The 57,671-nt window shown below is 63.6% G+C and carries 50 protein-coding genes (2 of these 50 cut by a window edge); 21 read left to right on the forward strand and 29 right to left on the reverse strand.

What is annotated here, in order from left to right; translation table 11 throughout:
• Window positions 1–338, reverse strand: partial view of a hypothetical protein gene (locus tag CDV46_RS14040; protein WP_087723089.1) — the 5' portion only. It extends 544 nt beyond the left edge of the window; only the first 338 of its 882 coding nucleotides appear in the window; its start codon is at window positions 336–338; its stop codon lies off the left edge, out of view.
• A gap of 433 nt (window positions 339–771) precedes the next feature.
• Between CDV46_RS14040 and CDV46_RS14045 the strand changes: the two genes are divergently transcribed.
• From CDV46_RS14045 to CDV46_RS14055, 3 genes are all read left to right on the forward strand, one after another.
• Complete coding sequence (locus CDV46_RS14045) at window positions 772–2,160, forward strand: caspase family protein (protein WP_087688336.1); 1,389 nt, start codon at window positions 772–774, stop codon at window positions 2,158–2,160.
• A 190-nt stretch (window positions 2,161–2,350) separates the two neighbouring features.
• A complete protein-coding gene (locus CDV46_RS14050) occupies window positions 2,351–3,004 on the forward strand; it encodes a DsbA family oxidoreductase (RefSeq protein WP_176399082.1) in 654 nt (217 codons plus the stop codon).
• 6 nt (window positions 3,005–3,010) lie between these two features.
• On the forward strand, window positions 3,011–4,435 hold the full coding sequence (locus tag CDV46_RS14055; RefSeq protein WP_087723093.1) for an MFS transporter: 1,425 nt from the start codon (window positions 3,011–3,013) through the stop codon (window positions 4,433–4,435).
• A gap of 40 nt (window positions 4,436–4,475) precedes the next feature.
• On the opposite strand, the gene CDV46_RS14060 is transcribed toward CDV46_RS14055, so the two are convergent.
• On the reverse strand, window positions 4,476–5,114 hold the full coding sequence (locus CDV46_RS14060) for a DJ-1/PfpI family protein (protein WP_087723095.1): 639 nt from the start codon (window positions 5,112–5,114) through the stop codon (window positions 4,476–4,478).
• Between the two features lie 115 nt (window positions 5,115–5,229).
• Between CDV46_RS14060 and CDV46_RS14065 the strand changes: the two genes are divergently transcribed.
• On the forward strand, window positions 5,230–6,561 hold the full coding sequence (locus tag CDV46_RS14065; RefSeq protein ID WP_087723097.1) for an aminotransferase-like domain-containing protein: 1,332 nt from the start codon (window positions 5,230–5,232) through the stop codon (window positions 6,559–6,561).
• Between the two features lie 49 nt (window positions 6,562–6,610).
• Here CDV46_RS14065 and CDV46_RS14070 read toward each other — a convergent pair whose 3' ends face one another.
• On the reverse strand, window positions 6,611–7,372 hold the full coding sequence (locus CDV46_RS14070) for a YdcF family protein (protein WP_087723099.1): 762 nt from the start codon (window positions 7,370–7,372) through the stop codon (window positions 6,611–6,613).
• 188 nt (window positions 7,373–7,560) lie between these two features.
• Here CDV46_RS14070 and CDV46_RS14075 point away from each other — a divergent pair, with 188 nt between their 5' ends.
• Window positions 7,561–7,917 carry a VOC family protein gene (locus CDV46_RS14075; RefSeq protein WP_087723101.1) on the forward strand — a complete coding sequence of 119 codons (357 nt, stop codon included), beginning with the start codon at window positions 7,561–7,563 and terminating at the stop codon, window positions 7,915–7,917.
• Here the strand turns inward: CDV46_RS14075 and CDV46_RS14080 are convergent.
• Window positions 7,868–8,437, reverse strand: coding sequence for a lipocalin-like domain-containing protein (locus tag CDV46_RS14080; RefSeq protein ID WP_087723103.1), 570 nt, complete (start codon window positions 8,435–8,437; stop codon window positions 7,868–7,870). The two genes, CDV46_RS14075 and CDV46_RS14080, sit on opposite strands and share 50 nt — an antisense overlap.
• Window positions 8,438–8,567: 130 nt before the next feature.
• Here CDV46_RS14080 and CDV46_RS14085 point away from each other — a divergent pair, with 130 nt between their 5' ends.
• A complete protein-coding gene (locus CDV46_RS14085; protein WP_087723105.1) occupies window positions 8,568–9,443 on the forward strand; it encodes a LysR substrate-binding domain-containing protein in 876 nt (291 codons plus the stop codon).
• A 21-nt stretch (window positions 9,444–9,464) separates the two neighbouring features.
• On the opposite strand, the gene glmS is transcribed toward CDV46_RS14085, so the two are convergent.
• Entirely contained in the window at window positions 9,465–11,294 is a 1,830-nt protein-coding gene (gene glmS / locus CDV46_RS14090; RefSeq protein WP_087723107.1) for a glutamine--fructose-6-phosphate transaminase (isomerizing), read from the reverse strand.
• A gap of 155 nt (window positions 11,295–11,449) precedes the next feature.
• Here glmS and CDV46_RS14095 point away from each other — a divergent pair, with 155 nt between their 5' ends.
• The 4 genes from CDV46_RS14095 to CDV46_RS14110 all read left to right on the forward strand — a co-directional run bounded on the left by CDV46_RS14095 (window position 11,450) and on the right by CDV46_RS14110 (window position 15,351).
• Window positions 11,450–11,938 carry an Lrp/AsnC family transcriptional regulator gene (locus CDV46_RS14095; RefSeq protein ID WP_087723109.1) on the forward strand — a complete coding sequence of 163 codons (489 nt, stop codon included), beginning with the start codon at window positions 11,450–11,452 and terminating at the stop codon, window positions 11,936–11,938.
• Window positions 11,939–12,055: 117 nt separating this feature from the next.
• Window positions 12,056–12,811: a DeoR/GlpR family DNA-binding transcription regulator gene (locus CDV46_RS14100; RefSeq protein ID WP_087723111.1), complete on the forward strand. Its 756-nt coding sequence runs from the start codon at window positions 12,056–12,058 to the stop codon at window positions 12,809–12,811.
• A gap of 82 nt (window positions 12,812–12,893) precedes the next feature.
• Window positions 12,894–13,865, forward strand: coding sequence for a glycerophosphodiester phosphodiesterase family protein (locus CDV46_RS14105; RefSeq protein WP_254916052.1), 972 nt, complete (start codon window positions 12,894–12,896; stop codon window positions 13,863–13,865).
• A gap of 238 nt (window positions 13,866–14,103) precedes the next feature.
• On the forward strand, window positions 14,104–15,351 hold the full coding sequence (locus tag CDV46_RS14110) for a porin (RefSeq protein WP_087723113.1): 1,248 nt from the start codon (window positions 14,104–14,106) through the stop codon (window positions 15,349–15,351).
• 85 nt (window positions 15,352–15,436) lie between these two features.
• Here CDV46_RS14110 and CDV46_RS14115 read toward each other — a convergent pair whose 3' ends face one another.
• The 6 genes from CDV46_RS14115 to leuC all read right to left on the reverse strand — a co-directional run bounded on the left by CDV46_RS14115 (window position 15,437) and on the right by leuC (window position 21,275).
• A complete protein-coding gene (locus CDV46_RS14115) occupies window positions 15,437–16,327 on the reverse strand; it encodes an AraC family transcriptional regulator (protein ID WP_064675104.1) in 891 nt (296 codons plus the stop codon).
• Between the two features lie 251 nt (window positions 16,328–16,578).
• Complete coding sequence (locus tag CDV46_RS14120) at window positions 16,579–16,887, reverse strand: DUF4148 domain-containing protein (RefSeq protein ID WP_170935971.1); 309 nt, start codon at window positions 16,885–16,887, stop codon at window positions 16,579–16,581.
• A 255-nt stretch (window positions 16,888–17,142) separates the two neighbouring features.
• The gene (locus CDV46_RS14125; RefSeq protein ID WP_087688351.1) at window positions 17,143–17,640 is read right to left on the reverse strand and encodes an Rrf2 family transcriptional regulator; all 498 of its coding nucleotides are present in this window, start codon (window positions 17,638–17,640) and stop codon (window positions 17,143–17,145) included.
• Between the two features lie 131 nt (window positions 17,641–17,771).
• Complete coding sequence (locus tag CDV46_RS14130) at window positions 17,772–19,112, reverse strand: 2-hydroxycarboxylate transporter family protein (protein WP_087688352.1); 1,341 nt, start codon at window positions 19,110–19,112, stop codon at window positions 17,772–17,774.
• 110 nt (window positions 19,113–19,222) lie between these two features.
• Complete coding sequence (gene leuD, locus CDV46_RS14135; protein ID WP_087723115.1) at window positions 19,223–19,870, reverse strand: 3-isopropylmalate dehydratase small subunit; 648 nt, start codon at window positions 19,868–19,870, stop codon at window positions 19,223–19,225.
• Complete coding sequence (gene leuC / locus CDV46_RS14140; RefSeq protein WP_087723117.1) at window positions 19,857–21,275, reverse strand: 3-isopropylmalate dehydratase large subunit; 1,419 nt, start codon at window positions 21,273–21,275, stop codon at window positions 19,857–19,859. Before leuC ends, leuD begins: the two co-directional genes overlap by 14 nt.
• A 126-nt stretch (window positions 21,276–21,401) precedes the next feature.
• Between leuC and CDV46_RS14145 the strand changes: the two genes are divergently transcribed.
• On the forward strand, window positions 21,402–22,322 hold the full coding sequence (locus CDV46_RS14145; protein WP_087688355.1) for a LysR family transcriptional regulator: 921 nt from the start codon (window positions 21,402–21,404) through the stop codon (window positions 22,320–22,322).
• Window positions 22,323–22,349: 27 nt separating this feature from the next.
• Here CDV46_RS14145 and CDV46_RS14150 read toward each other — a convergent pair whose 3' ends face one another.
• The 8 genes from CDV46_RS14150 to CDV46_RS14185 all read right to left on the reverse strand — a co-directional run bounded on the left by CDV46_RS14150 (window position 22,350) and on the right by CDV46_RS14185 (window position 31,951).
• Window positions 22,350–24,002: a sulfite reductase subunit alpha gene (locus tag CDV46_RS14150; protein WP_087723119.1), complete on the reverse strand. Its 1,653-nt coding sequence runs from the start codon at window positions 24,000–24,002 to the stop codon at window positions 22,350–22,352.
• On the reverse strand, window positions 23,999–25,093 hold the full coding sequence (locus CDV46_RS14155; RefSeq protein ID WP_087723121.1) for an FAD:protein FMN transferase: 1,095 nt from the start codon (window positions 25,091–25,093) through the stop codon (window positions 23,999–24,001). Before CDV46_RS14155 ends, CDV46_RS14150 begins: the two co-directional genes overlap by 4 nt.
• A 39-nt stretch (window positions 25,094–25,132) precedes the next feature.
• Window positions 25,133–25,954: a DUF4198 domain-containing protein gene (locus tag CDV46_RS14160; RefSeq protein ID WP_087688358.1), complete on the reverse strand. Its 822-nt coding sequence runs from the start codon at window positions 25,952–25,954 to the stop codon at window positions 25,133–25,135.
• Between the two features lie 61 nt (window positions 25,955–26,015).
• Window positions 26,016–26,540: a DUF2271 domain-containing protein gene (locus CDV46_RS14165; RefSeq protein WP_058379558.1), complete on the reverse strand. Its 525-nt coding sequence runs from the start codon at window positions 26,538–26,540 to the stop codon at window positions 26,016–26,018.
• 112 nt (window positions 26,541–26,652) lie between these two features.
• Window positions 26,653–27,288, reverse strand: coding sequence for a PepSY-associated TM helix domain-containing protein (locus CDV46_RS14170; RefSeq protein ID WP_087688359.1), 636 nt, complete (start codon window positions 27,286–27,288; stop codon window positions 26,653–26,655).
• A gap of 286 nt (window positions 27,289–27,574) precedes the next feature.
• Complete coding sequence (locus CDV46_RS14175) at window positions 27,575–28,309, reverse strand: transporter (RefSeq protein WP_058379560.1); 735 nt, start codon at window positions 28,307–28,309, stop codon at window positions 27,575–27,577.
• Window positions 28,310–28,456: 147 nt separating this feature from the next.
• Window positions 28,457–31,222: a magnesium-translocating P-type ATPase gene (gene mgtA, locus CDV46_RS14180; protein ID WP_087723123.1), complete on the reverse strand. Its 2,766-nt coding sequence runs from the start codon at window positions 31,220–31,222 to the stop codon at window positions 28,457–28,459.
• 315 nt (window positions 31,223–31,537) lie between these two features.
• Window positions 31,538–31,951: a hypothetical protein gene (locus CDV46_RS14185; RefSeq protein ID WP_087723125.1), complete on the reverse strand. Its 414-nt coding sequence runs from the start codon at window positions 31,949–31,951 to the stop codon at window positions 31,538–31,540.
• A 613-nt stretch (window positions 31,952–32,564) separates the two neighbouring features.
• Here CDV46_RS14185 and CDV46_RS14190 point away from each other — a divergent pair.
• The 7 genes from CDV46_RS14190 (at window position 32,565) to CDV46_RS14220 (ending at window position 39,811) form a co-directional block, all read left to right on the forward strand.
• The gene (locus CDV46_RS14190; protein ID WP_087688361.1) at window positions 32,565–33,086 is read left to right on the forward strand and encodes a sigma-70 family RNA polymerase sigma factor; all 522 of its coding nucleotides are present in this window, start codon (window positions 32,565–32,567) and stop codon (window positions 33,084–33,086) included.
• A 7-nt stretch (window positions 33,087–33,093) separates the two neighbouring features.
• Window positions 33,094–34,113 carry a FecR domain-containing protein gene (locus tag CDV46_RS14195; protein ID WP_254916053.1) on the forward strand — a complete coding sequence of 340 codons (1,020 nt, stop codon included), beginning with the start codon at window positions 33,094–33,096 and terminating at the stop codon, window positions 34,111–34,113.
• A gap of 157 nt (window positions 34,114–34,270) precedes the next feature.
• Window positions 34,271–36,724 carry a TonB-dependent receptor gene (locus CDV46_RS14200; RefSeq protein WP_087723129.1) on the forward strand — a complete coding sequence of 818 codons (2,454 nt, stop codon included), beginning with the start codon at window positions 34,271–34,273 and terminating at the stop codon, window positions 36,722–36,724.
• Window positions 36,725–36,768: 44 nt separating this feature from the next.
• A complete protein-coding gene (locus tag CDV46_RS14205; RefSeq protein ID WP_087723130.1) occupies window positions 36,769–37,515 on the forward strand; it encodes a DUF4198 domain-containing protein in 747 nt (248 codons plus the stop codon).
• Window positions 37,516–37,527: 12 nt separating this feature from the next.
• Window positions 37,528–37,839 (forward strand): DUF3649 domain-containing protein, encoded by a 312-nt coding sequence (locus CDV46_RS14210; protein ID WP_087723132.1) that lies wholly within the window; start codon window positions 37,528–37,530, stop codon window positions 37,837–37,839.
• Window positions 37,836–39,539: a PepSY-associated TM helix domain-containing protein gene (locus CDV46_RS14215; protein ID WP_087723134.1), complete on the forward strand. Its 1,704-nt coding sequence runs from the start codon at window positions 37,836–37,838 to the stop codon at window positions 39,537–39,539. The genes CDV46_RS14210 and CDV46_RS14215 overlap by 4 nt, the downstream gene beginning before the upstream one ends.
• On the forward strand, window positions 39,539–39,811 hold the full coding sequence (locus CDV46_RS14220) for a DUF3325 family protein (RefSeq protein WP_249277529.1): 273 nt from the start codon (window positions 39,539–39,541) through the stop codon (window positions 39,809–39,811). Before CDV46_RS14215 ends, CDV46_RS14220 begins: the two co-directional genes overlap by 1 nt.
• Before the next feature lies 1 nt (window position 39,812).
• Here the strand turns inward: CDV46_RS14220 and ribA are convergent, their stop codons facing one another.
• Together ribA and CDV46_RS14230 are read right to left on the reverse strand one after the other, a co-directional pair.
• Entirely contained in the window at window positions 39,813–40,475 is a 663-nt protein-coding gene (ribA, locus tag CDV46_RS14225; RefSeq protein WP_087688368.1) for a GTP cyclohydrolase II, read from the reverse strand.
• A 179-nt stretch (window positions 40,476–40,654) separates the two neighbouring features.
• Complete coding sequence (locus tag CDV46_RS14230) at window positions 40,655–42,739, reverse strand: TonB-dependent siderophore receptor (RefSeq protein ID WP_254916054.1); 2,085 nt, start codon at window positions 42,737–42,739, stop codon at window positions 40,655–40,657.
• A 404-nt stretch (window positions 42,740–43,143) separates the two neighbouring features.
• Between CDV46_RS14230 and CDV46_RS14235 the strand changes: the two genes are divergently transcribed.
• Window positions 43,144–43,929: an AraC family transcriptional regulator gene (locus CDV46_RS14235; protein WP_087688370.1), complete on the forward strand. Its 786-nt coding sequence runs from the start codon at window positions 43,144–43,146 to the stop codon at window positions 43,927–43,929.
• 49 nt (window positions 43,930–43,978) lie between these two features.
• Here the strand turns inward: CDV46_RS14235 and CDV46_RS14240 are convergent, their stop codons facing one another.
• Genes CDV46_RS14240 through CDV46_RS14260 form a run of 5 tightly spaced genes read right to left on the reverse strand, consistent with a single transcriptional unit; the run spans window position 43,979 to window position 51,647 of the window.
• A complete protein-coding gene (locus CDV46_RS14240) occupies window positions 43,979–44,761 on the reverse strand; it encodes an ATP-binding cassette domain-containing protein (protein ID WP_087688371.1) in 783 nt (260 codons plus the stop codon).
• The gene (locus CDV46_RS14245; protein WP_087723138.1) at window positions 44,758–46,425 is read right to left on the reverse strand and encodes a cyclic peptide export ABC transporter; all 1,668 of its coding nucleotides are present in this window, start codon (window positions 46,423–46,425) and stop codon (window positions 44,758–44,760) included. Before CDV46_RS14245 ends, CDV46_RS14240 begins: the two co-directional genes overlap by 4 nt.
• 43 nt (window positions 46,426–46,468) lie before the next feature.
• Window positions 46,469–48,559, reverse strand: coding sequence for a Fe(3+)-hydroxamate ABC transporter permease FhuB (gene fhuB / locus CDV46_RS14250; protein ID WP_087723139.1), 2,091 nt, complete (start codon window positions 48,557–48,559; stop codon window positions 46,469–46,471).
• A complete protein-coding gene (locus tag CDV46_RS14255; RefSeq protein WP_176399083.1) occupies window positions 48,556–49,479 on the reverse strand; it encodes an ABC transporter substrate-binding protein in 924 nt (307 codons plus the stop codon). Before CDV46_RS14255 ends, fhuB begins: the two co-directional genes overlap by 4 nt.
• Complete coding sequence (locus CDV46_RS14260; protein WP_254916056.1) at window positions 49,479–51,647, reverse strand: TonB-dependent siderophore receptor; 2,169 nt, start codon at window positions 51,645–51,647, stop codon at window positions 49,479–49,481. Before CDV46_RS14260 ends, CDV46_RS14255 begins: the two co-directional genes overlap by 1 nt.
• A 260-nt stretch (window positions 51,648–51,907) precedes the next feature.
• Between CDV46_RS14260 and CDV46_RS14265 the strand changes: the two genes are divergently transcribed.
• On the forward strand, window positions 51,908–52,699 hold the full coding sequence (locus tag CDV46_RS14265) for an AraC family transcriptional regulator (RefSeq protein WP_087688376.1): 792 nt from the start codon (window positions 51,908–51,910) through the stop codon (window positions 52,697–52,699).
• A gap of 42 nt (window positions 52,700–52,741) precedes the next feature.
• Here the strand turns inward: CDV46_RS14265 and CDV46_RS14270 are convergent, their stop codons facing one another.
• The 3 genes from CDV46_RS14270 to CDV46_RS14280 are packed head-to-tail and all read right to left on the reverse strand — an operon-like array spanning window position 52,742 to window position 55,882.
• Entirely contained in the window at window positions 52,742–53,836 is a 1,095-nt protein-coding gene (locus tag CDV46_RS14270; protein WP_087723145.1) for a GntG family PLP-dependent aldolase, read from the reverse strand.
• Entirely contained in the window at window positions 53,833–55,143 is a 1,311-nt protein-coding gene (locus CDV46_RS14275) for a dicarboxylate/amino acid:cation symporter (RefSeq protein WP_212677108.1), read from the reverse strand. The genes CDV46_RS14270 and CDV46_RS14275 overlap by 4 nt, the downstream gene beginning before the upstream one ends.
• A 52-nt stretch (window positions 55,144–55,195) precedes the next feature.
• Entirely contained in the window at window positions 55,196–55,882 is a 687-nt protein-coding gene (locus CDV46_RS14280) for a GntR family transcriptional regulator (RefSeq protein ID WP_058379577.1), read from the reverse strand.
• A 962-nt stretch (window positions 55,883–56,844) separates the two neighbouring features.
• Here CDV46_RS14280 and CDV46_RS14285 point away from each other — a divergent pair.
• Window positions 56,845–57,671, forward strand: the 5' portion of a protein-coding gene (locus tag CDV46_RS14285; RefSeq protein WP_087688378.1) for an efflux RND transporter periplasmic adaptor subunit. The gene runs 337 nt beyond the window's last position; only the first 827 of its 1,164 coding nucleotides appear in the window; its start codon is at window positions 56,845–56,847; its stop codon lies off the right edge, out of view.

The raw sequence follows: 57,671 nt of genomic DNA on the forward strand, positions 1-57,671 counted from the left end.
AACACCACAACAGAGCGATCGCCGATCGTCTCCGATCGCACGAGCCGCGCGGTCATGGCGTTGCCCAATGGCAGCACGCGCATGTAGCGTTCGAGCTTAACGGTGTACTTGCCGTTGCTACGTCGCAACACACCTTCGGAGCCGTCGGCGAGCTTGAACGTGTCGACGGTCGTGCCGAAGACACTGGCCTCGTCGAACCCGTAAGTCATGTTGCCGTTTTGATTGCGGGTCACGGCGCAGCCGCCCAACCCGAGGGAAACCGCCATGGCGCCAATGGCCATGACGCGCGCACGCCGCATCGCGACGAGGGCGTGCCATCCGCCTGCAAGTCGTTTCATTCTTATTGTCTGGTCGTCTTTTTCTGTGTGCCAGATTCCCACGCAGTACGATGCAATTCGTTCAGAACCGTCGCAATCCGTCGTGTGAATCCTCCCCGGCAGGACGTCTGGCGCAGTGCCGTTACACGGCACGCTTCGGCATCCTGAGCGGCGCATTCTCGCACAAATGATCCTGCCGCAGCATGACGAAACAGGCAGGTCCGCGCCGTTGTCGTCCCGGGTTCGCCGCCGGTGATTAAGAGGTTCATTCTCTGCTATGCTCTGGCGCGCTCAAAAGTGACGCACGCGGGGCATCGTACCGGTGTCTCCGGCCAGCCACATCTGTCAGAAAGTACAGGTACCCGCGCACGCGGATGTGTGGTCGCATACCGGGCTTGTCTTACCTGATGGGCACCGCTGCCTCGTTCGTCATCCGCCATTTGCCACACACACCATGACGCCTGCCTCGCTACTCCGTTGGCTGTTCGCCCTCGTCTGCGCGATGACCGTCGCGACGGCGTCCAGCGCTGCGCCGCCAGCGGCCTCCGCCGCCACATCCGCACCCACACCCGCGCCCGCACGCAAGGTGGCGCTCGTCGTCGGCAACAGCGGCTATGACGGTGGCGACCGGCTGATCTCGCCCGCAGGCGACGCCAAGCTCATGGGCGAAGCGTTCCGGCAACTCGGGTTCGAAACGAAGATCGCGCAAGACCTGTCGCTGGAGGAGTTCAACGCGGCGACCGATTGGCTCACGCAGCGCGCGCGGGGCGCCCAGGTCGCGGTTCTCTATTACGCCGGGCACGGCTTCGAGGCGGGGGGCGACAATTTTCTCGTGCCCGTGCACACGGGCGTGCCGGTGTCGGCCATGACCCGCAAGCTGTTGCTTGAGCGTGCCTCGCGTCTGGCGGCCGTGCGCATGAAAGTGATGGCCTCGTCGCCCGCGTCGTTCATCGCACTGATCGATGCCTGCCGCGTGCCCTCGCGCGGCCCGACCGGCCCCGGGCTGAAGCCCGAGAAAGTCGGTCAGGGCGAATTGATCGCCTTCTCGACGGCCGATCAGGCGGCGGCCTACGACTCGATGCGCACGTTCGGCAAGGCCATCGACAACAGCCCGTTCGCCTACTATCTCGCCATGAACGTGAAGGCGCCGGGCGCCACCATCAAGCACGCGCTCGAACTCACGCAGCAGCAAGTGACCGAGATCACCGGCGGCCATCAGCGGCCGTGGATCGCCAGCGGCCTCATCGGCGACGTGCCACTCGCGGCGCAGTATCTGGTGGCATCCAACCCGGTGACGCCGCGCAACGCGCCACAGGCAGCCACCGTACGCGGTGCGCCCAACAGCGTTGGCGGTCCGTCGAACGACGGCACGCAAGCCCAACGCGCTAACGCGTGGGACGACGCCGAGTACCGCCTGAGCGTCGCGGCACAACGGGCCGACCGCAACGACATCGCCGCCTTGCGGGCGCGCAAATCTGATCCGGCGGCACTCACCACGCTGGGCATGATTTACGAGGAAGGCTACGGCGTGCCCGCCGATCGCAAGTCGGCCATGACGTACTACCGCCGCGCGGCGGGCATGGGCTATCCCATCGCGCAGACGCTGCTCGGCGAAGCCTATTTCGAGGGCAAGGTTGTGCAGCGCGACTACGCCGAAGCCGAGAAGTGGTTTGCGCGGGCGTCGTCGCAGGACTACACACGCGCCCGGCTCGACCTCGCCCATGTGCGCATGGTGCGCGGACAAGGCGCTGGCGGCGGCATGCAGAACTGGGCCGATGCGGCGTCGATCATGATCGACTCGCTCAAGCGCCAGCAGCAGCAACTGGTGCCGCCCAAGCCCTAGGGCATCCGTCTGGCTAGGCAGGACTGACGGGATGTTGTCCTGCATCACGCCGCGTTTCGCACCATGAACCGGCGTTATGAAACGCGGCACGTCCGGGCGCGATCAGGCGATTTGTGCGACGATTGCGATGTTGCGTCGCGCCAAGGCGACGCGTTTTTCATTGCACGCGCCGCCACGGCGCCGTCAGCCCATGCCAGCCACCCTCAACATCGACTTTGTCTCCGACGTCGCGTGCCCTTGGTGCGCCATCGGCCTTGCCTCCCTGAAGACCGCCCTCGGCCGTCTGGGCGACGAGGTCAACGTCGACCTGCACTTCAGCCCCTTTGAGCTGAACCCCGATATGCCCGTCGAAGGCGTGCCGCTTGCCGATTACATGTCGCGCAAGTACGGTCTCTCGCCCGAGCAACTCGCGCAGAATCAGGCCAACATCAGCGCCCGCGCGCAAGCAGAAGGCTTCCCGATGCGCATGGATCTGCGCACGCACGCCTACAACACGTTCGACGCGCATCGTCTGCTGCACTGGGCACAGACGGTCGATAACGACAAGCAACTCGCGCTCAAGGAAGCCTTGTTCCGCGCGTACTTCGTCGACGGCAAGCGCACGAGCGATCCGGAAGTGCTGATCGAAGCCGTCAGTCAGGCAGGACTGGATCCGGCGCGTGCCCGCGAAATTCTGTCCACGGACGAGTACGCCGAGCAAGTGCGTGCGCTGGAGCGTCACTATCAGAATCTCGGCATCAGTTCGGTGCCCGCGATCATCTTCAACAACCGCCATCTCGTGAGCGGCGGTCAGCCGCCGGAAGTCTTCGAACAGGCCATCCGCCAAATTCTGGCCGAGGGCTGATCCGTCATGTCATCGTTGCCCCCGACCGCCGACACCCCGGCGGCGAGCGCCTCCGCTGCTGCGAGTGTGACCCGCGCAACCCAGACGCACGAACCGCCGGCCAACGGCCGCGGTCTGGCCATGACGGCGATTTTGCTCGCCGTCTCACTGGCCAGCCTCGACACCGCCATTTGCAACACCGCACTGCCGCAGATGGCGATCGATCTGAACACCACGCCTTCGGCTTCCGTGTGGATCGTCAACGCCTATCAACTCGCGATGGTCGCCACGCTGCTGCCGTTCGCGTCACTCGGTGAGCGCGTCGGCCACAAGCGCGTGTTCATGGCGGGGGTGGCGGTCTTCCTGATCTCCTCGATACTGTGCGCGCTGTCGCCGTCGCTCGGCTTTCTCGCCGTGGCGCGATTGCTTCAAGGCGTGGGCGCGGCGGCCGTGATGAGCGTGAACATTGCGCTCATCCGGTTCCTGTATCCGCCGCATCAGTTGGGGCGCGGCGTCGGGTTGAACGCACTCATCGTCGGTATCTCGTTCGCCATCGGGCCGACCATTGCATCGCTCGTGCTCTCGGTGGGCAACTGGCCGTGGCTGTTCCTGATCAACGTGCCGACCGGCCTGCTCGCACTCGCCTTCGGGCGACGTAATCTGCCCGACACGCCGCGCAGCGAACACAAGCCCGACACGGTGGCTGCGCTGCTCAACGTCATGACGTTCGCGCTGCTGATCTTCGCGCTGGGGCAAAGTGCGCAACAGGCCGACTGGCGTCTGACGCTGGCGTGTTTCGTGGGTGCAGTGGTTTGTGGCTGGGCACTGATTCGCCGCGAACGAGGTCATCGCGCCCCCATGCTGCCGGTCGATTTGCTGCGTCTGCCCGCGTTCGCGCTGTCGACCGTGACCGCCATCTGTGCGTTTGCGACGCAGGGCCTCGGGCTCGTTTCGCTGCCGTTCTACTTCGAGAATGTGTTGCATCGCAGCCCGATCGAGACCGGCTTTCTGATGACACCGTGGCCGTTCTTCGTGGCGGCGATTGCGCCGGTCGCTGGACGCTTGTCGGACCGTTATCCCGCCGGCATGCTGGGCGCCATCGGTCTTGGCATGCTGAGTATCGGCATGACCTTGCTGGCCGTGATGCCCGCGCATGCCGAGGTCTGGGACATCAGTTGGCGCATGGCGTTGTGCGGTCTGGGTTTCGGTTTCTTCCAGTCGCCGAATCTGAAGGCGTTCATGCATAGCGCACCGCCCGAGCGCAGTGGCGGCGCGAGCGGCATGGTCGGCACGTCGCGCCTGCTCGGTCAGGCCACGGGGGCGGCACTGGTCGCGCTGGCATTCGGACTCGTCGGCACGCATGGCTCCACGCTCGCGCTCGCATGGGGTGCCGCGTTCTCCGCTGCGGGATGTATCGCGAGCGGCCTGCGGCTGGTGCGCCGGGCAACCTGAACTGCCCCAGCGCAAACGGCACTCCCCTGACGCGCGCGGCTCACACGCCGACGAGCGCCGCCTCGGGAGTGTCGTGAAGATACGGCGAAATATTTGCCATCGCGCGCGTCACGTATTCGACCTTCTCGCCGACTGGCGCCACGTAGTGCATGGCGCTGCGCGCCGCTTCGAAACCTTCCAGACGCGCGATCATCCACGCCGCCAAATATTGTGAGGCGAGACATCCGCCAGCAGTCGCCACATTGCCTTTCGCCATGAACGGCTGATCGAGCACCGGCACACCAGCCTCTTGCACCCACGGCTTCGTCGTGAGATCGGTGCACGCGGCGACCCCATTCAACAACCCCAGCTTGGCAAGGACCAGCGTGCCCGAGCACTGCGCGCCAATCAACTGACGCGCCGGGTCGAGACGCAGCCGCGACATCAACGCGGCATCGGCCACCACGTCGCGGGTCAGCAAGCCGCTGCCGACCAGCACAGCATCGGCTTCGCAAGCCTCTTCCAGCGACGCCTGCGCTTCCATCACCACGCCGTTCATCGACCGTACCTTGCCGGTCGGGCACGCGATCGACACGCGCCAGCCGGGGCGTTTGACCCGGTTGAGAATGCCGAGCGCGATCAGCGAGTCAAGTTCGTTGAAACCTTCAAAAGTCAGAATGGCAATGTGCGTGGAGCGCATGGGGGGCCTCGTGGGTTGCGGCGTTGTATTGCGGCGTTGTATTGCGGCGTTGTATTGCGGCATCGTAGAGCCGATAATCATGACAATCAAATAATTGTCATGGATACACTTCCCCATGCCGCAGGCACGCTACAAGCAGTTGGTCGACCGACTGGCCGACGACATCAGGACACAACGGCTGCGCCCGGGCACGCGCCTGCCGACCCACCGCGAACTCGCGGCGCGTGAAGGGCTCGGGCTCGTCACGGCGACACGCGTCTACGCGGAGTTGCAGGCGATGGGGCTGGTGAGTGGAGAAACCGGCCGCGGCACTTTCGTGCGAGAGGCGCTGCCCAGCGCCCAAGGCAGCTATCTGTACGGATGGAGTACGGAGCGCGTCGATCTGACCTTCAACGCGCCGACCTTGCCGGAACAGGCGGGACTGTTACGCACGGCACTGCGTCAGTTGGCGGCGGGCGGCGATCTGGAGGCGCTGCTGCGATATCAGCCGCACGGCGGACGTGAGCACGAACGGGAGATCGTGGCGCGTCACGTGCAACGTCGGGGACTGACGGTATCGCCGGAATCCGTGTTGATCGTGAGCGGCGGTCAGCACGGGTTGGCAACAACGGCGATGGCGTTGCTTGAGCCCGGTGATGTCGTCGCCGTAGACGCGCTCACCTATCCCGGCTTCAAGTTAGCCGCCGAAGCCTGCCGGCTGGAGCTTGCGCCCATTCCGGCGGCCGGCCATGGGCCAGATCTCGACGCACTGGCCGCGCTGTGCCGGCAACGCCGCGTGCGCGCGGTGTACACCATGCCGACCTTGCACAACCCGCTGGGCTGGGTGATGAGCGCGACGCGGCGTCGCGAGCTGGTCGCCATCGCACGTCAGCACGGCTTGTTCCTGATCGAAGATGCGGCGTACGCGTATCTCGCGGAAGATGCGCCGCCTCCGTTGGCCGCGCTCGCGCCGGAGCGGACGGTCTACGTTTCGAGTTTCTCCAAGAGTGTGGCGACGGGCCTGCGCGTCGGCTTTCTCTGCGCACCGCCGGAATGGGTGCCGAAGCTCGAACGTGCGATTCGCGCGACGACATGGAACACCCCGGCGATGATGACGACGATTGCCTGCGGGTGGGTCGAAGACGGCACGGTGGAACGAATGGAAGCCGAGAAGCGACGCGACGCCACGATGCGTCAGGCACTCGCAGCCGACCTGTTAGATGGACTCACGCGCATCGGCCACCCGGCGTCGTACTTCGTCTGGCTTCCCCTGCCGAACGAGGTACGGGCCGACGCGATCACCCATGCGTTGATGCAGGAGAACATCGCTGTGTCGACCGCCGAGCCGTTCGCAACATCGCCGCAGGTGCCGCACGCGATTCGGTTGGCCCTTGGCTCCGTTGCAATTCCCGCCTTATCGCAGGCCCTGCAAACAGTGGCCCGGGTGATTGCGGATCAGACGTATTGATGTGAGTGGCAGGCGATGCGCATCGAGTGCTGTACAACGCCGCCTGAAATCACGCCTGCCCCGGCAACGTTCTCTCCGGGTTCCAGCCGAGTGCGTTGTAGGCGTGATAGCGAGCGATGCCGATGTATTCATGCAGCGCGAGGTCGGTGACGGTGAAGTTGTAAGCGAGCGGCAACAGGGACGGCTGGGCCTGCAAATAGTCGCCGCGCACCAGCGTTGCCGCGACACCGAAGTGCGAGAAGTAGAGTGCGCCGCGTTGCAGGTGAAAGCCTGACGACACGATCACCACACGATCCGCGCCGTGCGCTTTCAGGATGCCCGATGTGAACTCGGCGTTCTGCCATGTGTTCATGCTCTTCGGCTCTTGCTTGATATCGCCAACGGGGATGCCCATGCGGACGAGGGTCGTCTGATAGACAGCCGCTTCCGATTCGCCGGTCTTTCTGGCGTCGCCGCCGCTGACGATAATCATGCAATTCGGCTTGGCTTGCCGACAGGCTTGGTATTGCTCGACCGTCTCGACAAAGCGGGCATACGAAAATGCGCCCGGCTCTACGCCATCGGCCCCGGCAACGCGCTGCGTTCCGGCGCCCAACAGAACGATCACATTACGGTCGCCCCATGCAATGGCCGGCTTGGCGGCGTCGCGCGATTGCAGCTCGCCGAGCATCCATTGCGGCACCCAGCCGCAGCCCACGGCGAAAAACAGTACCGCGCACACGGTGAATAACGTGATGCTGGTACGGCGCCACTTGAGGCGCCCTAGAAGGCAGGCAATGGCAGCGATTACAATCAGTACGGCCAACGACATACAACTCCTTGATCTGGGAAGCGTTCCGGCAACGCAATAGTCAATACACCATCGAAATGAAACCGGGATGAATTCCGGGCAGTTGCCGACACGTCCCATGTTGGACGTCGTGTCGAACGCTTGCCCCCCGCCGTCATGGAAATGGGTGATCACCCCGCAAACACCGAGTCATTCACAAGAGGATCGACATGAGCATTCGAGGCAAGGACCGACAGATCGACAACATCGAGTTCAATGTCAGCGACATTGCGCGAAGCAAGACCTTCTACGGCGACGTTTTCGGCTGGACATTCACCGACTACGGCCCGGCTTATACCGAATTCACGGATGGCCGGCTGACCGGCGGCTTCACGACGGGGGAAGCGGTGCGCCCGGGTGGCCCGTTGATCATTCTGTATGCGGACGATCTCGTTGAAACGCAGCGGCGCATTGAAGCGGCAGGTGCCAGAGTCAGCCGCCCGGTGTTCGAGTTTCCGGGCGGCCGCCGCTTCCATTTCATTGACCCGGACGGCTACGAGCTTGCGGTGTGGACGGCGACGGCATAGGAAGATCGAGGCGTTGCCAGACGGAAATGGGGACGTCTCCATTCGGGCGCGGCGTCACGCGGTAGCTCAGTTCTCGGCCGTTTAACGCATAGCTTCGCGTCTGCTGCTCCCCCTCCCAGTTGGGAAACGAAGCGTTCTGAATGTGAAAGGTCAGTGTCCCCGCAGCCGGGTCGATGCTGAGTGTGCCGAAGTGCGTGCTGGCCCCCATGACGGCCGCTTTGTACTCGACCGGCGTCGCGACGCCTTTGTCGCCTGACGCAAATTTCGGTCGCTCCGATTTGAAAATTTGCAGCGAGTAGCGACCTTCGTTGTCGATAACGAGCAAGCCCTTGGGCGCGGCCCCGTAGTCACTGGTTCGCGTGCCGTCGGGATGCTGGACATCTGCGGCGACCAACGTCCAAGTCCCGGCGAGCGGATTTCGGGTGGCCGACGCGTCCGCTTGCACGACACTCGTCACCCCCGCGCAGGCGGCAAAAACCGCGCTCAGGATGCCGCGCTTAAAAATCATCTGACCATTCATACCGTGCGTTCCTCCGTGATGGCATTCGAAATTTCGCGCGCGTCGCAACGACACGCTGCCATCGATAGTAGAGATATGAAAGTTCAGTGGATGCGATAATTCGGCATCGACCATTCAGAATAACTGAATCATGTCATTGCCCAACCTCGATATGGACGCGTTGCGGACGTTCCTCGCTACGCAACAACTTGGCAGCCTGAATCGCGCTGCCGAACGCATAGGCCGCTCGCAATCGGCCGTCAGCCAGCAGATGCGCAAGCTTGAAGAGCAGGTCGGCATGCCGCTGTTTCGCCGACTTGGGCGAGGACTGGCGCTGACAGAGTCTGGTGAGTTGGTTCTGTCCTATGCGCATCGCATTCTGGATCTGAATGACGAAGTCGTACGGGCGGTGCGTGGCGCGTCGATCGAGGGCGTGGTGCGGTTCGGCTTGCCGGGCGATTTCGCTGAGAGTTGGCTTCCGAAGGCGCTGGGACAGTTCAAGAAGACCCATCCGGGGGTACGGGTGGAAGTCGCGGTGGAACGCAATGGCGTGTTGCTTGAGCGTCTTGACCGAGGCGAGCTCGATCTTGTGCTTGCGATGGGTTACGAGCGTCGTGCCGATGCGGAGCACTTGGCGACGCTGCCGATGACATGGATCGGACCGGTCGATGCCGATGTGGTCCTGAGTCCGGGTATGCCGCTGGATTTGGCGCTTTACCATCCGCCATGCTTCTTCCGCCGAGCCGGCATCAGCGCACTCGATAGTGCGAATATTTCGTGGCGACTGGCCTATTCGACAGCCAGTCTCCAGAGCCTCTGGTCTGGGGTCGCGGCAGGGTTGGGCATCACATTGCGAACGGCGGCAGGACTACCGCCCACGCTAAGACGACTCGGGGAGAAAGACGGCCTCCCTCCCCTGCCTTCGGTCGAACTCTGCCTGCACACTGCGTCTGCGGAGATGCCGCCAGCGCTCGCGCAACTGAAGCGAGCGATTGTCGAGAATGCGGCGGCGAATCTTATTGCATAGCCTTGAACAAGGCTCGCCCCTTCACTCCACCGTCACCGACTTCGCCAGATTCCTCGGCTTGTCGACATCTGTCCCGCGCGCCAATGCGGCGTGAAACGCGAGCAACTGCATCGGAATCGTGTGGAGAATCGGCGACAGCATGCCGTAGTGCTCGGTCAGTCGAATCACATCCAGATCGGGCCCCGGTGTAATACCGCAGTCCAAATCCGAGAACACATACAGTTTGCCGTTGCGGGCGCTCACCTCGTGCATGTTCGACTTCAACTTCTCCAGCAACCGATCGTTCGGCGCCACCGCCACCACCGGCATCTGATCGCTGACCAACGCCAGTGGGCCGTGCTTCAACTCCCCTGCGGCGTAGGCTTCCGCATGGATGTACGAAATCTCCTTCATCTTCAACGCGCCCTCCATCGCGACCGGATAGTGCATGCCGCGTCCGAGGAAGAGAATGTCCTGCCGCCGTGTGAGTTGCTCTGCCCAAGCGATGATCAGCGGCTCCAGTGCCAACACCTTGCTCATGGCATCCGGCAAATGGCGAAGCGCTTTCAAATGATGCTGCTCATCCTCTTCCGACAAGCGTTTCCTCGCTTGCGCCAGCGTCAACGCGAGCAAGAACAGCGCCACCAACTGCGTCGTGAACGCCTTCGTCGATGCCACACCGATCTCCACCCCGGCTCGCGTGAAGAACGTCAATTCACACTCACGCGCCAACGCGCTCGTTGCCACGTTACATATCGCCAACGTGTTCGTCATGCCCAAACGTTTCGCGACATGCACGGCGCCCAGCACGTCCGCCGTCTCCCCGCTCTGTGACACCGCTACCACCAGCGTGTTCGGATTCGGCACGCTTTCGCGATAGCGATACTCGCTGGCAATCTCCACGCTCACCGGCACCTGCGCGAGACTCTCGATCCAGTACTTCGCCGTCAACGCCGCATGGAAACTGCCGCCACATGCGAGCAACAACACCGACTCAACCTTGTTGAACACCCGCCACGCGTTGTCGCCAAACAGCTCCGGCATGATCGCCGTAACGTCCTGCAACGTGTCGGCGACCGCACGCGGTTGCTCGAAAATCTCCTTCTGCATGTAGTAGCGATACGGCCCCAGATCCGCCGCACCGCTATGCGCCGCCACCGTATTGACCGCACGCTCCGCGCGCTGCCCCGCCGCGTCGACGATCCAGTAGCGATGTAATTGCACGTCCACGACATCGCCGTCTTCGAGATACACGATCTGATCGGTCACGTTCGCCAGTGCAATCGCATCGGACGCGAGGAAATTCTCTCCCTCGCCCACACCAACGATCAACGGCATGCCATCGCGTGCGCCCACGATGCGATGCGGCTCGTCCCGGCAGATGACGGCGATGGCGTAGCTGCCGCGCAAGCGGGACACCGCGTCCTTGACCGCATCGAACAGATCGCCGTTGTACAAATGGTCGATCAAGTGCGCGATGACCTCGCTGTCCGTCTGACTCGTGAACACGTAACCCTGCTGCTCCAGCATGGCGTGCAGCGCTTCGTGGTTCTCGATGATGCCGTTGTGTGAGAGCGCAATGCGCGCAGCGTCTTCGCGCGGGGAAAAGTGCGGATGCGCGTTCTCGGTCACCGGCTTGCCATGTGTCGCCCAACGGGTGTGAGCGATGCCCGTGTACCCCGTCAGTGCGTCGCGCGTCACGGCTTCCTGCAAGTTGGCGACACGCTCGACACTGCGAGCGCGCACCAGTTGCGCATCGTTGTAGAGCGCCACGCCACACGAGTCATAACCTCGATACTCCAGCCGCTTCAGGCCGTCGATCAGGTTCGGCACGATATCCCGCTGCGCAACGGCACCGATAATTCCACACATGACGCTTCTCCGTGAATGCTGTTCAAAAGAACCAGTGAAGCGATGGTAGAGTCGATGAAATGAAATTAACGATCAAAAATCGACTGCTCATGAAATAAAATAACGATAATTCAATAGGTTGAAATATTATTTCATAAAAATTTCCCGGAGGCCTCATGGCGGGCGTATTTCTGGATGACCTTGATCTGCGGATCCTGCGGGCGCTGCAAGAGGATTCATCGATCACCAATCTCGAACTGGCCTCACGCGTGCATGCGTCGGCTCCCACGTGCCTGCGCCGCGTGCGTGCGCTCAAGGAAAGCGGCGTCATCCAGCGCGAGATTGCCGTGCTTGATCGGGCGAAGCTCGGCCCGACGCTCACCGCTGTCGTTGAAGTGAGCCTCGACCGGCAAACGGCGGAAGACTTCGATACGTTCGAAACATTCATCTGCGCCGAGCCCGCGGTCACCCAGTGCTACCGCGTCTCACCGGGGCCTGACTTCGTGGTGGTCGCTGAAGTCGCAGACATGCCCGAATACGACGAACTGGCGCGACGGCTCTTCAAAAGCTCGACCAACATTCGCAACGTGCGCACGTTCTTCTCCACACGCCGAGCCAAGTTCGAGGCGAATGCACCCATTCGGCTGACAGCAGAGCGCCAATGAACCTGTCTCACCGGGTAGAAATGTTCATTTGAACATTTCACTCCGTCATTTGAATGTCATGCATCGCTGTCAAGCTGGCGCCCATTCCAGAACGAATGCGTCAGCTACGCCAGCCCGATGGACCTTTCCGACCGCCAGACCCGCATCGTTTCGCTCTTTCGCCAGCATGGCGAAATGAGTGTCGATGCGCTCGCCGAGCACTTCGGCGTCGCCACGCAAACGATTCGCCGCGACGTGAACACGCTTTGCGATGCCAACGTACTGCGCCGCTATCACGGTGGCGCGCGGCTGCTCACACCGGGGCCGAATCAACCGTACGAAGTGCGGCGCGTGCGCAACCTCGAAGGCAAGATCCGCATCGGGCTTGCCGCTGCCGACCGAATTCCCGACGGCGCCACCGTCCTGCTCGGCATCGGTACCACGCCAGAGCAAGTCGCCGTCGCCCTCGTGCATCGCAAGCGCCTGACTGTCATTACCAATAACTTGCGCGCCGCGCTGGTGCTGGCGGCAAACCCCGAACATCGCGTCATCGTGCCCGGCGGCGAACTGCGCTCGCCCAACCCCGAAATTCTGGGCGATGAGGCCAACCGGTTGTTTCGCGCCTATCGCGCCGACATCGGCGTGTACAGCGTAGGCGGCATCGACGATGACGGCGCACTCCTCGATTACGACCGTCAGGAAGCCGCCTCGCGCGAAGCCCTGCGCGAAGCGAGCCGTTACCGGATTCTCGTGGCCGACGCGTACAAGTTCACGCGCAAGCCCAACGTGCGCGGCGGGCAACTCGATGAGCAAGACCTCGTCATCACCGACGCGCCCCTGCCCGCCCCGCTATGCGATCGCGTGCAGCAAACGCCCGAAATTCAGGTCGTCTGACCCGCCGACCATGGTCACCCCGCTAACATCGTTCACCTCTAATCGTTCACCGCTAATCGTTCACCTCTACGAGACCGCCCCCATGCCTGCCGCTTCGTCCATGTCGACCATGCCGTCACTTTCGCGCATTACCGCTGGCGCGCTGCTCGCGCTCACCTGCACCGTCGGCGCGCTGATGCCGTCCGCCGCACAAGCCGCGCCGCTGATCGTCGCGCATCGCGGCGGCACCGGCGACACCCCCGAGAACACCGTGCAAGCCTTCACGAACGCCTTGCAGAACGGTGCGCAGGCGTTGTGGATGACCGTGCAGGTCACGCGCGACGGGGTGCCCGTGATGTACCGTCCGGCCGATCTCTCGGCCCTGACCGATGGCAAGGGCAAGCTGGCCGATCTCGATTACGCCGACGTGCGCAAGCTCAACGCCGGCTACAGCTTCTCGCGTAAGGGTGCCGACGGACAGACCGTGTACCCGTATCGCGATCATTCGCTGCCGATTCCGACGCTGCGTGAGGCGCTCGCTGCCGCACCAGCCAACGTGCCGGTGCTGCTCGACATGAAGCAGACGCCTGCCGCGCCGCTCGTCGAAGCCGTGATCAAGGTGCTGGACGAGACCAACGCCTGGTCGCGCGTGCGCCTGTATTCCACCGAAGCGGAAGCCACCGACCGCATGCGTGCGCGCCGTCCGCAGGCCCAGTTGTTCGAATCGCGCGACGCGACACGTAACCGTCTCGTGGCCGCCGCGCTTGGCGGTCAGTGCGTGACGCCGCCGGCACCGGGCACGTGGGCCGGTATCGAATTCCATCGTCAGGTCGAAGTCATCGAGCGCTTCACGCTCGGCGAAGGCATCTCCAAAGTTGTCGCGAATTGGTGGACACCGGCCGCCGTGCAGTGCTTCAAATCGCAGGGCAACGTGCATCTCGTCGCCTTCGGTGTAGAAACCCCGCAAGACTACGAAGCCGCCTCGCAACTGGGCTTCGACGCCGTCATGACCGATTCGCCGTCGCGCTTGCGCGCCGCCCTCGCCCAACCGCAGGCGGCGACCCCGGCGAAATAACGCAACAGAGCATCGCAACAAAGCAACGCTGCATCAAACCCAGGCTGCGCGCGAACACACTTCGCGCGTAGCCACAGAGGACAGGAACCTGAACACGGACTGACATCGAGACATCCCGCAACGGACATTTCTTCGTCATATTTTTAGGATTCCTAATTTTATCCACGGCAAATCGACTCGGGGAACGACAACCCGTGCGACGCGTCGTGCCAATACCGCCACGCTAGGAAATGCACCCATGAAGGCTTACTCTCGCTCCCTCCTCGCCCGCGCCGTCGCGTTGGCTATCGGCTGCGGCGCTGCGTCGCTCGCCCCGCTCGCGCATGCGCAATCGAACGTCACGCTTTACGGTATCGTCGACGGCGGCATCGGTTATGCCAGCAACGTCGCCTCCGTGACGAAAGCCGGCGCCGCTGGCCGTCCGGCCGTCATGAGTGGCGCGTCCAACACGGCGTTCCAGAGCGGCACGTGGCAGGGTAGCCGCTGGGGCCTGCAAGGCACAGAAGATCTCGGAGGCGGCCTGAAAGCGCTGTTCCGCCTTGAGAACGGCTTCAGCCTCGCCAACGGCACCGCCAGCCAGAACGGCGCCGAGTTCGGCCGCCACGCGTATGTCGGCTTGCAGGACCAGAAGCTTGGCACGATCACCATCGGCCGCCAGTACGATCCGCTGATCGACCTCGTCGGCTCCGTGGGCGGCACCGCGCTACTCTCCGGCGTAGCGGCACACCCGGGCGACGTCGATAACCTCGACCACAGCTCGCGCGTGAACAACAGCGTGAAGTACCGCTCGCCGACGTGGGCCGGTTTCACGTTCGGTGCCATGTACGGCTTCGGCGGTCAGGCGGGCACGATGGGGCGTCAGAACACATGGGGGCTGGCTGGCCAGTATGCAGGCGGCCCGCTCGTGTGGGGCTTGGCGTACTCACATGCCAACAACGACAAGGCGAGCGCCACCGACACCACTATCGGCAGTTGGGCAGGTTCGTCAGAATCGGCATTCGGCTCGTCGATCAACGCCGGTTACGCCAGTGCCAAGTCGCGCGACATCATCGCCACGGCCATGACGTATCAGATCGGCAACAACACCACCTTGGGCGCGAACTACAGCCACACGGAGTATTCGCCCGGCGCCTACTCTCGCTTCACGCGCACGGCGAAGTTCGACACGGTTGGCGTACTCGCGATGTATCGCTTCACCAATGCCTTCCGTCTGGGCGGCGGCTACAGCTTCACCAACGTGAATGCGCCGGCGGCCAACGCTTCGGGTGCGAAGTACCACCAGTTCAATCTGGCGGCGTTCTACAACCTGTCGAAGCGCACCGAGTTGTATGCACTGGTGGGTTATCAGAAGGCTTCCGGCGCGACGCTCGATGCGTTCGGCAACGTGATCGACGCCACCGCCTCCGTGGGCGATGCCGCCAACGGCATGTCGTCGGCCACCAACTCGCAGACGATCGTGCGTCTGGGCGTCAGCCACGTGTTCTAAGCAGGGTCAGCAGTATCGGCCATTCGCCAATGCGTCAGCGCAGGCGCGAATGGCCTACGGCATCGTCGCTGGTCATCCCCGTCGCTCAGGCGGCCTGCGCAGGCAATGGCGGCACCAGCGTCACGCGCGGGGGCGGCAACATCGTGACGGCGTGCATTTGCGCGCGCAGCCAGTCGCGGGGGCTTGCACCGGTTTTACGGCGGAACGCACGCGCCAGTGCCGAGGCGCTGTCGTAGCCGACCTCATCGGCGACGCGCGCGATGGGTTGTCCGTCGCGCAGGCGTTTCTGGGCGAGTCCGATGCGCCAGTCGAGCAGGTAGTCGGCGGGCGATTGCCCGATGACTTCACGGAACTGGGCGGCGAAGTTTGCGCGGGACATGTTGGCGGTGTTGGCCAGCGACTCCACCGTCCACGCGTCACCGGGCTGGTGGTGAATGACGTGCAGCGCGCGGGCCAGTCGCGGGTCGGCCAGACCGGCAAGCATGCCGCGATTGACGATGCGTTTTTCCAGCACGTGGCGCAGGAGTTGAATCACCAGCAATTCGAACAGCCGATCCATCACGGCAAGCCTGCCGCACTGCGAGCCGAACGCTTCGGCGAACAGCCAGTTCAGCGTGAGATCGAGTGTGGAGAGCGACTGCGTGGGCAGCACGAGGTATTCCGGCAGCGCGGCGACCAGCGGATTATTGTGTCCGCCGTCGAACGAGAGAGAGCCGCACACGAGTTCGGTGCGATCGCCTTCGCCAGAGAGCAGTTGGTGGTGATTACGGCGGGGAAAGAAGATCAGCGAGGGTTCGACGATGTCTTGGCGGGTGCCGTCTTCCAGCACGAGGGCGACTTCGCCGGTTCGCAGCAGGTGCATGTGGCCGCCGTCGTGCGAGTCGATGCCGTAGCTGGCAACGCCACACAGGCCGCCGCTGTGAAACACACCGGCGCGAACGCCGAAATTCGAAATAAGCGTAGAGAGCCGATCCATGGCGCACTCATCATGAAGACCCGGTGCGCCGATTATGGAGGATTTGGCCGCCCCTTGCTCGTCACCCCTGCAAAGCGAAAACCATCAAGCCGACGCCGATGGTTTCGTTCGAAAGAGACGGGGAAATGAAGAGGACCGACCGGAGCCCCTTCCCTAGGCCAGTTGAAATTGCCTGAGCAGCGGGAAGGGGCTTCGGTCGGTCCTGCGGTAAAGCGCGTCTGGGCGTCAGCCCAGCGCCAGCCAAGACACCATTAAGCGCGGTTGTCGCCGACCGTGGCGGCCGTACCGATTTGCGAGCGAACTTGCGCGCGCGACAGCCCGGCGGACGTGCGTTGTTGCAGCAGCGAGGGGTAAGTTTCCAGCGATTGGTCGAGTTGACCCGAAGCGCGGGCTTGACGCAGTTCTTCGCGGACTTGCGCACGGGTCATGCCTTGCGGGGCGGCTTGTGCGACGGTTTGCGAATCGCCGGTATAGGCCGTTTGGGTTTCTCCGGCGAAGGCCGAAGCAGAGACGAGCGTTGCGGTAGCAACCAGAGCAGCAGCAAAGAGGCGGGTATTCATGGTGAAACTCCTGTCGATTGGCATCTGAAGCCATGTTTTTTCCAGTCGTACCGAAGAGGTTTGGTTTCTCTTGGAACGGTGTGACTGGGCACGACTCAAGATTAGGGAAATCGAGGCGGAATTTCGCGGCTGGCCGTCTGCAAGATGCGACCAATCGTCCAAATCAAACGATAGCCATTGGGCGTGGCTATGACGGCGATAGATGCCGTCGATGGAAAGGGGGGAATAACCGCAATCCGGCGGTCGTGGAAACGCTCAACTACCGCGTTTTGTGGCGCGATTCACCTTGATTTCGCTCACGGGAATCGCGGCTGCGACCACGGCGTCGCCGAGCAGCCGCCGCAGCGCGTCGGGTTTGTTGACCAAATCGGCCAGCGTGTAGCGATCGAGCACGGCGAAGTAGGCCCGCAATGCGTCGCCCAGCACCCCTTTCAGGTTACATGCCGACGTAATCACACACGCGTTATCGCCCTGATGAAAGCACTCCACCAGTGCAAAATCCGGCTCCATCGCGCGCACCACTTCGCCAAGTCCGATACGCTCCGGCGCCCGCCCCAGACGGATTCCGCCCGCACGCCCGCGCACCGTATGCAAAAAGCCCAGTTGCCCGAGCTTTTGCACGATCTTCACGAGGTGATTCTTGGGAATGTCGAAGGCGTCCGCCACCGCCTGCACGTGCACCAGCTCGTCGGGATGTACCGCAACGTAGATGAGCGTGCGCAGGCTGTAATCGGTGTAGTCGGTCAGTCGCATGACAGTGGGGACAAGGGCGCCGCGAAGGCACAGGCGGCTAGACCGGCCGCCGCAAAAGAGGTTGCGGGGCAGTTTAACATGGCCCCGCAATACATCTTATGCCCCTCTGATGCCCCACTACCCTGCTGCCGTCAGTGCAGGAACTTCATCAGAATCGTCGCCACCACGATCATCGCCGCCCCGCCGATACGCGTGGAAATCTGCGCGAACGGCATCAGCCCCATGCGGTTCGACGACGACAGGATTGCCACGTCCCCCGTGCCACCCAGACCACTGTGGCAAGCCGTAATGATCGCCGCTTCGACCGGATACATCTTGAGCCACAAGCCGACGAAAAAGCCCGACGCGATCATCGCCAGCACCGTCACCGTCACGATCACGAAATACGCCGGTGTGAAGGCAGCCACCAGCTTGTCCCAAGAGACGAACAGCGTGCCCAGACCGACCAGAATCGCAAACGTCAGGTTCGTCGACATGAACTTGTACATCTGATACGCGCCGCTCTCCATCGATGCCGGAATCGCTTTGCAGACTTTGAGCACCGCAGCCGCAACGATCATCAGCACCGGCCCCGGAATGCCCGTCACCGGCGCGAGCAGCGAGCCGAGGATGTACAGCGTGCAGCCGAGCAGCAACCCCGCGCCCATCAGGCGAAGATCGAGCGACGTGTCCTCCTTTTGCAGCTTGAGCAACTCAAGATCGTCGCCCGTGCGCACCAGCATGCCGTCGCCACTGTATTTCGTATAACGCTCGCCAAACCGGTTCAGTACGCCGCTGGCGAGAATCGCCACCACGTTGCCGATCAGCGCCGCCGGTACCAGCGTGGCAACCAGATGCGCCTGCGACTCGCCGAGAATTTCCGAATACCCGATGGACAGCGGCAACACGCCTTCGCCAATGCCACCGCCGAGAATCGGCACGACGATGTAGAAGAACGTGTGCTTGGGGTCATACCCGAAGCAAAGCCCCACCAGCATGCCCGCTGCCACCGCCGTGATCGTGCCCACGAACAACGGCACGAACATCTTCAGGAAGCCCTGAATCAGCACCCGGCGATTCATGCCGAGAATGCTGCCCGCCACCAGACACGCGATGTAGAGGTATTGCAGGTTCGCCGTCTTCATCGTCGTCGTGATGGCCTTCAGCGACGCGTCGTCCATCAGCTTGTAGCCCAGCAACGCCGACGGCACGAACAGACACAGAATCGCCGAGCCGCCGATCACGCGCAGCACGGGAATACGCCGGCCAAGTTCGCCGAGCGCGGCACCCGCCAGCATCAGCACGGCAAAGCCGCCGATCATGTCGTTCGGCAAGCGGTTGGTCATGGCGGCCAGCACCACGACGACGGCAATCGCCACGAACATCGGCAGCGGCAATCCGCCGATCGAAAATTGGGTCAACGCAGACAGACGGCCTGTGGGCTTGTCTTGTCCGTTCGGGTTCGCGCCAAGTTGCGCGGATGGCATCTCCATGGGGTGTCTCCTTGAGAGGAAGCGTCAAATCGATTCGTTTGACGTGTTATGCCGCCGCCCCGCCGGACTGTGCCGGCTTCAAGGCGAACGGGGTTTAAGCGACTTCGTGCTTACTTCGATGCCGCCGCGCGTTGCTGCGCCGGCAAATCGATCGACATCCACGGATGACGTGCCTGATGACGCGCCTCGAAGGCATCGATGGACGCACGCTCCGCGAGCGTCATGCCGATCATGTCGAGCCCTTCGACGAACATGCGCTTCTGCCGCGCCGGCATCTCGAAACCGAAACGCTCGCCGGTGGCCGTGAGTACGGCTTGCTGCTGCACGTCGATCGTGAGCAGGCTGTGACGCGGGTCGCTGACGATGGCATTGAGCCGTGCCACCTCGGCAGGCGGCAACGTCACCAGCAGCAGCCGGTTGTTCTGCGCATTGAAGTAGAAAATCTCGCCGAAACTCGGCGCGATCACGGCGTCGATACCTGCCTGCATCAGCCCCCACACGGCGTGCTCACGGCTCGATCCGCAGCCGAAGTTCGCGCCGGCAATCAGGACGCGCGCGCCGCGATACTCAGGCCGATTCAGCACGAAGTCCGGTCGCAGCTCGCCCTGCGGCGTCATGCGCAAGTCGTAGAGCACACCGCGCGCCAGCCCCGCCTTGTCGATGCCGAGCAGAAACTGCTTCGGCATGATCTGATCGGTATCGAGATTTTCCAGCGGCAACGGTGCCGCGATCCCACTCAACAGGTCATGACTGGCCATAGCCAAACTCCTTGCGTACGTCGACGATTCGTCCGGCCAGCGCAGCGGCAGCGGCCATGGCGGGGCTCATCAGATGGGTGCGGGCTCCGCGCCCCTGACGGCCCTCGAAGTTGCGATTGGTCGTGGATGCACAGCGCTGCCCGGGGGCCAGCACGTCGTCGTTCATTGCGAGACACATTGAACAGCCCGGTTGCCGCCATTCGAAGCCCGCGTCGAGCAGCACCTGTGCGATGCCTTCCGCTTCCGCCTGATCGCGCACGCGTCCGGAGCCCGGCACCACCATCGCCCGTACCGACGACGCCACCTTGCGCCCACGCACCACCGATGCCACTTCGCGCAAGTCTTCGATACGTGCGTTGGTGCACGATCCGATGAACACGTGGTCGATCGCTACGCCATCGATCGGTTGCCCCGCCGTCAGCCCCATATAGGCGAGTGCCTTGGTGGCACTGGCATCCGTCAGGGCATCGGCAGACAACGCCGGAATGCACTCGCCGATCGCAATCGCCTGATCGGGACTGGTACCCCACGTTACGAACGGCGCCACGTGAGCGGCATCGAAAACGTGCTCGATATCGAACGCGGCGTCGTCGTCGGAGCGCAGTTCCCGCCACGCGTGCACCGCCGAGGCCAACGTGTCGGCATCCATGTCGCGAATGCGCGGAGCGACGTAGCTCACCGTGATGTCGTCCGGCGCAATGAGTGCCCCGCGTGCGCCCGCTTCCACGGTCATGTTGCACAACGTCATGCGTGCCTCTGCGCTCAGTGCGCCGATGGCCTCGCCGCAGTACTCCACGACGTAGCCCCGCGCGCCCTGTGCACCGATGCGCGCGATGATGTGCAGCACCAGATCCTTCGCTGTCGTGCCGCCCGGCAGTTGGCCGTCCACACGAATGCGCATGTCCTGCGCCACGCGATAGACCAGCGTCTGCGTCGCGAGCACGTGCTCCACTTCCGACGTGCCGATACCGAACCCCAGCGCACCCAAAGCGCCGTAAGTCGTCGTGTGACTATCGCCGCACAACACCACCATGCCCGGGCGAATCAACCCGATCTCGGGTGCCACCACGTGCTCGATGCCCTGCTCCCGATCCTGCACGTCGAACAGGTGAATGCCGTGTTTCTCGCAATTGCGTGTGAAGTTCGCGGCCTGATGCGACGCCGCCTCGATGGCGATCGTGCGGCGCGACGTGGCAACCGGATGCGTGGGAATCACGTGATCGACCACGCCCATTTGCTTCTGCGGGCAGCGCACGGGCAATTGCTTCTCGGCCAGCCCGGCAAATGCCTGCGGGCTGGTGTACTCGTTCATGATGTGCAGGTCGGCATACAGCGCGACGTGCTGCGCATCGATCGGGAAGACCGTGTGAGCGTCCACGATCTTGCGATACATCGTTTGCCCCATGGGGCCCTCCTTGCGGGTGTCTCCTGTCACGGGCAACGCCCATTGATCCAGTCCCGCCAGTTTAATTTCGCGATGTTCCGTGCATAATGCAGACTTATCTAAACCATTCTTAGATTTTTCTTAACAATGAACGCGATCGCCGATCTGGAATTCTTCGTGCGGCTGGTGCGCCACGGCAGCCTGTCGTCGCTGGCCCGCGATCTCGGCGTGACCCCGCCCGCTGTGAGCGCCCGCTTGGCGTTGCTGGAAAAACGGCTCGGTGTGCGGCTGCTCAACCGCACCACGCGACGTATCACGATGACCGAGGAAGGCGAGCGCTACCTGCGCGCGGGCTCATCGCTGCTCGAAGAGGTGCAGGAACTGGAGCGCATGGTGTCGAGCAGCCGCAACGTGCCGCAGGGGTTGCTCAAGGTGAATGCCACGTTCGGCTTCGGGCGGCGACACATCGTGCCGGCGCTCTCGGCGTTTCGGCAGCGCTATCCCGACGTGGAAGTGCAGTTGGAGTTGACCGACCGTCCGATGAACCTCGCCGAGTCGGCGTTCGATGTGGGCATTCGACTGGGCGAATTACCCGATTCCCGCCTCGTGGCGAAACGGCTGGCGCATAACGAACGCTTTGTGTGCGCGTCGCCAAGCTATCTGAACGGACGCACCCTGCCGCGCACACCGGAAGACCTGCGCCAGCATCTTTGCATCGTGCTGCGCGAAAACGACACGGCCTACGGCACATGGCATTTCAACAAGGGCAAGCGCCAGCAACCCGTGAAAGTGCACGGTGCGATGAGCAGCAACGACGGGGAGGCCACGTTGAAATGGGCGCTCGACGGGCACGGCGTGCTCATGCGCTCGGCATGGGAGGTGCAATCGTTCATCGATGACGGCCGACTCGTCCGGCTGTTGCCCGACTGGCACCTGCCCCCGGCGGATGTCTACGCGGTGTATCCCGAGCGACTTAACCTGTCGGCAAAAGTACGCGTGTTCGTCGACTTTCTGGAAGGACATATGCGGGATGCCGGCCACTGGGGCAGCTACCCGGCATCGGTGTGAACTCGGGTGTGATCTTCGGTATGGACGTCAGTAGACGTCGCGGCGATACCGGCCCGATTCGGTGAGGGTGTCCAATACTGCGCTACCGTCACGGCCGGACGCCCCGAGGGTCTCGACGAGCGCGGCATGCACCGAGGGGGCCATGCCCTGCAAGCTGCCGCAGACATAGATCGCGGCACCGGCATCGATCCATGCACGGATATCGGACGCCGCGCGGCGTAAAGCATCCTGCACATAGCGGACGTCGCCGCCATCGCGCGACCATGCAAAATCGACACGTTCGAGCACCCCATCGCGCTGCCATTGCGTGATGTCGTCGGCGAAGAATGCGTCATGACGGGCGTTGCGCTCTCCGAAGAGCAGCCAGTTGCGACGCGCCCCACGAGCAGCACGCGACTTCAAATGCGCGCGCAGACCGGCCAGCCCCGTGCCGTTGCCGATCAGAATCAGCGGCACGTCGTCAGCGGGTGGATGAAACGCGCGGTTGGTGCGCACGCGCATCGCGATGCGCGTGTCGATGGCGGCGTGCTTTGTGAGCCAACCCGAGGCCAGCCCCAGACGGAAGCCGTCAGGCTGTGTTTCATCGGCATAACGGGCCTGACGCACCAGCAATTCCAACCGGCCATCAGCGGGCAGCGACGCGATCGAATATTCACGATGCGGCAGCGGCACCAGCAGATCGACAAGTGCCTGCGGCGTATGCGCGAGCATCGCGCCGGTGGCATCCGACGCTGGCATGCGAGACGCCAGCGCCTGCACAAGCGTCATCGAGGTTCCGTCACATTGCACGGCAGCGTCGGCCGCGAAACCGGTATCGCGCAGCCAATCGGCAACGAACTGCGCCGAATGACGCGGGCCGATTTCCACGATATCGCCCGCCTGCCAGTTGAGGGAAGTGGCACCGTCTTCCGGCACGAGTGATAGCTGAAATGCCGGTGCACCAACGCTATCCGGGTTGAGCAGCACGCGTGATTGCAGACGCCATGACGCGTAACTCGGCGGCTCCCAGTCGGCAATCTCTGCGCCGCCCGCCATCGCCGAAAGCTGGTGCTGCCAGTGACGAATGGCTCCGGCGTCGCCGTTATCGACCTCGATGGTGTCGAACATTGCCTGTGCGCCGCTCGCCTCCAGCCAATGCGTCAACCGATGCCCGAAGGCACAGAATTCCGTATAAGTGCGGTCGCCCAGCGCCAGCACGCCGTAGCGCAGGCCGGGCAGTGCGAGCGCACGGTTCATCATCTTGCGTGTGAACCCGGACGCGCTATCCGGAACATCGCCCTCGCCCGTCGTGCTGACGATGAAGAGCGCTTGCCTGCACGCCATCAGTGCGTCGGCGTTCAATGCATCGATCGAGATCGGACGTATGGCCACGCCCGCATCGCGTAAAGCTGTGGTCGTATTCACCGCGAGGAGTTCAGCGAAACCGGTCTGGCTTGCATAGACGACAAGCGTGGTCGCTTCCGGTGACGTGCTCGGGCTCGCCGCTTCAAACGCAGACTGACGCGAGCGCCGTCGATGCGCACCGATTACGGCGAGGCTTCCCGCAAGATAGGCGAGCAGCACGCCCCCTGCCATCAACGGACGCGCGGGACTCACCCACGCCAGCGCGGCACCCGCCACAGACGTTGCGCTCAGTCCTAGTGTCGACCAGTGGAACGCTGCGGATTTAACGGTACTCATGAATACATCGCCCGATACGCAGGCGTCACCGTCTCGCGAAAGCCGTCGGGAACACGCATCACAAAGCGTGCGGCGATGTCGCGCGCGGTAGCGAGCTGCATGCCCGCCTGCGGGCCGAGCACAGTGAGCGCGGTCGACCAGGCGTCGGCCAGCATGCATTCACGATGCACGACGCTGACCGATGCCAATGCGTGACTCGCCGGATAACCCGTGCGTGGATCGAGCGTGTGCGCATATCGCTTCGAAGGCGCCGACGTTTGCGATGCATCAATGAAGAAACGGCGATAGTCGCCGGACGTCGCCACACTCAGCCCGTGCAACGCGACGAGATCCTGCGCGATACCTGCGGCCTCGGAATTGGCCTTCGTCACAGGCGCTTCCAGTTCGACCCACCACGGCATGCCATCGGGTTTGACGCCTTCACCGCGCAGCTCGCCGCCAATCTCGACAAGATGGTGCGCGATGCCCACGTCAGTAAGCGCCAACGACACGGCATCGACCGCAAAGCCCTTGGCAATCGCGCAGAGATCAAGCGATATGCCACCGGGTTGCTGCACACGCTTGCCCTGAATATCGAGCACCACGCGCGCCCAGCCACAGCGCTCGCGTGCGGACATGACCTCATCCACACTCGGCGCGACTTCGCGACGTGGTGCGGGGCCGAAACCCCACAGATCGACGAGCGGTCCCGCGCTGGGATCGTATGCACCGCCGCTCTCGCGGGCGACACGCAACGCGGTTTCCAGCACATGAAAGGCATCGTCCGGCAGCGCGATCCATTGCCCTGCTTCTGCACGATTGAGCGCGCTGATGTCCGAGTCGTCGCGCCAATTGCTCATCTGCGCATCCACGCGCGCGAGGACCGCGCGAATGCACGCGTCGGTCCCGGCGTCGGTCCCCGCATCGTCACGTGCATTTGCAACGTCTGCCGGCTGCACATACGCGACCGACCACGTCGTGCCCATCGTCTGCCCGGCCAGATGTCTGAGCCGCCCACCGGCGTGCGGTTGCACACCGGCAGACGTCATCTGCAACGGCACGAGCACACGTGGCTCGTGCCGTACTTCGACAGGCAGGTCGAGAGGCGTCATGGGCGCGAAGTGAGGACTAACCGGGGGCAGATTGCCGCCTTACTGCGGCAGCACTTCCACAGTTGCGGCATATGCCGCACGGCGTGCCTTGGCCGGCTTGATCGAGACCTTGTCGTCACGCACATCAGCTTCAAACCAATACATGCCCGGGGCAGGCCACTTCACGCTGAACTTGCCATCGGCATCGGTCGTGACCGACAGATCGTTGAGCTTGTCACGGTAGCGAATGCCGCCCGGCACCACTTCCACTTTCACGTTGGCCGCCGGCTTGCCGTCGTGCAGCAGACGGAAGCTCGCCGTGCTGCCCTCGACCAGATCGTTCGGATGCGAGATCGGTGCCAGCTCAAGCCCTTGACCGGTCGTGGCCAGCGCCGTCGTCGTGGGCTTGCCGCGCGTGACAAACGACTCGACACGCGACAGGCCTTCCGTCACTTGCAGGTCTTGCGCGTTAGCGGGTACTTCCTTCGCAAACGCTTCCGGCGAACCGCGCCAGCGTTTGGTCTCGGCACCCACCTTGTAGCTCGCCGACAGCCCGTGGTTCACGACAGCGATCTTGTACGTCCCGTCCTGCGTGAGATGCACGTCGAAGACACTGCGATAGCGGCCCGTCGATGCGTTCTCGGCCTTCACCGGCTTGCCGTCCGGCGCCGTCACGGCGAGGCCGTCCAGACGCATCGGGAAATGCTCAAAGTAGAACAGGTCGTTCGAAACCGCGGCGTCCACCGTCACCCACGGATCGTTGCCCGACAGCACGGTGGCCGATGGCAGCAACCACTGGCGGTGGGCCTGTGCGGCGAGCGGTGCCAATGCGGCGATGGCCAGTGCAGAGACGAGAGACAGCTTCTTCAGCGAGAACTTCATGATCAGCTCCTGTACAGCGATTCTGGAAAGAGGAATTCGGTAGTGAGGTGGCAGTCGCGGCTCAGGGCTTCACGCTCAGCGACACCGCGCCGAGTTCGTGTTCGCCCTTGACCTGCGCCGACTTCGCGTCCGCAGGCGGCCACGTGAAAGGCACGCGAATCAGTTCGCGGCCGCCCACTTCACGGGCCGCTTCCACCACGAGTTGGTACTCACCGGCGGCCAGCTTGCCCAGCGGCGCCTTGCCGTCGACAAATGTCAGCGAGTGCTCACCGGGGGCTCTCGTCGCGCCCGACACACCGTCGGCCGGCATCGTCATGTCGCGCCCTGCCTTACGCCACCACTGGCGCATGTCCTTGAGCCACTTGGTGCCTTCGGCATTCTTGAGCTTGCCGTCGTACCAGACCGACAACGTCGTCACGGGCGACTGATCCGCCTTTTCGATCCACATCGCCACATACGGACGGTGATACTCCGCCACGTTCAGACGCGGAATTTCGACCTTGACGGTCATCTCGGCGGCCGCCGCATTGCCCGCGAATGGTGCTGCCACCAGACCGGTCAACGTGACGGAAAGCATTCGACGCATGGCTATCCCCTATCGAGCAAACCTCGGGTTGAGTTCAGATTGAAGTACTAGGAAAACGATATCGACACTACCGATGCGCGCCCCGATTCGGTCGCTGCGTCTCGGTGAATGCTCAGTGAATGAACAGAATGACGAGCAGCAACGGGATGACGAGTCCCAGACCGACCAGCGGCCATGTCGCCATGCGGTTGCCCGCATGCAGCTTGAGCAGAAACAAGCCGGTCACGCTGAACACCAGACACGCCAGCGCGAACACGTCGATAAAGAGGCTCCACGCGTTGCCGGTATTGCGGCCCTTGTGCAGGTCATTCAAATAGGAAATCCAGCCGCGTGTGGTCAGTTCGTACTGGGTCTCACCGCTCTGCAAATCCACACTCACCCAGGCATCACCACCCGGGCGTGGCAACGCGACGTAAATCTCGTCGGCCGACCACTCGGCCTCGCGGCCCTCGGCATCGATGGCGAGCGACGTGTGCAGCCAATCGGCGAGCGCCGCCGGTACCGGGCCTTTGTCCTTGTGGGGTGTCTCACCAAGCTGCGTCAGCAGGGCATCGGGCACCTGCGCCGCGCGCTTGACGACTTGGGGGTGAGCTTCAATCTGCCCTGCGTGGTTGAGCGTGAAGCCCGTGATCGCGAACAGCATCATGCCGAGCAGACAAATCGCCGAACTGATCCAGTGCCACTGGTGCAGGTGTTTGAGCCAGAACGCGCGCCGCTGCCGGCCGGCACCGAGCTGGAGTTCGTTCATTGCGGAATTCGGGACATCGAGGCGGGCCTAGGGATGGCGGGCATGGCAGTCATCGTAGTGTCATGGCGAGCCGACTTTCGCGCGCCGCACTATCTCAGGGAAACTGAAAATTGCAATGATAATCGTTTGCATTTGACAAGACAATCGTCTTGATGTGAAGACGAGCATAAGAAAAGCCGGGGGTGCCGGGTCATTGCTGACCCAGTGCCCCCGGCAGGTGAGATCGTCACAGGCCGTGTGATGACGGCGACGAGTACGGTTGCGCGAGATTTAACGCGCTATCGATTTACCAGCGCACGGTCACCCCGGCCAGCCACGAGTAATCGTAGGTCTGCGGGTTGAGCCCCCGGCGATAGCCCACGTCCAGATCGAGCCACGGCTTCGGGCTGTAGATGGCGCCGACGATCATGAATGCCGGGCTGGTCGGCTGTGCGAAATCGGGATTCTGCGACGTACCGATATCGAGCAGCAGGCGAGTCGTCGGCAGCACGCGATACAACACGGCCCCCGAGACTTTCCAGACCGTTTCGCGCACGCCCTGCCGGTTCGGTTGATACACCGCGCCGCCGTTGACGAGGAACGTCCAGTCATCGATTTCGTATTGCGCGAGCAAGGTTGCGCCGGCGTTCACGCGACCTGTGCCGAGGCCGCGCGAGTCGTTGCCGGTCGGGAGCGTGAGGTAAGGCTTGAGGCCGAGGCTGAAGGCCCCGTCGTCATACAGGCGCCATTTCGCGCCGAGTTCCAGATCGGCGATGCCGGTCGCTGCGGTATCGGAACGTTGCTGAACGTGGGTGTACGGCACGTTGGCGTAGAGATCCAGCGCTTCGCCGAAGCCACGCGTGAGCGTGCTGTTCCAGAGAAATTGGCGGCCCGTGTCGGGTTGCTTGGCGGTGGCTTCGCCATTCGTTTCGAACTGCCAGTTGCCGTCGCCTTGGGTGCCCGTGTCGTCGGTCACGAGCGGATGCGCGGCGAAGGCGCTGAGGGGACAAGCCAAAGCCAGCGAGATGAGTTGCTTCTTCATGAGTCGTTCGCTCTTTTTCATGCTGCCCCGCGTGCGCTGCACGGGGGCTTGTGTGGGTCACCTGCCCGCGCCCGTCCACCGGACGGTCGGACGCGGGCATGGCTGCGTGTGATGCAGTGATTGGTAGTGGCTGCCTGAGACCTCAGCTCAGAACCAGCGGCCGAAGCGGCGGATGTAGATCGTCTTCACCGTCTGTGCGAGCGCGATGTAGCCGAGCATGGTGGCCGCCAGCCAGTAGAAGTACGAGCCCGGCAGGCTGACGAACCCGAGTGTTTCGGCAAACGGCGAATACGGCAGCCAGCAAGCGATAGCAATGGCCACGGTCGTCGAGAGCATGATCGGCAGCGCCGGCGTGCTTTGCAGGAACGGAATCTTCTGCGTGCGCAGCAGGTGCACCACGAGCGTCTGCGAGACGAGCCCTTCAATGAACCAGCCCGAATTCATGATGACCTGACCGCCGCTGCCGCCGTGCAGGTGATACATCGCACCGGCACCGAAGACCGTCCACAACAGCGCGTAGGTCGTGATATCGAACACCGAGGAGGTCGGTCCGATCCACAGCATGAAGCGGCGGATATTGCCCGCATCCCACTTGCGCGGCTTCTTGAGGAACTCGGGGTCCATGCGGTCCCACGGCAGGAACATCTGTGAGATGTCGTACACGAGGTTCTGCACGAGCAACTGCATCGCGAGCATCGGCTCCCACGGCAGGAAGGCGCTCGCCACCAGCACCGAGAACACGTTGCCGAAGTTGGAGCTGGCCGTCATGTTCAGATACTTGAGGATGTTGCCGAACGTCTCACGGCCCTTGACCACCCCTGCTTCGAGCACCATCAGGCTCTTTTCGAGCAGGATGATGTCCGCCGTCTCTTTCGCAATATCGGCACCGGTGTCGACCGAAATACCCACGTCGGCATCGCGCAACGCCGGGGCGTCGTTGATGCCGTCGCCCAAGAAGCCCACCGTGTGGCCATTGGCCTGCAACGCCTTGACCACGCGAGCCTTGTGCAACGGGGCAAGCTTGGCAAACACGGTCGTGTGCTCGACGGCAGCACGCAGCGTGTCTTCGTCCATCGGCTCGATGTCGGCGCCCAACAATGGCGTACCGGGTTCCAGCCCGACCTCGCGGCAGACCTTCAGCGTGACGATCGGATTGTCGCCGGTGAGCACCTTCACGGCGACGCCGTATTCACGCAGCGCGGCAATGGCCGGAGCCGCCGAGTCCTTCGGCGGATCGAGGAACGTGAGGAAGCCGCAGACCGTGAGGCCCGTCTCGTCGGACGTCCTGTATTGGGTTTTGGTCTCTCCGGCCGGAATGTCGCGCGTGGCCACGACCAGTACGCGGAAACCGTCTTCGTTATAGGCTTCGGCGCGTGCGAGCAACATGGCGCGAGCCGTATCGTCGAGCACTCGCACCCCTTGGGCGGTCTTCACATGCGTGGACACCGCCAGCATCTCTTCGACGGCGCCCTTCGTGACCATCAGATGCTCGCCACGCTCATTGGCGACCACCACCGACAAACGACGACGCACGAAATCGAACGGCAGTTCATCGATCTTGGCAAAGGTGCGCGGTTGCACCGATTCGCCGATCTCGTTGGCGCGGCGAATGATCGCCACATCGATCAGATTGCGCTGGCCGCTCTGGTGATAGCTGTTGAGCCAACCCAGTCGCAGCACGTCTTCCTGCTCGTTGCCGACCACGTCGAGATGCTGCTCGAGAATGATCTTGTCTTGCGTGAGCGTGCCGGTCTTGTCGGTACACAGCACGTCCATGGCACCGAAGTTCTGCACCGAGTTCAGACGCTTGACCACCACCTTGCGGCGCGCCATCGCCAGCGCACCGCGCGCGAGGTTGGCGCTCACGATCATCGGCAGCATTTCAGGCGTCAGGCCCACAGCAACTGCCAGCGCGAACGTCAGGGCGCTCATCCAGTCGCCCTTGGTCAGGCCGTTGATCATGAAGACGATCGGCACCATCACGAGCATGAAACGAATCAGCAGCCAGCTCACGCTGTTCACGCCGCGGTCGAAACTCGTCTCCACGCGCTTGTGACTGACCACGTTCTTGGCGAGCGCACCGAAATACGTGTCGCTGCCCGTGGCCACCACCACGCCGAGGGCCGTGCCGCTCACCACGTTCGTCCCCATGAAGCAGACGTTCGACAGATCGAGCAGGCTGGCGCTGTTCTTCTGAACCGGCTTGGCCGGCCCGGTGTCGACCGACTTCTGGGCGACGGCGCCGAGCGTGTCGTACTTCTCCACCGGCAGCGCTTCACCGGTGAGCACCGCCTGACTGATAAACAGATCGCGCGATTCGATCAGACGCAGATCGGCGGGAATCATGTCCCCTGCCTGCAACGTCACGATGTCGCCCACGACGAGCTCGCGCATGGCGACTTCGTGGCGCTCCGGCTTGCCCGACGACACCACCCGGCGACGGACACTGGCGGTAGTGCGCACCATCGCCTTGAGCTTCTCGGCGGCACGCAGCGAATGGAACTCGGTAAAGAACCGCAGCAGGCCGCTGATGGTCACCATCGTCAGCAGGATGATGATGCTCTTGAAATCCCGGTCGTCGGGATCGGCGAAATAGACGTCGGTGAAGAAGCTGATCGTGGCGAGCACGAGCAGCACCATCACAAACGGATTGTTGAAAGCGCGCAACAACTGCACGGTCCAGTGCGGTGGCTTGTCGTGGGCGATCTCGTTGGGGCCGTAGCGCGTGTGGCGCTGCCCGACTTCGGCGAGCGTGAGCCCGCGCAGGTCGGTGCCGAGGGTGTGGAGCATGTCGTGCAGCGGCTCGGTGGCGAGCTTGGCGACGGCATCGGGGCCGGTAATGGCGCGCTCGGTGGCTGTCGGATGATCGACAAAGCCACGCTGTTTCTGGCGCGAGCGAAGGTTCTTGTTCATAACGATTTCCTGGGCGCGGCTTACGCTGACATGGCGGCCGGCCAGGGTCGTCAATCGCTACCGGGCGTCTCTCGATTCCCGGAAAAAGCGCGAACGTACCCCGCCGCGCCGCGCTGCGCGCGGTCGGTGATAAATGGGTGCTGCCGTTGCAAGGCTGTGGTCGCCCGCCGGAATCCCGCACGCCTCGCGTGCGGCCCCGACGGGCGCTATTCGACTACTTCCATCGTCCATATCGGACTCCTTATGATCGTTGGCTCGCCATCATCGGCGGCACGTGGCCGCCCGTGACGAACTGCAATGGTTTGAAAAGAAAGCTCAGGCCGGGGCGGCAAAGCCCGCCATGCCCCCGGCAGCAGGATGAGAAACGGGACCGTTGGTGGCGCGATCGGCACGATCGACAGCCGCCCGGCGATCGGGGCGATTGGCATCGTCAGACCAGAACACGCGGCGCACGCTGTTCTCGCCCGACAGGCGCATGACCAGCGCCGTGAGCGACGCACGCGAGGCCTGCGAGCAATCGAGCGTAACGGTGGCCGAGGCCACGTCGCGATCGCTCCAGCGCGTGATGCTGACGTGTGTGGCCCGCAAACCGAGCGCAGTGAGATCGGTGAACATCTGCTTGCGAAGCGTATTGAGGGCTTCTGCCAGGCAGACGATGGTCAGACGCGACACCGGCGTGGTGCGCGTGGGTTGGCTTTGAAAAGCCTGAAATGTTTGAAAAGCGCGCATGGTTTCCTCGCATGGCTGCGAACGCCCGTGCCGTAAGCAACAGGGCGAGTCGGCACGCACGTGCGCACGCGTTGGCCGATGCAGATGCGAAGGCAAATGCAAAGCACGCAACGACAGCGCCCGGCATGGGCACGACGGTAGAAATTTCTGCGGGAATGGCGCCGGAAATGATTACGTTCGGACGAACGTCGATGGCGCGCTAGACACCGCATCCTGCATGAGGACGCGGCACAGGGAAGGCTGTGGATCCTCAGGCAATCAGTCGATCAAAGGTCGACTACAACTGGCATCAGAATTCACGAACAAACCCCTTGGATGGAAGACAGGGCGGATAGTAGCCGAGCCCTAAATGCACCGTCAAGCATTAATTTCTGCGTACCCCATCGCACTCCGAACTTCCCGCTCAAGGCCGCGCGACGGGCTTCCCGGGCATTTCACCAGATCCCGCTTCCCGCACGCTCTCAAGGGTTTTTCATTGACGGGAATTTTCCCATCTGTTATTAATAATGATTATCATTAACATTCCTTGAGCATTCGTTTCAACTGCTGCATGACCTGCCAGTGTTCTCGCTGGACCAGCGTGTCGTGAGTGGACCGAACATCAGGCTGGATCATGCAAACGTCGGGCACCCTCCTCCCTTCCACTGTCGAGTTGCTATACAGCAACCATCACTCATGGCTCAAGGGTTGGCTGCACCGGCGTCTGGGCAGTGCCGAACAAGCGGCGGATATCGCGCACGACACTTTCGTGCGTCTGCTCGGCAGCGAACGCGTGCCCGCAACCTTCGACGAGCCGCGTGCTTATCTCACGACGGTTGCACAGAATCTCGTATCCAACCACTGGCGGCGCGAAAAGCTTGAGCGCGCCTATCTCGAAGCGCTCGCTCAAGCGCCGCGAGAAGTCGAATGGTCGCCCGAAACACGCGCCATGCTGCTCGAAACTCTGATCGAACTGGATCGTCTGCTCGACGGCCTGCCCACCATCGTGCGGCAGGCTTTTTTGCGTTCGCAGCTCGACGGACAGACGCATGCGCAAGTGGCCGACGCGTTGGGCATCTCGGTGCCCACGGTCAAACGGTATCTCGCGAAAGCGTTGCAGCGCTGCTACTTCGCCGATCTGTCCTTTATCGGATGACCGACGCATGAGCGCAATGTCCTCCGCTTGGTACGAGGCCACCCGAGGGGCGGCGACCGTGCCTGCGCACGTTGCCGAGCGCGCCGTCGAGTGGCTGATCGAACTCCAGAGCGACGACGTGTCGCCGGCGGTCAACGCGGCGTGGCACCAATGGCGCAACGCGCATCCCGACCACGAACGCGCATGGAAGCGTATTGAGTCGGTCAAGGGCAAGTTGCAACCGCTCGCCTCGCCCGTCGAAGCGAGCATCGCGCAAGCGGCACTGACGCCCCCCGCCTCCCCTGCCCGGCGACGCACCGTCAAGACGCTCGCCGTGCTGTTTTTTGCCGGCAGCGGCACATGGGGCGTCATGCACTCGTCGCCGTGGCAGCGATGGTCGGCGGACTACCGCACGAGCGTCGGCGAGCGACGCACGCTGATGCTCGCCGACGGCACCCGGCTGGTGATGAATACCGGCAGCGCGGTCGATATCGTGTTCACGGAACAGGAACGGCGCGTGCGACTGATGGCGGGCGAGGTACTGATCACCACAGCCGCCGATTCGCACGAGCCTTCACGCCCCTTCCTCGTCGAAACAGCGCAGGGCACCGCGCGTGCACTTGGCACCCGTTACACCGTGCGCGAATGGGACGGCGGCACGCATGTAAGCGTGTATGAAGGTGCCGTCGAAATCCGGCCTAGTCGAAGCCCATCGCAATCCCTCGTGCTGCGCGCCGGGTCGCATGCGAGCTACACGGGCGACGCAATCTCAGCACCGATTGCCGTGCCGAATTCAGAAGTCACATGGGCCGAAGGTTTCATCGTCGCGCGCAGCATGCGGCTGGCCGATTTCGTGGCAGAACTGGCACGCTACAGCGACACGTCGCTCGCCTGCGATCCGCGCGTGGCTGACCTGCGGGTCTCGGGGACGTTTCCGCTCGACGACGTCGGCAAGGTGCTCGACACCCTAGGCACGACGCTGGCCGTGCGCACCGATTCGGTGACGCGCTTCTGGGGTGCGCGCGAAATCCGGCTCGTGCCGGCGTGACCCGGTGACCTGTCCGATGACTTGCCACGTTTGCCAGCAGCGCACGCCTGCCCACCGTCATTCGCAAAATATTTTGAAGAAAGGTGATCCGTTTCGACATTTCGCGGGTCATGGAGGACGAGCACCAACACTCTTCTTCCACACGAAAGGTCAGATCATGGGTCACGTTCGGGGACGGCAACACCAGCCGAGCCAACCACATTGGGTACTTCGCCGCACGCGCATGGCATGTGCGCTGGGCCGCATCGTTCTGGGCACGGCCGTCGCATCGCCCGCGCTCGTCCTGCCGCTCTCGGCACACGCGCAATCGTCATCGGCACCCGCCGCCCGCGCTTACGACATTCCCGCCGGCACGCTGGAAGACACGCTGAGCCGTTTCGGCCGCGACGCCGGCATCATGCTCTCGTTCAAGCCCGAGGTCACCGCCGGTCGCCACAGCAGTGGCCTGAAAGGCACGTATACGCCGCGTAACGGCCTCGAAGCACTCGTGGCAGGCACAGGCGTGGAAGTCGTCCCGCAATCGAACGGCAGCTTCCTGATCCAGCCGGCGACGCATGCCGGCGTGGCCGACACTGCCGCCATGCTGCCCACGACCCACGTCACGGCGACTTATGACAACGGTCTGCAACCGGCCTACGCCGGCGGCCAGATTGCGCGTGGCGGCAGCCTCGGCATTCTCGGCTCGGCCGATGCGATGGACGTGCCGTTCAGCACGATGAACTACACCGAGCAGATGGTGCGCGACCAGCAGGCCCGCACGCTCGCCGACGTGGTCATCAACGAATCGTCGGTGCGCATGCTGACCTCCAGCGGCGGCTTCGGCGAAGACTTCCAGATTCGCGGCTACACCGTATCGAGCAGCGACGTGGGCCTGAACGGCCTGTACGGCATGGCGTCGGCAAGCCGTGTACCGGCGGCCATCGTCGAGCGCGTGGAAGTGCTCAAGGGCCCGGGCACGCTGATGAACGGTATCGGCCCGAGCGGCAGCATTGGCGGCGCGATCAACGTCGTCACCAAGCGTGCAGGCACTGAACCGCTCACGCGCTTGACGACCACCTTCCAAAGCAAAGCACAGCTTGGCGTAGAAGCCGACGTTGGCCGCCGCTTCGGCGAACAGCAGGAATGGGGTATTCGCGTCAACGGCGTCTACCGCAACGGCAAGACCACGCTCGACGACGGCAAGCAGAATGTCGGCTTCGGCTCGGTCGGCCTCGACTACACGGGGCAGCGCCTGCGCTGGTCGCTCGACGCTTACACGCAGCATGAAGGCACCGACAACTTCCGCCCGCAGGTCGGCTTCCAGTCGTCGGTCACCAAGATTCCCGATGCCCCGTCCGGCTATCGCAACTTCTATCCGGGCAGCGAGTTGCATCTGCACGACTCGGCCGTCACGACGCGACTCGAATACGACGTCCTGCGTAACGTGACGGTGTGGGGCGCCGTCGGCTACCACTACGCCACGGCGTATCAGACGTTCCCGATCGGCGGTGCCGATTCGTTGGGCAACATGAACGTCACGAACTCGTACTACGACTCGTACACGCGCTCGCGCACGGCAGATGTCGGCGCGCGCGCCAATTTCAAGACGTTCGGTATCGGCCACACCGTGACGGTGCAGGCCAGCCGTCTCGAGCAGGACTCGGGCAACGCGTACGTGCCGGGCACGACCTCGGTCGCCTCGAACATCTACAACCCGGTGCCGCTACCGCCGGTCGGCGCGGCACGCACCGAGCCGAAGAAGGCGTCCGAGTCCGCGCTCACCAGTTTCGCCATCACCGATACGCTGTCGTTCCTGAACGATCGCGTGTTGCTCACCGGCGGCCTGCGTCAGCAACGCGTCGCGCTCGACAACTTCAACACCACGAGCGGCGCCCTGTCGTCGAGCTACGACCAGAGCGCCGTCTCGCCGCTGGCAGGCATCGTGGTCAAGCCGCTGCAAAACGTCTCCGTCTACGCGAACTTCACCTCCGGGTTGTCGCGCGGTGGCGTCGCACCGGTGGGCACGGTCAATGCCGGGCAGGTCTTCCCGCCGTTCAAGTCGAAGCAGTACGAAGCGGGTGTGAAGGCCGACTGGGGCACCGTCACGACGATGGTCTCGGTGTTCCAAGTGCAGCGCCCGAACTCGGTCACCGACCCGGCCACGCGTGTGTACAGCTTCGACGGCGAGCAACGCAACCGTGGCATCGAGCTGTCGGCTTACGGCGAAGTGATGAAGGGCCTGCGCCTGATGGCGAGCGCGACCTTCTACGACGCCAAGCTCACGAAAACGGCCGGTGGCGTGAACGACGGCAACGACGCCAACGGCGTGCCCAAGCGCGCGTTCAACTTCGGCGTGGACTGGGATACGCCGTGGGTGCAGGGCCTCTCGCTCTCGGGCCGCATCATCAACACGTCGCGCATGTACTTCAACGCGGCCAACACGCTTGAACTGCCGGCATGGACACGCTACGACATCGGTGCCCGCTACCGCACCCGCGTGGCCGGCAAGTCCGTGGTGTTCCGCGCCAACATTGAGAACCTGTTCAATTCGAATTACTGGCTCATGAGCGGCACCTACGCCACCGTGGCCGCACCGCGCACGGTGCTGCTGTCCGCACAGATCGACTTCTGAGGACGATGGCTGTCATGCATCGCCTCGCTTTTAAGGAAACCGTAATGAAAAAGACTGTTCCGCACGCCATCGCCCTGCTCGCCGCCGGCGCCCTCACCGCGTTTGCCGGTGCCGCGCAAGCGCACCAGATCTGGATCGAACAGCCCGCCGGTCAGAATGCCGTGATCCGCTTCGGCGAATTCGGCGAGAACCTGCGTGAAGCGTCGCCGGGCTTGCTCGACAAATTCGTGGCGCCGAGCGCGACGCTCACGTCGGCCTCCGGCGCGAAGACCGCCGAGGCGACCAAGTCGGCTGACGGCTTCACGCTGCCGTTCAAGGCCACCGCCGGTGAAACGCTGGTGGCCGAAGACGCCAAGTACCCGCTCTTCACTTTCAAGCGCGACGGTCAGGAAGTCACCAACTGGTACCGCCCGGCGGCGCGTCTCGTGACGGACTTCTCGGCGCAGAAGCCGCAACTGCCGCTCGATCTGGTGCCCGCCGGCAAGCACGGCGAGTTCCAGTTGTTCTTCCAAGGCAAGCCGCTGGCGAAGACGAAGGTGTCGCTGGTCACGCAATCGGGCTGGGCCAAGGAGGGTCATACCGACGCGCAGGGGTATGTGAAATTCGATATGCCGTGGAAGGGCGTGTACGTGGCCGAAGTCAGCCACACCGACAAGACGCCGGGTGAGCGCGCGGGCGCCAAAGGTGCCGAACGCTATCAAGGCGTGAGCTACGTCACCACCACCACGTTCGTGCAGGCCGACGGCGTCGAGCCGATTCCGGCAGGCCCGGCGGCAACGCCGAACAAGTAAGCGGTTCGCATCATGGCTCAGGTTCGCAGCAGTGCCGGTCTCTTTCGCGTCGGCGCACTCCTCTCCCGCATCGTGGCCGCCATGCTTGGCGGCTACGCCATCGCGGCGCTCGCCAGCGTGGCGGTCCTCGCTTTGCCGATGGACAAGTCGCAGGCCGTGATTACCGGCATGCTCGCGAGTTTCGCGATCTATGCCGGGGCGGTCGTGTGGGTGTTTGCCGTGCGCAGTGCGTGGCGAGCCTGGGCAGGTCTCATCATCGTGGCTGCACCGCTCGCGCTGGCCGCGTGGGCGGTGTCGGCAGGCGTTACCGGGGGTGCCGCATGACGGCCGCGAAGAAAACCGTGGATGCGGTGAATACCGGCCGAGGTATCCGTCAGACCATGTCCGATCTGCATACGTGGGCGGGCCTGCTGGTCGGCTGGCTGCTGTATGCCATGTTTCTCACGGGCACCGTGAGTTACTTCAAAGACGAAATTTCGCAGTGGATGCGCCCGGAAGTGCCGCATCAGCAACAGGCCCCCGACGTTGCCGTCGTCGCACAGAACGTCGCCGACCGGCTCTCGACGCTTGCGGCCGACAGCCCGCAGTGGAGCGTGTATCTGCCCACGGAACGCAACCCGGTTGCCAATGTGTTCTGGCGCAACGCGCCCGCGCCTAAGGTCCCCGGTGCGACGGGGGCCACGAGCACGCGCCGCGCCTTCGATGAGGCGACGTTCGATCCCGCGACGGGACAAATACTCAAGGCGCGCGACACGCTGGGCGGTGAATTCTTCTATCGCTTCCACTTCCAGTTCCACCCGCTGCCGGTGCTGTGGGGACGTTGGCTGGCAGGTTTCTGCGCGATGTTCATGCTGGTGGCGATCATCAGCGGCGTGATTACGCACAAGAAGATCTTTATCGATTTCTTCACCTTCCGATGGGGCAAAGGGCAACGCTCGTGGCTCGACGCGCATAACGCGCTGTCGGTCTTCGGCCTGCCCTTCCATCTGATGATCACCTACACCGGGCTAGTCACGCTCATGGCGATGTACATGCCGTGGAGCGCGCAAGTCGCGATCAAGACGCCGATGGACCGGGCGCAGATGAGCGGGCAACTCAGTGCGTTCCCGCCGCCTGCGAAGGCCACGGGAGAGAAAGCCCCGCTGGCGCCGATCGACGCCATGGTGCGCGAAGCACAGGCCCGCTGGGGCGCGAACGACGTTGGCCGCGTCACCGTGACGCTGCCGGGCGATGCGGCTGCGCGCGTGGCGGTCACTCGCGGCGAAACATCGCGCGTGTCGATGAGCCCGCAGTACCTGCTGTTCAACGGCACGACGGGCAAGCTGATCGAGACACACGACTCGGTCGGCGCGGCGGCCGAAACACGCGGCGTCATGTACGCGCTGCATCTGGGCCGGTTCAGCGATATGCACCTGCGCTGGCTGTACTTCCTCGTGAGTCTGGGCGGCACGGCAATGGTCGGCACCGGCCTCGTCATGTGGACGGTCAAGCGCCGGACCCGGCTGCCCGACCCCACGCGTCCGCACTTCGGTTTTCACGTGGTCGAGCGCCTCAACATTGCCGCCATCGCGGGCCTGTCGATCGCGATGACGGCGTTCCTGTGGGGCAACCGGTTGCTGCCCGTGGGCACCACCGGGCGAAGTGCTACCGAAGTCGATCTGTTCTATTGGGTCTGGGCTGCGACGCTGCTGTACGCGCTTGTGCGTCCGGCAAAACGGGCGTGGGTCGAGTTGCTCTGGATTGCCACCGCCGTGCTCGCCTTGCTGCCGATTGCGAATGCCGTGACGACTTCGCGCGGCTTGTGGCACAGCCTCGCCGCAGGCGACTGGGCGTTTGCCGGTGTCGATCTGATGTTGTGGGTTTTTGCCGCGTTGCATGCGTGGCTTGCCGTACGCACTGCACGCCATCGGCCGAAGACGAAACCTGCACGAAGCAAGCCAGCCGCCCCCGTCGCATCGCCGACGTCGGCGACATCGCCATCGGATGTGCCGGTCAACGCCACGTTGAATGAGGAGCGCGCGTGATGCATCTCACCACCTTCCTCATTTGTCTGGCGGGCTTTGCCGCCTTGGCGCTGGCGACAGAGCGCCAGCAGCAGACGTTCTTCAACGCCACACTCTCGCGCTCGCGGACGCGCCGGTTACGGATTGCGGGATGGGGAGCGTTGATCGTGGCGCTGGCCGTGATCGTGACGCGTCAGGGCTGGGGGATGGGATTGGTGAACTACAGCGGCCAGACCAGCGCAGCGGCCGGTCTGGTGTATCTCGCCCTCATCGTGGGCGAGCGCCGCCGGTAGCTTATTCGTTCTCTTCGAAGTAGTGCCCGAACTTGACCTGCTTGGTGCGGATGTAGCGTTGGTTCTCTTCGCGCACCGGCACGTCCAGCGCCACGCGTTCGCACACGGGGATGCCGTGCTTGACGAGCGTGTCGAATTTCTTCGGATTGTTGCTCATCAAACGCACCGAACTCACGCCCAGAATGCGCAGGATAGCGGCGGCCGAGTCGTACTCGCGGGCATCGTCGGGCAGGCCGAGATCGAGGTTGGCCTCAACCGTGTCGCGCCCCTGCTCTTGCAGCAGATACGCCCGAATCTTGTTGCTCAGGCCGATACCACGGCCTTCATGGCCGCGCAGATACAGCATGACGCCCCGCCCTTCGGCCGCGATCTTGCGCATGGCCGCATCGAGCTGTTCGCCGCAATCGCAGCGGTACGAGCCGAAAACATCGCCCGTCAGGCATTCGGAGTGCAGACGTACCAGCGGTGCCGGCGTATCGTCCGTGATTTCGCCCGCGACATCGCCCATCACTAGCGCGAGGTGTTCGTTATCGCTGTCTTTGACGCGAAACGCATGCGAGGCGAAAGTACCGTAGCGGGTAGGCAGGGTCGCCGTGGCGACGAGCGTGACGCATTCACCGGCGTCGTGGGCCGGTGCGGGGGAGGCAGAACCAGGGGACTTCATGGTGTCGTTCAAACGGGCAGAAATCGGAGAAACGCCGACAGGAAAATCAGGCGTGTCGCAGGAGTGTACCGCCATTTGAAAATTTCGGCCGACGGCGGCTTCGCAGTACCGAAGCACTGCGGCCGCCCCCGTGCAGCCCATGCCACGGGGGAAGGCAGCGTCGCCGGGTCAGCTACCGCTTAATAGTCGGCCCGCAGCGTGAGCATGAAGTTGCGGCGCTGGCCGTACTCGCCGTAGAACGTCGACGGCACCCGCGCGTAATACTCGCGATCGAACAGATTGTTCACGTTGAACTGCGCTTCCAGACGGCGGTTAAAGCGATAGGCCACCATCGCGTCCCACACCGCATAGCCGCCCTGCACGGCGCCCACCGTACGATACGTCGCGCTTTGCACCCGCATGCCACCGCCCAGACGCAGCCCGTTCAACATGCCGTCCGAGAAGCGATACGTCGTGTACAGCTTGAACAGGTGCTGCGGCTCCTCGCCGTCGAGCGACTGACCGGCCTGCTGCGGGTCGTTCTCGAAGCGCGAGTTCAGCAGCGTGTAACCGGCATAGACGTTCCAGTTGCGCGTAATCTGGCCATTCACTTCGGCCTCCCAGCCCTGACTGCGTGCCGAGCCTGCCGCCACCGACCCCGTCGGATGCAGCGGGTCGGCCACGGCGCGGTTGACGTCGGTCATGCGGAACGCCGCCACCGTCGCATTCAGACGGCCATCGAGAAACGCCCCCTTCATCCCGATTTCGTACTGTTGCCCCTCACGCGGCGCCAACCCCTGACCATCGAACGTGGTCGCCGTTTGCGGCGCGAAGATCTTCGAGTAGTTGAAGTACGCGTTGATCTGCGGCGTAATCGCCAGCACGACGCCGCCATACGGAATGAACTTGTGATTCGCGCGCGACGTCGTGGTCCAAGGCGTTTCCGTCGGGATCAGGCTCTGGCTCTGTTGCTGGTACCACGCCTCGCGCCCACCCAGCACGACGGTGAGCGGGTCGAGCACGCGTATGCGTGCCTGTCCGTACACACCGAACTGCTGCATGCGCAGGTTGTTACCGTAATTGAACGGAATCGTCGGCTCGACGCTCGGCGGCGCAAACACGCTGAAGTTGCCCAGACTCTCGTAGCCCGACAGGCTGCGCTGCTGCGTCATCTGATAGTTCACCCCGGCCAGCCACTCATGCTTTCGCCCGAACGCCTCGACCGGCCCCGAGAGATGCGAGTCGACGCCGAACAGGTTGTTCTCCATGCGCTGCGACTGCCCGGCGTAGTTGGCCGTCAAAGTCACCGGGTTGATGCCCGGCCCGAGATAGGCGTACTTGCTGTTGCTCGACAGATGCCGGTAGTTGACCGTCGTCGTGGAGACGACGCCGCCGTCGAAGCGGTGCTCAAGCTTGGCGTTGACCTCCTGCATCGCCGTCCAGCTGTAGTTCCAGTCCGGCGAGAAGTTGGAATTGACCGGCGCCTTCAAGAACTGACGGTTGGTCAGCAGCGACTGGCCGTAGTCGAACGCGTCGAGCGGGTTGACCTGATACGAGCCCGAGAGCGAGAGCAGCGTGCGCGGCGTGAGATCGAATTCGAGCGCGCCGTACGCGAGAAACTTGCGCTCGCTCGCCCGCGTGATCGACTTGTTGCCGGTGTCGCCCGTGAGCACGGCGCGGCCGCGAATCGTGCCGCTGTCGTTGAGCGGACCGGTCACGTCGATCATCTGACGGTAGTGCGCCCACGAACCGAGGGACGTCTCGCTGCGCACGGCAAACGTGTCGCCCGGACGCTTGCGCACCAGATTGACGGTGCCGCCCGGCTCGCCCGTGCCATCGAGCAACCCGGCCGGGCCACGGAAGACTTCCACACGGTCGTACATCGACAGATCGAACTGCGGCTGGTACTGAATGCCGCTCAGAATCGACACCCCGTCGAATTCCACACCGACGTTATACCCCCGCGCATTGAAGTAGTACGTGCCGTCGCCATAGTTCACTGCCGTGATGCCGGTGGTGTATTGCAGGGCGTCCGACACCGAGGTCATGGCCTGATCGTCCATGCGCGCGCGGGTGACGACCGACACCGAATTCGGAATGTCTTTGAGTGCCTGTTGCGTCTTGCCGATGGTGGTCGTCGACGTGCCGTACGAATCGGTCCCTTCGGTCTGCGCATCGCGCTGGGCGTTGACGGTCGCGGCGGGCAGCGCGGCGTCGGTGCCTGCGGGTGCCGTCGCGGTCTGCGCCTGCGCGGCTGCCGTGAACATCAGCATGGCGAGTGCCATGGGTGTGTAGCGAAATGCGCGGTGCGACTGCCCTGCCCTCGCACCGTCAGTCATACGGCCCCGAGCCGCGCGGTGAGGTTTCTGGTTCTGATTCGTTTGCATCGTTGACAACACTTCCCCTTGTTGCCGGCCTCGGCCGGCGATCGATGATTCGTGACCCTAGGGTCTGACGGGTATGACGGGTGTTTTGCAGTGGACGGCCGCGCCAGCCCCCGATGGGCTAAATCCCGCTACACTGGCGGGAAATATCGCAAATGAGACTCATTACTAAATTTGCGTGTGGTCCGGCGCAACACATTGATGGCTATGGAGAATATCGGGTTAAGAAAAAGCAAGGACGACAATAAATATCGATTTTTTGACATTCGACGTCCGATTGACGACACCCGAAATCAGTAACTCGTATGAACGATTTTTTGCGCAAGCGATTCCCCGATTCGGTGCGTCCGCTGCCTCGCGATGTCTATGCGCAGGTGACGACGTATCGCCATGGCGAGCGACTCATCTGGCACCGTCACCGGCACGGTCAACTCGTGTTCCCTGTGCGCGGCGTGGTGCGCGCGCTCACCCCGCTCGCCATCTGGACACTGCCGCCGACGCGCGCGCTGTGGCTCCCCTCGGACGTCGAGCACGAGCTGCATGCGGTCGGCGATACACAGATGTGCAACGTCTACTTCGAGCCGAAGCACTTCCCGTGGGACTGGACACGCCCCAATGTCATCCCGGCGACACCGCTCATTCGCGAATTGGCCGCGACCGTGGGCCGCGAAGGCGACAGCTACGGTCCCACGAGCCGCGCGGCGCTATCGGTGCCGCCGCTCATGGGAGTGCTGCGCGAGACGGCTGCGACGCCCGAGCGTGGCGTGCCGGTGCCACGCGACGCACGGCTGCAAGCGATTTGCGAACACCTGATGAACGACCCCGGCAGCAAGCTGACGCTCGACTTCTGGGGAGAACAGTTCGGTGTGAGCGGGCGCACGCTGGCCCGTCATTTTCAGGCGGAGACGGACATGACGTTCGTCACGTGGCGTCAACATCTGCGCGTGGCGGAAGCCATTTCTCAACTGGCGCAAGGCGCGTCGGTGGCTGCCACAGCGGATGCCTTCGGCTACGCCAGCGCGAGTGCGTTCATCGTGATGTTCAAACAGATCACGGGGCGCACCCCGCAGCGCTATCTGGCCGACGCGTGAACACGTCGGCCAGCGGCCCAGGTAACGGCAAGGCGGGACACATCGGCCTTCAGCGCGCGTAGCTCACCGGCATGCCGCCGTCGGGATTGGGCAGCACGCCCATCGGCACACCGTAGATGGTTTGCAGCGTAGCTGGCGACATCAGTTCCGTCGGCGTGCCGCGCGCAATTGGCTTGCCCTGCTTGAGCGCCAGCAGCGAATCGCAGAACCGCGCGGCCATGTTCACGTCGTGCAGCACGATCACCACGCCCAGGCCATGCGTATCGGCCAGTTCGCGCACGAGTTTGAGCACATCGAGTTGATGCGCCACGTCGAGCGCCGACGTCGGCTCATCGAGCAGCAGGCATTGCGCCTGCTGCGCCACGAGCATCGCGAGCCACACACGCTGGCGCTCGCCGCCCGAGAGCGACTCGACCAGCCGGTCGGCAAACACCGCCACGTCGGTCTGCGCCATCGCGTTCTGCACGGCCTCATGGTCCTTGGCATCGAAACGGCCGAGCGCGCCATGCCACGGATAGCGCCCCAGCGCGACCAGTTCGGCCACGGTCATCCCGGCAGCCGCCGGCGGCTGTTGCGGCAGATATGCCACCCGGCGCGCAAACTCGCGCGCGCCCCACGACGAGAGCGTCTTGCCTTCGAAATGAATCTCACCGCTGACCGGCGAGATTTGGCGGGCGAGCAACTTGATCAGGCTGGACTTGCCCGAGCCGTTGTGGCCGATCAAACCATGCACCTGCCCGCCCGCCAGTTGCAACGTGAGCGGCGCGAGCAGCGTGCGGCCTTCAACGGCGAAAGAGACCTCGCGCAGGTCGAACATCGGAGTATCAGTCATGAGCGTTCAGGGGGTGCCGTGCCGGTGGCATCGGAGAAATCGGTCGAATGAAGCGGCTGCGGCGCACGAAGCTGCCCGTAGTCGAGTTGAATCAGGCGATCGGCGAGATCGAAATAACGGTCGTCGTGCGTGATGACGAGCACCGTTTTGCCGCGCGCCTTGAGTGCAGGCAGCATCTGCCGGTAGAACACATCCTTGAAGAGCGGGTCTTGATCGGCAGCCCATTCGTCGAAGACATAGAACGGACGGTCTTCCAGATACGCGACCAGCAGCGCGAGCCGTTTGCGCTGTCCCTGTGAGAGGTCGAGCGTCGAGAAGCGGCCGTCTTCAATCGTCACCTTGTGATCGAGTTGCAGCGCCTTGAGCAGCGCGCCTGCTTGCGCATCGAGCCCGTCGGCTGGCAAGCCAAGCAGGTGTTCGAACAGGAAGAAATCGCTGAACACCACCGAGAACCGCTGACGATAGCGGTCCCGCGCAGCTTCATCCACCGGCACGCCATCGACGGTAATTCGGCCTTGCTCGGGGGCATACAGCCCCACGATCAGCTTGGCCAGCGTGGTCTTGCCGCTACCGTTGCCGCCGACCAGATACACGAGTTCGCCCGGCCGGAACGTCAGACTGATCGGGCCCAGCGTGAACATCTCGTTCTCCTGCTCACGAAAATAGCGATGCGTCACGCCTTCGAGCGCGATCTCGTGAAAGGCGGGCGCGTCGGGCACCGGTACCGCCGGGAGCAATTCACGCGGCAGTTCGCTTTCGACTTGTGCAATGCGCTCGAACGCGACGCGTGCCGTGCCCAATGCGGGCAGCGACGAAAGCACGCCCTCGATCGGCATGATCATGTACAGAAACACCAGCGCGTAGCCCGACACCACGGCGGGCGGCAGGTCGACGTGACGCAACACCACGAACAGCGTCAGGCCGATGAACGCGAAGAGGATGAAACTGCCCCAACTGGCCGCCGCCGCATACAGCACGTACCCGCGCGTGCGCTGCACACGCACCGCTTCGACATTCTCAGCCAGCCGCTCTTCGATGAACGCCTCACGGCGCCCGCGATGCAGCTTCAGTTCCTTGGCACCGTCGAAGAGCGCGCGAAAGTCCTTCACCAGCGATTCTTCCCGCTTGCGCGAGCCACGCAGATGCAGCAGCGCCCGTGTGTTCGCCATGCGAAAGCCCGCCGCGCCAATGAAGATCGTGACCACGGCGAACACCAGAATCTGCCACGACAGATAGCCGAGATACGCGAGGCAGCCGACGATCACGGCCCCCTGCATCGCCAGCACCGGCAGGCTGACGAACAACACGACCACCGCGTCGAGATCCTGTGTCAGCACGGCGAGCGCACGAGCGATACCATGCCGCTCCAGACTCGCATACGGCGCTGCGCCAATGCGGCGCAGCACTTGCATACGCAGCGTCGCCTTGGCCCGCTGGCCAAGCGACATGAACAGCGTTTGCGACAGCGCGCGCGTCACCAGCACGAGCACGCCGAGGCCGAGAAATTGCAGGCCGAGCGTGCCCAGCTGTTCGTGCGACGCGGTAAGCGCCTGATTGATGAGGGCGACGAGACCGGCGTTTCCGAAGCCGCTCACGAGACTGCCGATGAACGCGATGGACAGCGGCCATCGGGATGAACGCACCAATTGCCAAAACAAGGACATAGGAGGGGGACCTCTCTCTTTTCTTATGTGATTTTTGGGGACTTCAGGCCACCTGACGGCGCAGGTGCCACAACAGATACGGTGCGCCGATCAACATGGCGAGTACCCCCGCAGGCAACTGCTGCGGGAACATCAGATTGCGGCCGAGCCAGTCAGCCACGATCATCAGCAGCGCGCCCGACACGCCCGCTGCCACCGCCTGCGAACGCGCCTTGCCGAAACCGGCCATGCGCGCCAGATGCGGGGCCAGCAGACCGACAAACGACAACGGCCCGATCACCAACGTCGCTACGGCACTGAGTACCGCCGCCAGACACCAGATCCACAGGCGTGCCCGGCGCACATTCATGCCGACCGCACGCGCCGTCGCGTCGCCCATCGGCAACAGATCGAGCCAGCGCGATGCCAGACACGTCAGCACCAGACCCGCGACAGCGGCCAGCGCCGCGCCCGCCGCGATGCCCGGCCCGACGATGTAGGTGAGCCCCAGCATCAACGAGCGCAGCAGGAATGAATTCGCATTGCCGCTGGCCGTGGCAAGCGCCACGAGCGACTGCGCCATGCCCGAGATCGCCACGCCCGCCAGCAGCATGCGCGTGGGCGAAAAGCCGCCACTACGTCCCAGCCAGAGCATGACCGCCAAACTGATCGCGGCCCCGGCGAATGCGGCGCTGAACAACGTCGTCGCCGCCGGACCGCTCACGGTCCACGTCAGAATCAGCACGCCGAGCATCGCCCCGCCGCTTACGCCAAGCAATTCGGGACTGGCCATCGGGTTGCCGCTCACGCGCTGCAACAGCGTCCCCGCCAACGCCAGCGTCATGCCTGCCGCCGCCGACGCGACAAGTCGGGGCAAGCGCCACGGCAGCGCGTCTGTCCACTGCGTGCCGTTCAGCCATTGCCAGCCGTCCAGCGTGCGGCCGGTGTGCAGCGCAATCCACACGAGCGCCAGACCGCCGGCAAGCGTCAGCACTAGCCAGCGCCAGCGATGACGGGCACGCGCCGGTGGTGCAGCGTCCGGAGAGGTAATCTCGCCGGCACGCGTGCGCCGAAGCAGCCACAACAGCAACGGACCGCCAAAGAGCGCCGCCGCCGCGCCCGTCGGAATCACCGCGCCGTCGAGCAATGGCAGGCATTGCACGACTTGATCGGTGAAGACGAGCAACAGCGCACCGATCATCGGCGCCCAGAGCAATTGATCCCGCAGGCGCCGCGCACCCGCCAGACGCACCAGTTGCGGACCTGCTAGCCCGATGAAACCGATGATGCCGACCGCACTCACGATGCAAGCAGAAAGCACCACGGCGACCGCCAGCCCGGCAGAACGAATCCACGCCACACGCGCGCCGAGTTGCCCCACGCTGCGATCGTCGAGCACGAAAAGCGTGAGTGGACGCAGCAGCAGCGCGGCGGCCACGGCTCCGACAACCACGCGCGGCAGCAACCAGAGCGTGTCGTGCCAGCCGTTCTGCACGAGCGAGCCAGCGCCCCACGCGAACACGCCGACCAGCGCGCGCTCATGGGTCATCGACAGCATGATCGTCAGACCGCCGAAGTACAGGTTGACGATCATGCCCGCGAGAATGACAGGCACCGCGGCGAAGCGGCTGCGCCACGTCAGCGCCATCACGATGCCGATGGCCAGTGCCGCGCCGCCGAACGCCAGACTCGCGCGCCATGCCAGTGCGAGCGTCGGCAACCAGATCGCCGCAGCGGCGAGCACCAGATAAGCCCCGGAGGCGACGCCGAGCGTGAGCGGTTCGGCGAGCGGATTGCGTAACACCTGCTGGAACATCACCCCCGCGAGTGCGAGCCCTGCGCCCGCCAACGCCGCCATCACCAGACGCGGCAACCATGCGTAGCTCACGAGCAGCGCCGACATCGCGCTAGCGGGCGTCTGCCCCGCCGCATCCGTCGCCGGCACGCCGTGGCTGAGGGCTTGCCATACGGCGGCCGCGAACGCCGGCATATCGACACCGGCAGGCCGCAACGACGTGAACGTCCAGACGATCAACAACAATGTGGGGAGCCCGACGATCAACGCCAGCCTGACCAAATGGCTTTCCGCCCCCCCGGCACGTGCGCCGCGCGAGAGGTCTGCCATCAACGGCCCTTGAGAATTCGACGCGCTCATGCCGCACCTCCGGTCAGTGCGGCCGTCAGGGCATCGGCCAGACGCAATGCCGTGGGTGTGCCGCCGGTCGGCAGCATCATCGGCAGAGTACTCATGCGCCCGCCATGCACGAACGGCAAGGCCTGCCAGAGCGGGCTTTGCCCCAGCATCTTCACCACCTGCGGCGACGATCCGATCAGCATGGCGCGCGCCGATGCGTCACCGCCAATCTGTGTGTAATCGACCTGCGCCATACCTTCCGTATCGCTCGGACGGCGCCATGCGTTGGTCAGACCGAGCGCGTTCAGCGTGCCGCCGAAGACGCTTTCGCTACCGAACACGGCCGTCAAGCGCGTATCGATCGGCGTGATGAGATAGATCGGCCGATCCGCCGCGCCGTGTTGCGCGATGCGCGTGCGTAAGGCCGTCAGACGCGCGTCCGTTTGTTCGACGAGCTCGGTCGCGGCAGCAGGCCGGCCGAGCGCTTCGCCTAGTGCCTGAACGCGGCGGCGGGCGAGCAGATAGCCGTCCTCGTGACGATGCGCCGCCGGCGCGACGAACACGCGGGCAATCCGCGAGAGCGAATCGAATAACGGCGCATGCAGCGGCGTGACGACGATCAGGTCGGGCCGCAACGCCTGCACCACTTCAAAATTCGGCTGAAACAACAGACCGGTGTCGACCACCGACGACGGCATCTCCGGCGTGCCCGCCAACGCGCGATACCAAGGCGGGCGCGACATGCCCACCGGCACCACGCCCAGTGCCAGTATCTGCGCGCCCAGCCCCCAGTCCATCACGACGACGCGCGGCGTTTTACCCGCGTCCGTGGCCGCCTGCGCAATCGCCGGCATGAGAAGCGAAGCGGCCGACGGCACCAGCGCACCAACGCCAAACGCCGCCAAAAGGCGGCGGCGGGCGGCAAACGATTTTCGTTGCATCACCATTGATAACGGGCAGTCCCTAAGACAGTTCGCGTGGCGCCCCAGTAACAGAGCGACGCCGACGTGCAATACGAAACGTATTCGCGGTTAAACAGGTTGTTGACGTTCACGGCGAAGCGCCATTGCTGCCAGTCGTAGTGCACGGCGGCATCGACCAGCGTGCGGCTCGGCACTTCGAACGAATTGGCGGCATCCCCCGCCGACGAACTCATGTAACGCACGCCGGCACCAAAACCGAGATTGCGCAGCACGCCTTCGTGCAGCGTGTAGTCGGCCCACAACGCCAGGTTGTTGCGCGGCGCGATCTGCGGGCGCTTACCCTGTGCGGTCGTGCTTTGCATGACGATCTGATTCAGATACGTGTACGACGCGATCAGCATCAGGTCGCGCGTCACATTGGCGCGGGCTTCCGCTTCCAGCCCGCGCGAGCGGACCTCGCCGGTCTGCGTCGGGAACGTCGGATGCGCCGGGTCGACCACGCTCACGTTTTCCTGACGCAGATCGAAGGCCGACAGGCGGAACGACGCATCGTAGTTTTTCGGCTGGTAACGCACCCCGATCTCGTATTGCTTGCCTTGCGTGGGTTGCAACGGTGCACCCGAGAACGTCAGGCCCAGCACCGGCGCGAACGACTTCGCGTAGCTGATATACGGTGCCACGCCATTGTCGAACGCGTATGACAGCCCCGCCCGCCACGTGAACGCGTGGTTGTCGGCCTCGCTCTTTGCGCCGTTGTTGACCGAGCGCGTCGTGGCCCAGTCTTCGCGCATGCCCAGCGTCAGCACCCAGCGTTGATAGCGAAGCTCGTCCTGCGCGTAGAGACCGGCCTGCGCGAGCGAATAGTCGAGGCGCGTGTTCGGCGCAATGCCGGTGAGCGACGCGTAGTTCGGGTTGAACAGATTCAGTTGCCCCGCGATCCCGCCGCCGTACATATCGCCTTCGAGCACGCGGCGATAGTCGAAGCCGAACAACATCGTGTGCTCCACCGGACCGGTCGCGAATTTGGCCTGCGCATTCGTGTCGATCTGCCACTGGCTCACATGCTCGTGATCGGTGTTGCCCCACATGTAGACCGTGCGCTGATCCGGGCTGAAACCGCTCGTGACCGACGTCTGGTAATAGTTCTGATCGATGTGCAGGTAACGCGCGTTCTGCGAAATGCGCCACGTATCGTTCAGTTGCTTCGCAAACTGATAGCCGAACCAGTATTGCGTGCGTTGCATGCCGTCACGCGTCGGGTCACCAAAGTACTGATCCGGGCCGAGCCGGCCGTTCGGATTGACGAACACCGTGCCGCTCGCAGGCACCGGGTTGAACAGACCGCCCGCCGGGTCGCGCTGATAGCCGGCCAGCAGCGTGAGCGACGTGTCGCGATCGGGCTTGAAGGTGATCGACGGTGCGATGGCCAGACGTTCGTCCTTGATCGCGCTCACTTGAGTCTTCGCATCGCGCGCCAGACCGACCACGCGATACAGCACCGTACCGTCCTGATTGAGTGGCCCGCTCAGATCGAAGCCGGCCTGATAGGTGTTGTGATTGCCGATTTGCAGCGTCACTTCGTGCTGCGCCTGCTCGGTCGGCAGCTTGCTGCTGTAATTGACCAGCCCGCCCGGGTTGCCCTGACCGTACAGCACCGACGACGGGCCGAACATCACGTCGATGCGATCGAGCAGATACGGGTCGACGCGCGCCGTCGCGAACCGCGGCGACTGGAAAATCGCCAGTCCGTCGAGGTACGCATCGAGATCGAAACCACGTGCACGCAACTGATCGAAGCGCACATCGGTGCCGTCCTGCGTGTTCACGCCGGTGGTGTAGCGCAACGCCTGATCGATGGTGATCGCGCCCTGATCGTCCATTTGCTGACGTGTCACGGTCGATGTGGCCTGCGGCAGCGTGAGCGTATCGGCATCGGTCTTGGTACCCGTCTTCATGCGCTTGGCGACATAGCCTCGTCCCGGACCGCTCGGATTCTCCGCGAGCGAGGTGTCGGTCACCTGCGTCGCGGGCAGCGCAGCCGTGGCATTGGCCGCAGACGCGCCCACGGTCGCCGAATCCACCTCTACTGCCCAGCCGTGCTGGCCGAATACCGTGCTGCCAATCACCAGTGCCATGGTGGTCAGGCGTCGGGCTTGTGCCCGCTTCCCCGTATTGTTCTGAGTCACTTTACCGATCTTCCCGCGTCAGAGTCATTCCGTCTGAATGAATGTAAATAAATGAGACGCATTACTATTATCACTCGTATCCGTCCCTAAACCGCCATGGCTATTGGTAGAATACCGGGGAACTTTTTGCTGTGAATCACAAAAAATGTTGAGAAACGGACATTTTCTGTCCATTTCTCTAAGCTTTTGCGCGGCGGGCGCCTCATCAGGGCACTCGCGGTGAGCCCAGAGTTGTCGATCGGTCCGGTTGGGAAGATGTCATGAAGGAATTGCTGCTACGCCGCTATCCGCAAACGCGCCGACATTTGTCGCGCGACGTCACGTTCGTTGGGATGGAATGCGAGGACGGCGAGCGACAGCCGTGGCATCAGCATCAGCATGGTCACGTGGTGATGGCGCTGCGTGGCGTGGTGCGCGTGCTCACGCCGGCGCACACGTGGACCCTGCCCGCCTCGCGCGCGCTGTGGCTGCCGCCCAATACGCCGCACGAACTGCACGCTGTCGGACGCATGCAGTTCTGCACGATCAGTATCGAGCCCGGTTCCGTGTCGTGGTTATGGCCCAACGCCCTCGTGCTGACCGTGGGGCCGCTGCTGCGCGAGCTGGCCGTCGACATGCTGGCCGACGGCATGCATTACGCACCGGACAGCCGCACGGCGCTCTCCGTCCCTTTACTGCTTCGCCTGCTGCGCGAAGCCGCTGCTCCCGGCGAACACGGTTTGCCGTTGCCCAGCTCGGCCAAGCTTCTCGCGATCTGCGAGCACATGATGATGGCGCCCGCGACGGACTACTCGCTGGAGCGCTGGGGAGAAGAGATGGGAGCGAGTGGCAAGACGCTCGCACGCCGGTTCAAGGACGAGACCGGCATGACCTTCGGGCGGTGGTGCCAGCATATGCGCGCGTCGGAAGCGATCACGCGGCTGGCCCTCGGTGCGTCGGTCGGCGACGTGGCACTCGCGCTCGGCTATCAGAGCCCGAGCGCGTTCATCGTGATGTTCAAGCGTCTGTTCGGGCGCGCACCGCAGCAGTATCTGGCGGTGGCGGAACGCTGACGCCTCAACGCCTCAACGCCTCAACACTTCAACGTTTCAATCTCAGTGCACACCGAGCACCGGTGATGCACTCGCGGCGAACGTGTCGCGGATCGAAGCAATCGCGGCCACGGTTTCGTCGATGTCGTCGTCGCCGATATGGCGGTGCGTGACCAACCGCAGCATCGACTGGCCGCTGGCACGCGCCAGAATGCCGTACTCGGCGAGCGCCGCCTCCCACGCACGCGGGTCGCTCTCACGCTGTTCGCCCACCCGCAGCCGCACGATATTGCTGTGCGACGGTATCGAATCGACGAGCAGCGGATCGATTTCCGCCAGACCGGTCCAGAGTCGATGTGCGCGGTGATTGTCGTCGGCCAGACGCGCCACCATCGTCTCCATCGCCACCTTGCCCGCTGCCGCCATGATGCCCGCCTGCCGCAACCCGCCACCGACCATGCGCCGGAACGTGCGCGCCTGCTCGATCAGCGCATGCGAGCCCACCAGCATCGCGCCCATCGGCGCCGACAATCCTTTCGACAGACAGAACGTCAAGCTCTCGCAGTGCGTGGCAATCGTTGCGGCATCCACGCCGAGCGCCGCCGCTGCGTTGAACACGCGCGCCCCATCCAGATGCACCGGCACGCCCGCACGCGACGCAAGCGAGTGCACGTCCGCCAGATAGGCCAGCGACGGCACGTAGCCGCCAGAGTGGTTATGCGTGGACTCCACGCCGACCATCGCCGTGGGTTGCCCATAACGGGAAAAGCCGGGGCGCAGTGCCCCGGCCAGTGCATCGAGATCCATCTCGCCACGCACCGACGGTATGTTGACCGGATAGAGGTGCGCGAGGCGCGACATGCCGCCCGCCTCCGACTTGGCCATGTGCGCCTGTGCGTCGATCACGGCTTCACCGCCGCGCGTGGCGTGGCACAGCGAGGCGATCAGATTGCCCATCGTGCCGGAGACGACGAACATCGCCTCCTCCTTGCCGGTGGCCACCGCCGCCAGATGTTCGAGGGCGCGCACCGTCGGGTCGCCCTCCAGTGTGTCGTCGCCGAGCGAGGCGGTTTGCATCGCCTCCCACATCAGCGCGGTCGGCCGGGTAACGGTATCGCTGCGCAGATCGACGACGCGTTCGGTATTACGTTGGGTCATGCGGGGAACTCCTGACCGTGCGCATGGCTGCCGACTTGGCCCGCCTGCCCCGCATTCGACTCGGCGAGCGCCGCTTGCACGGCCTCGGGCGATTCATACGGAATACCGGCGAGCTTCATCACGAGCTTGATGGCCACGGTGTTGCTGAAAACGTTGATCGCAGTCCGGCCCATGTCGAGGAACGCGTCGACACCGGCGATGATCGCGAGTGCCTCGATAGGCACGCCGATCGTGGTGAGCACCATCGCAATGGCAACCAGCCCGCCCGACGGCACGTTGGCACTGCCCTTGCTGGCCAGCGTCGTCACCAGCACGATGGAGAGCAGCGTGGGCATGTCGAGCGGCACGTGATACGCGTCGGCCAGAAAGCCCACGGCCAGTGCGAAGTACATGATCGAGCCATCGCGGTTGAACGCGTAACCCAGCGGCAGCACGACCGAGGCGATGGCCTTGGGCACGCCCATGGCGATCAGCTTCTCCATGTGCAGCGGCAACGTGGCTTCGCTGGAGCGCGTGGCGAACGCGAGAATCACCGGTTCGCTGATCGCACGCGTGGTCGCGAGCGGCTTTTCACCGATCGCCTTGAGCAAGATCCAGAACAACACCAGCAACACGCCGAGGCCCAGATACATGGTGCCCACGAGCTTGACCAGCGCCAGAATCGTGCCGACACCCTGCGTTGCAAAGAGCCACGCAATGATCGCGAAAATGGCGATCGGCGAGAGCGAGATGATCCAGTCGGTGAGTTTGAACACGGCCCCCATCAAGGCGTCGAGCACGCCGACCAGCGGCTTGGCGCGCTCGCCGATGGCCGACAGCGCCATGCCGAGCAGTACCGCAAACACCAGCACCGGCAGCAGGTTGCTGCCGCTCATGGCGGCGAAGATGTTCGACGGAATCATCTCGAGGAAGAACTTCGTCCAGTCGACCGACGCCGCAATCGGCTTGGCCGAGGCGTGCGCAGCGGCAAGGTTGGCACCGAGCCCCGGATGGAAGATCGCATTGAGCCCCAAGCCGATCACGATCGAGACGAGCGTCGCGATGAAAAAGTAGACCATGCTGATCGCCGAGACACGTCCCAGCGCACGGGCGTTGTGCCCCATTTGGTAAATGCCGAGCGTGATGGCCGTGAACACGAGCGGCACCACGATCATCTTCACGGCTTGCACGAACGCTGTGCCCACCGGCATCAACTTCGTCGCAAGACCGGGCGCGACCATGCCGCAGCCGACACCGAGGGCCAGACCGATGAGCATCTGGACGGGCAATGGAATGAGGCGTTTCTTGCTGGCAGAACGGGACGACATGACGGCTATCTCCGAAAAAAACGTGACGGCTTGGCGAGCGTGATCGATCCGATCAGCGCGAAGCACCGGGCGACCCGGCGGGGACGAGCGCCTGCAAACGGGTCTGCATGGCGTGCGTAAGGTGGTCCCAGACACTGCGCTGGGCCTCCTCGGGACGCCCGGCGGCGATGGCGTCGAAGATCGCAAGGTGTTCGCGAACTGCGGCGCGCGTGCGCTCGGCGTCGTAATGCGGGATGCGTTGCAGCGCCAGACCGTTCTGGGTGCGCAACGCGTGATAGGTCTCGACCAGCCGCACGTTGTCGGCAGCGGCAAACATCGCTTCGTGGAATTGCCAGCCCACGCGTTGCGTGATGTCGACGTCGAGCGGCACGGCTTCGTCCTGCGCGTCGAGGGCGCGCAGGCGCTTGGCCACCTCCTCCAGCGCCGGGGTCACGCCCTTTTGCGCGGCGAGCCAGGCGGCCATGCCTTCGAGTGCGAGACGCACTTCATGAATCTCGCTCAGATCGCGCACCGACAACTGGCGCACGAAGGTGCCGCGCATCGGCACGATCTCCAGCAGGCCGTCGTTGGCAAGCGCCCGGATGGCCTCGCGCACGGGCGTGCGGCTGATGCCGAAGCGCTCGGACAGCGCGCGCTCGGAGAGGGCCTCTCCGGCGCGAATTTCGCCGGAAACGATCAGGGCGCGAATGGCGTTGTAGGCCGAATCGCTCAGGGCCGGGGTGCGTTGGGTCTGGTTCATGACTGGTATACCAGCAAAAAACAATTTACCGGTCAACGCGAAAATCTGTGAACGGGGGCCTTTTGCGGGTAAACGATGACCCGGCGGGCGGCCTTATCGGCAACTCATCGGCAACGACGCCACACGACTGCCCCCGGCATGTCGCTCAGTGACGTGTTGCTCCGCAGCATCATGTGCCCCGCAATTCAGTGAACGATTAAATTACAGTTTATTAATTGAAAAACTCGGTAATCCCTTATCCGGCTGTGAAATCACGAATATCGAATCACACTCAGTTTTATTGACCAAAACCAGAAGAAATCGCACCAAAAATGGGCCTAACAATTGCTTGACGCGCCTAATTCACGCGCGTACATTCCGCCACGAATCAATCATCAGGGGACACCCCAATTGGACAGTTGTAGTTGCCCGTTACCGCTTGAACGGTAGATCCCGGCCCGACGTCCGTCCCTTTTGGTCGCCGTCTCGCCGGAGTGCGAGAGGTGCGCCATATCTGCGCTCAGTTGATTTACACCGGAAGCCTTTCCGGTTCGGCTGACCAGATCCCCGCCTTCCCCAGATCGTCATGCGCTTGAAGTCTGCTTGCCTGTAACGGCAAGTCGAGACTTGTGCGCGTGTTCACCGTGAACGCTTGCAAGCTGCTGCGCCGATGCCGGTCGCGGCAGCGCGGCGTGCGCACGTTCTTGCCCGCGAGTCACCGCTGCTATCCAACGGTTCCTTAGCTTAAGGAGAAATCGATGCCCGACCCTGACAGTTGCTTATGTCGGTCGCATGTCATTGACACATACGCACTTCAAATCACCTTTAAACCGGAAATTCCTTCGAATTACCGGCAGGTATTGCGTCGCGTGACGAATCACGATTTACGTTGCCGGATTAAATTCCGACTGACGTGACCCGACTCGTCTTTCACGTGAGCGCAATGCCATTGCCTCCCTCACGTGAAAAAAGAGATTCGGGAAATGAACAAAATCCATCTATCGGGCGCGAACAAACGGATTGCCCTCGCCGGCCTCGGCGTGATCGCAACGCTCGCCCTCTCGGTCGAAGCCGTACGCTGGATGTCGACGACCAGCCACGCTTCCGTCAAGTCCGACGCCGCCGAGCACGCCATCGTGCTCCGCGATGGCGATAAGTACGTCGTGCCCCCTGACTCGGCGTTGCGCTCCCGGTTGAGCGTTGCCGCCGTGGGCCTGCGCGACGAGCCGCGCATGGTGCAATTGCCCGCCACCGTCGAAGCCGACCCCGCACGCACCGCCAACATCCTGCCGCCGGTGGCCGGTCGCATCGTCGAGCTCAAGGTTCATCTCGGCGATCACGTCACGAAAGGCCAGCCGCTGCTGACCATCGACTCGGGCGATCTGGCACAGGCTTGGTCCGACAACGACAAGGCACGCGACGCCTTCACCCACGCGGGCACGACGCTCAAGCGCGTGCAGGGCCTGCGCGATGCGGGCGCGGGTGCTGCGAAGGATCTGGAACAAGCGCAAAGCGACTACACGCAAGCGCAAGCCGAACTCACCCGCTCAGAGACCCGCCTGCGCGGCATCGGTGCCGACGCGCACACGCGCGGCCGTCAACTCACGCTGGTCGCCCCGTACGCCGGCACGATCACCGCACTGTCGACGTCTCAGGGCGGCTATGCCAACGACCTGACCGCGTCGCTCATGACCGTGTCCAATCTGGATTCCGTCTGGGTGACTGCCAACGCCCCCGAGAGCAACGTCGCGCTGATCGCCAAGGACCAGCCGGTCGACGTGGTCTTTCAGGCGTATCCGGGCCAGACGTG

Origin of the sequence: Pandoraea sp. PE-S2T-3 (genome assembly GCF_002179965.1) — a bacterium.
In the GTDB taxonomy this organism is placed as follows: Bacteria; Pseudomonadota; Gammaproteobacteria; order Burkholderiales; family Burkholderiaceae; genus Pandoraea.

Coding starts and splice junctions, on each gene's coding strand:
- ribA (WP_087688368.1), bottom strand. CDS start 40,475: ATGAAGTCCCCTGGTTCTGCCTCCCCCGCACCGGCCCACGACGCCGGT.
- CDV46_RS14190 (WP_087688361.1), top strand. CDS start 32,565: ATGCAAACGTCGGGCACCCTCCTCCCTTCCACTGTCGAGTTGCTATAC.
- leuC (WP_087723117.1), bottom strand. CDS start 21,275: ATGGGGCAAACGATGTATCGCAAGATCGTGGACGCTCACACGGTCTTC.
- CDV46_RS14085 (WP_087723105.1), top strand. CDS start 8,568: ATGTCATTGCCCAACCTCGATATGGACGCGTTGCGGACGTTCCTCGCT.
- CDV46_RS14185 (WP_087723125.1), bottom strand. CDS start 31,951: ATGCGCGCTTTTCAAACATTTCAGGCTTTTCAAAGCCAACCCACGCGC.
- CDV46_RS14125 (WP_087688351.1), bottom strand. CDS start 17,640: ATGCGACTGACCGACTACACCGATTACAGCCTGCGCACGCTCATCTAC.
- CDV46_RS14235 (WP_087688370.1), top strand. CDS start 43,144: ATGAACGATTTTTTGCGCAAGCGATTCCCCGATTCGGTGCGTCCGCTG.
- CDV46_RS14060 (WP_087723095.1), bottom strand. CDS start 5,114: ATGCGCTCCACGCACATTGCCATTCTGACTTTTGAAGGTTTCAACGAA.
- CDV46_RS14165 (WP_058379558.1), bottom strand. CDS start 26,540: ATGCGTCGAATGCTTTCCGTCACGTTGACCGGTCTGGTGGCAGCACCA.
- CDV46_RS14270 (WP_087723145.1), bottom strand. CDS start 53,836: ATGACCCAACGTAATACCGAACGCGTCGTCGATCTGCGCAGCGATACC.
- CDV46_RS14230 (WP_254916054.1), bottom strand. CDS start 42,739: ATGGCACTCGCCATGCTGATGTTCACGGCAGCCGCGCAGGCGCAGACC.
- CDV46_RS14145 (WP_087688355.1), top strand. CDS start 21,402: ATGAACGCGATCGCCGATCTGGAATTCTTCGTGCGGCTGGTGCGCCAC.
- CDV46_RS14170 (WP_087688359.1), bottom strand. CDS start 27,288: ATGAACGAACTCCAGCTCGGTGCCGGCCGGCAGCGGCGCGCGTTCTGG.
- leuD (WP_087723115.1), bottom strand. CDS start 19,870: ATGGCCAGTCATGACCTGTTGAGTGGGATCGCGGCACCGTTGCCGCTG.
- fhuB (WP_087723139.1), bottom strand. CDS start 48,559: ATGAGCGCGTCGAATTCTCAAGGGCCGTTGATGGCAGACCTCTCGCGC.
- CDV46_RS14255 (WP_176399083.1), bottom strand. CDS start 49,479: ATGCAACGAAAATCGTTTGCCGCCCGCCGCCGCCTTTTGGCGGCGTTT.
- CDV46_RS14110 (WP_087723113.1), top strand. CDS start 14,104: ATGAAGGCTTACTCTCGCTCCCTCCTCGCCCGCGCCGTCGCGTTGGCT.
- CDV46_RS14265 (WP_087688376.1), top strand. CDS start 51,908: ATGAAGGAATTGCTGCTACGCCGCTATCCGCAAACGCGCCGACATTTG.
- CDV46_RS14275 (WP_212677108.1), bottom strand. CDS start 55,143: ATGTCGTCCCGTTCTGCCAGCAAGAAACGCCTCATTCCATTGCCCGTC.
- CDV46_RS14175 (WP_058379560.1), bottom strand. CDS start 28,309: ATGAAGAAGCAACTCATCTCGCTGGCTTTGGCTTGTCCCCTCAGCGCC.
- CDV46_RS14245 (WP_087723138.1), bottom strand. CDS start 46,425: ATGTCCTTGTTTTGGCAATTGGTGCGTTCATCCCGATGGCCGCTGTCC.
- CDV46_RS14160 (WP_087688358.1), bottom strand. CDS start 25,954: ATGAAGTTCTCGCTGAAGAAGCTGTCTCTCGTCTCTGCACTGGCCATC.
- CDV46_RS14150 (WP_087723119.1), bottom strand. CDS start 24,002: ATGAGTACCGTTAAATCCGCAGCGTTCCACTGGTCGACACTAGGACTG.
- CDV46_RS14215 (WP_087723134.1), top strand. CDS start 37,836: ATGACGGCCGCGAAGAAAACCGTGGATGCGGTGAATACCGGCCGAGGT.
- CDV46_RS14100 (WP_087723111.1), top strand. CDS start 12,056: ATGGACCTTTCCGACCGCCAGACCCGCATCGTTTCGCTCTTTCGCCAG.
- CDV46_RS14120 (WP_170935971.1), bottom strand. CDS start 16,887: ATGAATACCCGCCTCTTTGCTGCTGCTCTGGTTGCTACCGCAACGCTC.
- CDV46_RS14200 (WP_087723129.1), top strand. CDS start 34,271: ATGGGTCACGTTCGGGGACGGCAACACCAGCCGAGCCAACCACATTGG.
- CDV46_RS14080 (WP_087723103.1), bottom strand. CDS start 8,437: ATGAATGGTCAGATGATTTTTAAGCGCGGCATCCTGAGCGCGGTTTTT.
- CDV46_RS14130 (WP_087688352.1), bottom strand. CDS start 19,112: ATGGAGATGCCATCCGCGCAACTTGGCGCGAACCCGAACGGACAAGAC.
- glmS (WP_087723107.1), bottom strand. CDS start 11,294: ATGTGTGGAATTATCGGTGCCGTTGCGCAGCGGGATATCGTGCCGAAC.
- CDV46_RS14280 (WP_058379577.1), bottom strand. CDS start 55,882: ATGAACCAGACCCAACGCACCCCGGCCCTGAGCGATTCGGCCTACAAC.
- CDV46_RS14070 (WP_087723099.1), bottom strand. CDS start 7,372: ATGTCGTTGGCCGTACTGATTGTAATCGCTGCCATTGCCTGCCTTCTA.
- CDV46_RS14210 (WP_087723132.1), top strand. CDS start 37,528: ATGGCTCAGGTTCGCAGCAGTGCCGGTCTCTTTCGCGTCGGCGCACTC.
- CDV46_RS14065 (WP_087723097.1), top strand. CDS start 5,230: ATGCCGCAGGCACGCTACAAGCAGTTGGTCGACCGACTGGCCGACGAC.
- mgtA (WP_087723123.1), bottom strand. CDS start 31,222: ATGAACAAGAACCTTCGCTCGCGCCAGAAACAGCGTGGCTTTGTCGAT.
- CDV46_RS14050 (WP_176399082.1), top strand. CDS start 2,351: ATGCCAGCCACCCTCAACATCGACTTTGTCTCCGACGTCGCGTGCCCT.
- CDV46_RS14055 (WP_087723093.1), top strand. CDS start 3,011: ATGTCATCGTTGCCCCCGACCGCCGACACCCCGGCGGCGAGCGCCTCC.
- CDV46_RS14240 (WP_087688371.1), bottom strand. CDS start 44,761: ATGACTGATACTCCGATGTTCGACCTGCGCGAGGTCTCTTTCGCCGTT.
- CDV46_RS14195 (WP_254916053.1), top strand. CDS start 33,094: ATGAGCGCAATGTCCTCCGCTTGGTACGAGGCCACCCGAGGGGCGGCG.
- CDV46_RS14220 (WP_249277529.1), top strand. CDS start 39,539: ATGCATCTCACCACCTTCCTCATTTGTCTGGCGGGCTTTGCCGCCTTG.
- CDV46_RS14075 (WP_087723101.1), top strand. CDS start 7,561: ATGAGCATTCGAGGCAAGGACCGACAGATCGACAACATCGAGTTCAAT.
- CDV46_RS14205 (WP_087723130.1), top strand. CDS start 36,769: ATGAAAAAGACTGTTCCGCACGCCATCGCCCTGCTCGCCGCCGGCGCC.
- CDV46_RS14105 (WP_254916052.1), top strand. CDS start 12,894: ATGCCTGCCGCTTCGTCCATGTCGACCATGCCGTCACTTTCGCGCATT.
- CDV46_RS14155 (WP_087723121.1), bottom strand. CDS start 25,093: ATGACGCCTCTCGACCTGCCTGTCGAAGTACGGCACGAGCCACGTGTG.
- CDV46_RS14045 (WP_087688336.1), top strand. CDS start 772: ATGACGCCTGCCTCGCTACTCCGTTGGCTGTTCGCCCTCGTCTGCGCG.
- CDV46_RS14115 (WP_064675104.1), bottom strand. CDS start 16,327: ATGGATCGGCTCTCTACGCTTATTTCGAATTTCGGCGTTCGCGCCGGT.
- CDV46_RS14095 (WP_087723109.1), top strand. CDS start 11,450: ATGGCGGGCGTATTTCTGGATGACCTTGATCTGCGGATCCTGCGGGCG.